This window comes from Streptomyces sp. KL116D, assembly GCF_030766975.1.
Lineage (GTDB): Bacteria > Actinomycetota > Actinomycetes > Streptomycetales > Streptomycetaceae > Streptomyces > Streptomyces longispororuber_A.
Genome location: NZ_JASERH010000027.1, coordinates 114,687 through 172,357 on the forward strand (window position 1 = coordinate 114,687; position 57,671 = coordinate 172,357).

Annotated in this window: 48 protein-coding genes, 1 tRNA gene and 1 pseudogene (2 of these 50 cut by a window edge); 18 read left to right on the forward strand and 32 right to left on the reverse strand. The window is 72.3% G+C overall.

Annotated features, from left to right (window positions below):
• From RBJ77_RS09200 to RBJ77_RS09210, 3 genes are all read left to right on the forward strand, one after another.
• Window positions 1-577, forward strand: partial view of a Gfo/Idh/MocA family protein gene (locus tag RBJ77_RS09200; RefSeq protein WP_372344482.1) — the 3' portion only. Its footprint begins 446 nt before the window's first position; the window shows 577 of its 1,023 coding nt (coding positions 447-1,023); its start codon lies off the left edge, out of view; its stop codon occupies window positions 575-577.
• 9 nt (window positions 578-586) lie between these two features.
• Window positions 587-1,522, forward strand: a complete 936-nt coding sequence (locus RBJ77_RS09205) for a hypothetical protein (protein ID WP_372344483.1) — start codon at window positions 587-589, stop codon at window positions 1,520-1,522.
• Window positions 1,523-1,714: 192 nt separating this feature from the next.
• Window positions 1,715-2,797, forward strand: a complete 1,083-nt coding sequence (locus RBJ77_RS09210; RefSeq protein WP_372344484.1) for a mechanosensitive ion channel family protein — start codon at window positions 1,715-1,717, stop codon at window positions 2,795-2,797.
• A 58-nt stretch (window positions 2,798-2,855) separates the two neighbouring features.
• Here RBJ77_RS09210 and RBJ77_RS09215 read toward each other — a convergent pair whose 3' ends face one another.
• Window positions 2,856-3,779, reverse strand: a complete 924-nt coding sequence (locus RBJ77_RS09215; RefSeq protein WP_372344485.1) for an aminoglycoside phosphotransferase family protein — start codon at window positions 3,777-3,779, stop codon at window positions 2,856-2,858.
• Window positions 3,780-3,899: 120 nt separating this feature from the next.
• Here RBJ77_RS09215 and RBJ77_RS09220 point away from each other — a divergent pair, with 120 nt between their 5' ends.
• Entirely contained in the window at window positions 3,900-4,352 is a 453-nt protein-coding gene (locus tag RBJ77_RS09220) for a hemerythrin domain-containing protein (RefSeq protein ID WP_372344486.1), read from the forward strand.
• Between the two features lie 96 nt (window positions 4,353-4,448).
• Here RBJ77_RS09220 and RBJ77_RS09225 read toward each other — a convergent pair.
• Window positions 4,449-4,522, reverse strand: a tRNA-Pro gene (locus tag RBJ77_RS09225).
• Window positions 4,523-4,641: 119 nt separating this feature from the next.
• Between RBJ77_RS09225 and RBJ77_RS09230 the strand changes: the two genes are divergently transcribed.
• Complete coding sequence (locus RBJ77_RS09230; RefSeq protein ID WP_372344487.1) at window positions 4,642-5,139, forward strand: DUF309 domain-containing protein; 498 nt, start codon at window positions 4,642-4,644, stop codon at window positions 5,137-5,139.
• Window positions 5,140-5,260: 121 nt separating this feature from the next.
• On the forward strand, window positions 5,261-7,342 hold the full coding sequence (locus RBJ77_RS09235) for an MDR family MFS transporter (RefSeq protein ID WP_372344488.1): 2,082 nt from the start codon (window positions 5,261-5,263) through the stop codon (window positions 7,340-7,342).
• A 12-nt stretch (window positions 7,343-7,354) separates the two neighbouring features.
• Here RBJ77_RS09235 and RBJ77_RS09240 read toward each other — a convergent pair whose 3' ends face one another.
• Window positions 7,355-8,119: a sulfite exporter TauE/SafE family protein gene (locus RBJ77_RS09240; protein ID WP_372344489.1), complete on the reverse strand. Its 765-nt coding sequence runs from the start codon at window positions 8,117-8,119 to the stop codon at window positions 7,355-7,357.
• A 147-nt stretch (window positions 8,120-8,266) separates the two neighbouring features.
• On the opposite strand from RBJ77_RS09240, the gene argG reads away from it, so the two are divergent.
• Window positions 8,267-9,709: an argininosuccinate synthase gene (gene argG, locus RBJ77_RS09245; RefSeq protein ID WP_255981376.1), complete on the forward strand. Its 1,443-nt coding sequence runs from the start codon at window positions 8,267-8,269 to the stop codon at window positions 9,707-9,709.
• Between the two features lie 222 nt (window positions 9,710-9,931).
• Here the strand turns inward: argG and RBJ77_RS09250 are convergent, their stop codons facing one another.
• From RBJ77_RS09250 to RBJ77_RS09270, 5 genes are all read right to left on the reverse strand, one after another.
• Complete coding sequence (locus RBJ77_RS09250; protein ID WP_372344490.1) at window positions 9,932-11,449, reverse strand: long-chain fatty acid--CoA ligase; 1,518 nt, start codon at window positions 11,447-11,449, stop codon at window positions 9,932-9,934.
• An 85-nt stretch (window positions 11,450-11,534) separates the two neighbouring features.
• Window positions 11,535-12,293, reverse strand: coding sequence for a 3-oxoacyl-ACP reductase FabG (fabG, locus tag RBJ77_RS09255; RefSeq protein ID WP_372344491.1), 759 nt, complete (start codon window positions 12,291-12,293; stop codon window positions 11,535-11,537).
• Between the two features lie 49 nt (window positions 12,294-12,342).
• A complete protein-coding gene (locus tag RBJ77_RS09260; RefSeq protein ID WP_372344492.1) occupies window positions 12,343-13,530 on the reverse strand; it encodes an acetyl-CoA C-acyltransferase in 1,188 nt (395 codons plus the stop codon).
• Window positions 13,531-13,832: 302 nt separating this feature from the next.
• Complete coding sequence (locus RBJ77_RS09265; RefSeq protein WP_372344493.1) at window positions 13,833-14,477, reverse strand: LuxR C-terminal-related transcriptional regulator; 645 nt, start codon at window positions 14,475-14,477, stop codon at window positions 13,833-13,835.
• Window positions 14,468-16,222 carry a sensor histidine kinase gene (locus RBJ77_RS09270; protein WP_372344494.1) on the reverse strand — a complete coding sequence of 585 codons (1,755 nt, stop codon included), beginning with the start codon at window positions 16,220-16,222 and terminating at the stop codon, window positions 14,468-14,470. The genes RBJ77_RS09265 and RBJ77_RS09270 overlap by 10 nt, the downstream gene beginning before the upstream one ends.
• A 103-nt stretch (window positions 16,223-16,325) precedes the next feature.
• On the opposite strand from RBJ77_RS09270, the gene RBJ77_RS09275 reads away from it, so the two are divergent.
• Window positions 16,326-19,334 carry an NACHT domain-containing NTPase gene (locus RBJ77_RS09275; protein ID WP_372344495.1) on the forward strand — a complete coding sequence of 1,003 codons (3,009 nt, stop codon included), beginning with the start codon at window positions 16,326-16,328 and terminating at the stop codon, window positions 19,332-19,334.
• Here the strand turns inward: RBJ77_RS09275 and RBJ77_RS09280 are convergent.
• The 7 genes from RBJ77_RS09280 to RBJ77_RS09310 form a co-directional block, all read right to left on the reverse strand.
• Window positions 19,310-20,104 carry an ABC transporter ATP-binding protein gene (locus RBJ77_RS09280; RefSeq protein ID WP_372344496.1) on the reverse strand — a complete coding sequence of 265 codons (795 nt, stop codon included), beginning with the start codon at window positions 20,102-20,104 and terminating at the stop codon, window positions 19,310-19,312. The genes RBJ77_RS09275 and RBJ77_RS09280 overlap by 25 nt on opposite strands.
• A complete protein-coding gene (locus RBJ77_RS09285) occupies window positions 20,088-20,888 on the reverse strand; it encodes an ABC transporter permease (protein ID WP_372344497.1) in 801 nt (266 codons plus the stop codon). The genes RBJ77_RS09280 and RBJ77_RS09285 overlap by 17 nt, the downstream gene beginning before the upstream one ends.
• Window positions 20,885-21,640: an ABC transporter permease gene (locus RBJ77_RS09290; protein ID WP_372344536.1), complete on the reverse strand. Its 756-nt coding sequence runs from the start codon at window positions 21,638-21,640 to the stop codon at window positions 20,885-20,887. Before RBJ77_RS09290 ends, RBJ77_RS09285 begins: the two co-directional genes overlap by 4 nt.
• Window positions 21,640-22,617, reverse strand: a complete 978-nt coding sequence (locus RBJ77_RS09295; protein ID WP_372344498.1) for an ABC transporter substrate-binding protein — start codon at window positions 22,615-22,617, stop codon at window positions 21,640-21,642. The genes RBJ77_RS09290 and RBJ77_RS09295 overlap by 1 nt, the downstream gene beginning before the upstream one ends.
• 127 nt (window positions 22,618-22,744) lie before the next feature.
• Window positions 22,745-23,068: a hypothetical protein gene (locus RBJ77_RS09300; RefSeq protein WP_372344499.1), complete on the reverse strand. Its 324-nt coding sequence runs from the start codon at window positions 23,066-23,068 to the stop codon at window positions 22,745-22,747.
• 191 nt (window positions 23,069-23,259) lie between these two features.
• A complete protein-coding gene (locus tag RBJ77_RS09305) occupies window positions 23,260-24,540 on the reverse strand; it encodes an alpha-L-fucosidase (RefSeq protein ID WP_372344500.1) in 1,281 nt (426 codons plus the stop codon).
• A 150-nt stretch (window positions 24,541-24,690) separates the two neighbouring features.
• Window positions 24,691-25,761, reverse strand: a complete 1,071-nt coding sequence (locus RBJ77_RS09310; protein ID WP_372344501.1) for a LacI family DNA-binding transcriptional regulator — start codon at window positions 25,759-25,761, stop codon at window positions 24,691-24,693.
• Window positions 25,762-25,965: 204 nt separating this feature from the next.
• Between RBJ77_RS09310 and RBJ77_RS09315 the strand changes: the two genes are divergently transcribed.
• From RBJ77_RS09315 to RBJ77_RS09340, 6 genes are all read left to right on the forward strand, one after another.
• Window positions 25,966-27,207, forward strand: coding sequence for a glycosyl hydrolase (locus RBJ77_RS09315; RefSeq protein WP_372344502.1), 1,242 nt, complete (start codon window positions 25,966-25,968; stop codon window positions 27,205-27,207).
• A 29-nt stretch (window positions 27,208-27,236) separates the two neighbouring features.
• Entirely contained in the window at window positions 27,237-30,221 is a 2,985-nt protein-coding gene (locus RBJ77_RS09320) for an alpha-mannosidase (protein WP_372344503.1), read from the forward strand.
• 134 nt (window positions 30,222-30,355) lie between these two features.
• A complete protein-coding gene (locus RBJ77_RS09325) occupies window positions 30,356-31,192 on the forward strand; it encodes a TetR family transcriptional regulator C-terminal domain-containing protein (protein WP_372344504.1) in 837 nt (278 codons plus the stop codon).
• Window positions 31,193-31,266: 74 nt separating this feature from the next.
• Window positions 31,267-32,169 carry a 3-keto-5-aminohexanoate cleavage protein gene (locus RBJ77_RS09330; protein WP_372344505.1) on the forward strand — a complete coding sequence of 301 codons (903 nt, stop codon included), beginning with the start codon at window positions 31,267-31,269 and terminating at the stop codon, window positions 32,167-32,169.
• Window positions 32,169-33,140 (forward strand): 3-hydroxyacyl-CoA dehydrogenase NAD-binding domain-containing protein, encoded by a 972-nt coding sequence (locus RBJ77_RS09335; protein WP_372344506.1) that lies wholly within the window; start codon window positions 32,169-32,171, stop codon window positions 33,138-33,140. Before RBJ77_RS09330 ends, RBJ77_RS09335 begins: the two co-directional genes overlap by 1 nt.
• A complete protein-coding gene (locus RBJ77_RS09340; RefSeq protein WP_372344507.1) occupies window positions 33,137-33,616 on the forward strand; it encodes a thioesterase family protein in 480 nt (159 codons plus the stop codon). Before RBJ77_RS09335 ends, RBJ77_RS09340 begins: the two co-directional genes overlap by 4 nt.
• Window positions 33,617-33,680: 64 nt before the next feature.
• Here RBJ77_RS09340 and lysA read toward each other — a convergent pair whose 3' ends face one another.
• The 3 genes from lysA to RBJ77_RS09355 form a co-directional block, all read right to left on the reverse strand.
• Complete coding sequence (lysA, locus tag RBJ77_RS09345) at window positions 33,681-35,021, reverse strand: diaminopimelate decarboxylase (protein ID WP_372344508.1); 1,341 nt, start codon at window positions 35,019-35,021, stop codon at window positions 33,681-33,683.
• Window positions 35,018-35,329, reverse strand: coding sequence for an SAV_915 family protein (locus RBJ77_RS09350; protein ID WP_372344509.1), 312 nt, complete (start codon window positions 35,327-35,329; stop codon window positions 35,018-35,020). Before RBJ77_RS09350 ends, lysA begins: the two co-directional genes overlap by 4 nt.
• Before the next feature lie 152 nt (window positions 35,330-35,481).
• Window positions 35,482-35,961, reverse strand: coding sequence for an Lrp/AsnC family transcriptional regulator (locus RBJ77_RS09355; protein WP_372344510.1), 480 nt, complete (start codon window positions 35,959-35,961; stop codon window positions 35,482-35,484).
• Between the two features lie 42 nt (window positions 35,962-36,003).
• On the opposite strand from RBJ77_RS09355, the gene RBJ77_RS09360 reads away from it, so the two are divergent.
• Together RBJ77_RS09360 and RBJ77_RS09365 are read left to right on the forward strand one after the other, a co-directional pair.
• Complete coding sequence (locus RBJ77_RS09360) at window positions 36,004-36,696, forward strand: AzlC family ABC transporter permease (protein WP_372344511.1); 693 nt, start codon at window positions 36,004-36,006, stop codon at window positions 36,694-36,696.
• Complete coding sequence (locus RBJ77_RS09365; RefSeq protein ID WP_372344512.1) at window positions 36,689-37,021, forward strand: branched-chain amino acid transporter permease; 333 nt, start codon at window positions 36,689-36,691, stop codon at window positions 37,019-37,021. Before RBJ77_RS09360 ends, RBJ77_RS09365 begins: the two co-directional genes overlap by 8 nt.
• A gap of 19 nt (window positions 37,022-37,040) precedes the next feature.
• On the opposite strand, the gene RBJ77_RS09370 is transcribed toward RBJ77_RS09365, so the two are convergent.
• From RBJ77_RS09370 to RBJ77_RS09385, 4 genes are all read right to left on the reverse strand, one after another.
• A complete protein-coding gene (locus RBJ77_RS09370) occupies window positions 37,041-37,979 on the reverse strand; it encodes a TauD/TfdA dioxygenase family protein (protein WP_372344513.1) in 939 nt (312 codons plus the stop codon).
• Window positions 37,980-38,373: 394 nt separating this feature from the next.
• Window positions 38,374-39,825 carry a glyceraldehyde-3-phosphate dehydrogenase gene (locus RBJ77_RS09375; RefSeq protein ID WP_372344514.1) on the reverse strand — a complete coding sequence of 484 codons (1,452 nt, stop codon included), beginning with the start codon at window positions 39,823-39,825 and terminating at the stop codon, window positions 38,374-38,376.
• Between the two features lie 72 nt (window positions 39,826-39,897).
• Window positions 39,898-41,112: a GDSL-type esterase/lipase family protein gene (locus tag RBJ77_RS09380; RefSeq protein WP_372344515.1), complete on the reverse strand. Its 1,215-nt coding sequence runs from the start codon at window positions 41,110-41,112 to the stop codon at window positions 39,898-39,900.
• Between the two features lie 55 nt (window positions 41,113-41,167).
• A complete protein-coding gene (locus tag RBJ77_RS09385; RefSeq protein ID WP_372344516.1) occupies window positions 41,168-41,743 on the reverse strand; it encodes a TetR/AcrR family transcriptional regulator in 576 nt (191 codons plus the stop codon).
• A 71-nt stretch (window positions 41,744-41,814) separates the two neighbouring features.
• Here RBJ77_RS09385 and RBJ77_RS09390 point away from each other — a divergent pair, with 71 nt between their 5' ends.
• Window positions 41,815-42,306, forward strand: coding sequence for an FBP domain-containing protein (locus tag RBJ77_RS09390; RefSeq protein ID WP_372344517.1), 492 nt, complete (start codon window positions 41,815-41,817; stop codon window positions 42,304-42,306).
• Between the two features lie 119 nt (window positions 42,307-42,425).
• Window positions 42,426-43,164, forward strand: a pseudogene (locus RBJ77_RS09395) (haloacid dehalogenase type II).
• Window positions 43,165-43,196: 32 nt separating this feature from the next.
• Here the strand turns inward: RBJ77_RS09395 and mnhG are convergent.
• From mnhG to fxsT, 10 genes are all read right to left on the reverse strand, one after another.
• Window positions 43,197-43,568, reverse strand: coding sequence for a monovalent cation/H(+) antiporter subunit G (gene mnhG, locus RBJ77_RS09400; protein ID WP_372344518.1), 372 nt, complete (start codon window positions 43,566-43,568; stop codon window positions 43,197-43,199).
• Window positions 43,565-43,906 (reverse strand): monovalent cation/H+ antiporter complex subunit F, encoded by a 342-nt coding sequence (locus tag RBJ77_RS09405; protein WP_372344519.1) that lies wholly within the window; start codon window positions 43,904-43,906, stop codon window positions 43,565-43,567. The genes mnhG and RBJ77_RS09405 overlap by 4 nt, the downstream gene beginning before the upstream one ends.
• On the reverse strand, window positions 43,903-44,523 hold the full coding sequence (locus RBJ77_RS09410) for a Na+/H+ antiporter subunit E (protein WP_372344520.1): 621 nt from the start codon (window positions 44,521-44,523) through the stop codon (window positions 43,903-43,905). Before RBJ77_RS09410 ends, RBJ77_RS09405 begins: the two co-directional genes overlap by 4 nt.
• The gene (locus tag RBJ77_RS09415; protein ID WP_372344521.1) at window positions 44,520-46,094 is read right to left on the reverse strand and encodes a Na+/H+ antiporter subunit D; all 1,575 of its coding nucleotides are present in this window, start codon (window positions 46,092-46,094) and stop codon (window positions 44,520-44,522) included. The genes RBJ77_RS09410 and RBJ77_RS09415 overlap by 4 nt, the downstream gene beginning before the upstream one ends.
• Window positions 46,091-46,666, reverse strand: a complete 576-nt coding sequence (locus tag RBJ77_RS09420) for a Na(+)/H(+) antiporter subunit C (RefSeq protein ID WP_372344522.1) — start codon at window positions 46,664-46,666, stop codon at window positions 46,091-46,093. The genes RBJ77_RS09415 and RBJ77_RS09420 overlap by 4 nt, the downstream gene beginning before the upstream one ends.
• Entirely contained in the window at window positions 46,663-49,566 is a 2,904-nt protein-coding gene (locus tag RBJ77_RS09425; RefSeq protein ID WP_372344523.1) for a Na+/H+ antiporter subunit A, read from the reverse strand. The genes RBJ77_RS09420 and RBJ77_RS09425 overlap by 4 nt, the downstream gene beginning before the upstream one ends.
• Window positions 49,567-49,593: 27 nt before the next feature.
• Window positions 49,594-51,246, reverse strand: coding sequence for an HEXXH motif domain-containing protein (locus RBJ77_RS09430; protein ID WP_372344524.1), 1,653 nt, complete (start codon window positions 51,244-51,246; stop codon window positions 49,594-49,596).
• 318 nt (window positions 51,247-51,564) lie between these two features.
• Window positions 51,565-52,614 (reverse strand): caspase family protein, encoded by a 1,050-nt coding sequence (locus RBJ77_RS09435; RefSeq protein WP_372344525.1) that lies wholly within the window; start codon window positions 52,612-52,614, stop codon window positions 51,565-51,567.
• 23 nt (window positions 52,615-52,637) lie between these two features.
• On the reverse strand, window positions 52,638-53,810 hold the full coding sequence (locus RBJ77_RS09440) for a hypothetical protein (RefSeq protein WP_372344526.1): 1,173 nt from the start codon (window positions 53,808-53,810) through the stop codon (window positions 52,638-52,640).
• A gap of 41 nt (window positions 53,811-53,851) precedes the next feature.
• Window positions 53,852-57,671, reverse strand: the 3' portion of a protein-coding gene (gene fxsT, locus RBJ77_RS09445; RefSeq protein WP_372344527.1) for an FxSxx-COOH system tetratricopeptide repeat protein. Its footprint extends 341 nt past the window's final position; 3,820 of the gene's 4,161 nt are visible here — the last part of the coding sequence; the start codon falls outside the window, past its right edge; it ends in the stop codon at window positions 53,852-53,854.

Consider the following 57,671-nt stretch of genomic DNA (forward strand, 5'->3'; position numbering starts at 1 on the left):
CGACGTCCTCGCGGTGTCCGGCGCCAACAACGGCTACATGCCGGGCGGCCGACGCCGCTGGTTCGTGGACCCGGCGCTCGCGGGCGGCGGCGCCCTGACGGACCACACCGTGCACATCGCCGACCTGCTCGACGACCTCTTCGAGGCGAGCCCGGTGACGTCCGTGTACGCGCAGACGAACAACGTGCTGTACGAGGGCGAGGTCCCGGTCGAGACGGCGGGCCTGCTGACCCTCACGTACGCGAACGGGGCCGTCGCCACGATCGACTGCAGCTGGAGCCAGCCGCGGCACCATCCGGCCTGGGGCGGCCTGTCGATGCAGATCGTCGGGGACCGGGCGACGCTGGAGATGGACGCCTTCGACCAGAAGGTGCACGGCTTCAGCGAGGCGTCGCGCGCCGGGGTGGAACTCCCCTACGGCGTCGACCTGGACGCGCTGATGCTCCGCGCGTTCCTCTTCGGCGACGGCTCGGGCCCGGTCGGCGTGACCGACGGCGCGTCCGGGCTGCGGTCGCTGCGGATCGTCGAGGCCGCCTACGAGTCGGCGCGGACGGGGCGGACCGTGGCGATCGGGTAGCTTCGCGGGATGCGCAGAACCGGTGCCACCGGACGTGACGGGGCGTGGGCAGGCCTGGAGCTGGAGGTGACGGGCCGGCCGCGCCCCGGTCTGTGCCCGTACGCGGCCGAGGGCCGGCGCCCGGTGCTGCGGCGGGCGGACGGGGCGCCGGTGCTGTTCGGCCGGGTCACCCGGGACCACTGCGGCGTCGACTTCCTGCGCACCGGGGCGTTCCGCTCGCCGCTGCCGCCGCCGCGGGCCGACACGGCGCGGCGGGTGCGCGGCCCGGCACGGTGGGCGCACCGCTTCGCGGACGCGCTGGAGCGGGACGCCGACAGCCCGCTGCACGACGGCCGTTGGGTCCTGACGGCCGGGACCCGGTTCCAGCGGTGGCGGCCGGAGGACGAGTCGCCGGTCGCCCACTGGCGCGACCTGCTCGTCGAGGGCGACCCGGACGGGGAGCTCGACTGGTTCGTGCACAACGGCTCCTGGGAGGTCCTGCCGCTGCGGGCCTGGCCCGACGTGACGGACGCGCGGGTCAAGGCGTACCGCAAGCAGGCCGGGGACGGCACCCTGCCGCCGGTGCTCCTGTGGTGGTTCAGCGGGTTCGACGCCCATCTCGTCCTGGACGGGCACGCGCGGCTCGTCGCCGCGCTCGCCGAGGGCGTCGAGCCGCCCGTCCTCGAACTCCTGCGGCTCGCGCCCGCGGACGAGGTGACGAAGGACACGACCGCCGCGGTGGCGACGTACACCGCGGAGATGGCCCGGTTCCGGACACTGCGGGCCGCGCACGGCGAGCGGGTCCCGGACGGTGCCGCGCTCATGGGGCCCGTGCTGGCGCGGGCGCTGGAAGAGGCGCGGAGCGGCCATCGGCCCACGTGGGCCTGGCCGTTGCCGGGCGGGGCCCAGCAATGGGACCGGGCGGCGTGGGAGTTGGCCCCGGGGTGGGAGGGGCTGCGGGGGTAGCGGGTACGCGGCCGGATCGGCGGCCCGCCGCGCACGACGCCCAGGTGCGTGGGGCAGGATGGCCCGGCGCGCGCGTCGTCACTTCGTCGACACGCGCCCTTCACATCCCCGGACAAGCAGGTACCACGTGACGAAACATCACATAGCAGTCCCCGCCGCGCTGTTGCGCCGAGCCCTCGCGGGAGGTGCCCGGTGAACCGCTCGCTCGAACTCCACGACCTGATCGGGGCCGGTGTCGCGCTCGTCGCGGGACTGCTGGCCGGGCTGCTGCTGCGCACGGTGCTGCGCTGGCTCGGCGACCGGGCCAGCCGGACGCGGTGGGGCGGGGACGACGTGGTCGTCGACGCGCTGCGCACGCTGGTGCCGTGGGCGGCGTTCGCGGCGGGCGGGGCGGTGGCGGCCCAGATACTGCCGCTGACCGCGCGGACCGGCCGCACGGTGAACATGGTGCTGACCGCGTTCGTGATCGTCGCGGCGACGCTGACGGCGGCCCGGGTCATCACCGGTCTCGTCCGCACGGTGGCGCAGTCGCGGGCGGCCGTGGCGGGTTCGGCGACGATCTTCGTGAACATCACCCGGGTCGTGGTCCTGGCGATGGGCTTCCTCGTCGTCCTGCAGACGCTCGGGATCTCCATAGCGCCGCTGCTCACCGCCCTCGGCGTCGGCGGTCTGGCCGTCGCCCTGGCGCTCCAGGACACCCTCGCGAACCTCTTCGCGGGCGTGCACATCCTCGCGTCGAAGACGGTGCAGCCGGGCGACTACATCCGGCTCAGCAGCGGCGAGGAGGGCTACGTCGTGGACATCAACTGGCGCAACACCGTGGTGCGTCAGCTCTCCAACAACCTGGTGATCATCCCGAACACCCAGCTCTCCGGCACGAACATGACCAACTTCAGCCGTCCCGAGCAGGAGATGACGCTGACCGTCCTCGCCGGCGTCGGCTACGACAGCGACCTGGAGCAGGTCGAGCGGGTGACGGTGGAGGTCGTCACGGAGGTCATGAAGGACGTCGAGGGCGCGGTCCCCGACCACGAGCCGCTGGTCCGCTTCCACACCTTCGGCGACTCCCGGATCAGCTTCAACGTGATCCTGGGCGTCGGCGAGTTCAGCGACCAGTACCGGATCAAGCACGAGTTCATCAAGCGCCTCCACCAGCGCTTCCGCGCGGAGGGCATCGGCATCCCGTCGCCGGTGCGGACGGTGGCGCTCACGCAGGGCAGCGCGCCGGTGATCATCCCGCAGCAGCGGCACGGCGCGGAGAAGCCGGTCGGCTGACCGCGGCGGGGCACGCGGCCCGCCGCCGCGTGCCCCCTCCCCGCTTCCCCGCCTCGCCTCAGCCGGCCGACTCCGCCAGCACCTCGCCGATGACGCGTCGCGCGGTCCGTGCCATGAACGGGTTCGACACGCGGTAGTAGTCGAGTTCGGCGGCCGCGACGGCCAGCGCCCAGCCCCGGCCGCGCGCCCACAGGTCGGGGTCCTGGCCGACGGCGTCCCGGAAGGTCCGCCGCTCGGGCGCGTCCAGGACGTACCAGGCGACGATGAGGTCGACGGCCGGGTCGCCCAGGCCCATGCACTCGAAGTCGATGACGGCGGCGAGCCGTCCGTCCTCGACGAGGAGGTTGCCGGGCTGGAGGTCCGCGTGCAGCCAGACGTCGGGCTCGCGACGCGGTGCCCGTACAGCGGCGTCCCAGACGGCGAGCGCGGCGTCGGTATCGATGTCGGTGTCGATACCGGTGCCGGTGCCGGTTGCCGCGCCGAGCCGCCCGATCACCTCCCGGGTGTCCGCGTCCCTCTCCGGCAGCGGCGCTCCGCGGTACGAGCGCGGCGCACCCGTGGTGTCGACGCCGCGCAGGGCGGTGACGAACACCGCGAGGTCCCCGGCCAGCGCCTCCGGCTGCTCCAGCCGCCCCACCACGGGGATCGCACCGGGCACCCAGCGGTGCACGGCCCACGCCCACGGGTAGCCGAGGTCCGGCCGCCCCTCGGCCACCGGCTCGGGCACCGCGACCGGCGACGCCGCCGCGAGGAGCGGCATCCACCGGCGCTCGGCCGCCAGGTCGGGCACGGCCCCGGCCCGTCGCGGCAGCCGGACGACGTGCTCGTCACCGAGGCGGAACAGCACGTTCGACGTGCCGTGCGAGTCGACCGGCTTCAGCGGCAGCCCCGCCCACCGCGGGAACTGCCCGTCCACCAGGCCGCGCACCAGCGCCTCGTCGATGTCCGGCTCGTCGTCGTGCAGCTTGCGCGTGGCCGTCATGCTCACCCTTCGACGTCGGAATCCGGCGGGCGAGCCTAACAACGGGCGGGTCGGACCGCTCCGGGTTTTCCGGCGGGGCGAACAGCGCCGTCGCGGCTCCGGTCCCGTATGACTGTCACCATGTGCCACTACTGCGGTTGCCGGGACATCCCGCTGATCAAGGAGTTCATCGCCGAGCACGAGCGCGTCACGGACGCCGCCGGTGACGCCCTGCGGGCCGTGGAGGCCGGGGATCCGGCGCGGGCGCGTCAGCTCGTGGACCGGATGGCGGCGGAGCTCGCGACGCACTGGCGCGGCGAGGAGGACGGCCTGTTCCGGGTGATGAGCGAGGACCCGGAGTACGCCGACTACATCGCGGCACTGGAGTCCGAGCACCGTGAACTGGCCGCGCTGCTCCCTCAGTTGGACCTCTCCGACGCGGACGACGTCCGCACGTTCACGGAGGCGGTGCACGAACTGCACCGGCACATCGCCAAGGAGGAGGACGGCCTCTTCCCGGCGTCCCTCACCGCGCTGTCGGGCGACGAGTGGGACGCGTCGATGGCGGCCTGGCGGGCGGCGCACCCGCGCTGAACCGTCCGCCGGGGAGCGCGGACACGACTGCGGACACGACAGTGGGGCCGCTTCGGATCTCTCCAAAGCGGCCCCACGGCCTGCGACTTCGTAAAGTCGGGACGACAGGATTTGAACCTGCGACCCCTTGACCCCCAGTCAAGTGCGCTACCAAGCTGCGCCACGTCCCGATGTCGTCCGGCCTTCCGGTGTCCCGTCCGGCGGCGACAGGAAGAACAATACCCCAAGCTCACGGGTGGTTTGAAACGGGTTCTGCGGTCTCCGCGCGGGGTGGGCGAGAATCGGACGCATGAGCACTTCGCGCAGCGGTGACCGGGACCGTGACGACGAGGGACGCGCCCGCAACGCGCGCCCCCGCGACGGCCTGGGCCGCCCCCTCCCGTACGGGACGCCCGGTGTCGACCGCCAGCCGGAGGGCGTCGTGCGGACGGCGGCGCAGACGGTGGCCGAGGCGCAGGCCCTGCTGGACGCGGGCCGTCCGTTCCACGCCCACGAGGTCTTCGAGGACGCGTGGAAGTCGGGCCCGGACGCCGAGCGCGCCCTGTGGCGGTCGCTGGCCCAGCTGGCGGTGGGCCTCACCCACGCGGCCCGCGGCAACACCACGGGCGGCGCCCGCCTGCTGCGTCGCGGGGCGGAGGGCCTGGCGGCCTGGCGGGGCGAGCCCCCGGCGGGCCTGGACACGGGCGCGCTGACCGCCTGGGCGGGGGCGCTGGCGGACCGGGTGGAACGGAACGGGGACCCGGTGGACGCGGCCCGGTCCGCGCCCCGGCTGCGAACGGCTCCCTGAGGGGCACGGCGAACCGCGCGTCCGGCCACGAAGAAGGCCGCAACCGCCCACGGCGCGGAGGCGTCACCGATACGGCCCTCACCCGCATGCGCGCCCCCGACCCCGGTGTGACCCTGCGAGGGTGACGACCACCGAGACGACCCAGCCGCCCGCCGCAGACGCGCCCCCGGTCCTGGACAAACGCCGCCGCAACGTCGTCTTCGTAACGATCATGCTCGGCATGCTGCTCGCCGCCCTGGACCAGACGATCGTCGGCACTGCCCTGCCGACGATCGTCTCCGACCTCGGCGGCGCGGCCCACATGTCGTGGGTCGTCACGTCGTACCTCCTCGCGGAGACGGTCGCCACGGTCCTGGTCGGCAAGTTCGGCGACCTGTTCGGCCGCAAGGTGGTCTTCCAGCTCTCGGCGATCATCTTCATCACGGGTTCGTTCCTGTGCGGCCTGTCCACGAACATGACGCTGCTGATCATCTGGCGGGCGATGCAGGGCATCGGCGCGGGCGGTCTGATGGTGACGTCGATGGCGCTCATCGCGGACGTCATCCCGCTGCGCGAGCGCGGCAAGTACCAGGGCGCGATCGGCGCCGTGTTCGGCGTCGCGACCGTCATCGGGCCGCTCCTCGGCGGGCTCTTCACGGACCACCTGACGTGGCGCTGGGCGTTCTACGTCAACGTGCCGATCGCGATCGTCGTGGTCATCGCCGCGGCCCGCACCATCCCGGTCGTGAAGTCGGCGACGCGCCCGGTGATCGACTACCTCGGCATCGCGCTGGTCGCGATCGGCGCGAGCGCGCTGATCCTGGCGACCAGTTGGGGCGGCAACGAGTACGCGTGGGGCTCCCCCACCATCATCGGCCTGTTCGCGGGCGGGGTGATCGCGCTCGCCGGCTTCTGCTGGGTGGAGATGCGCGCGCCCGAACCGATGCTGCCCATGCGGCTGTTCGCCAATCCGGTCTTCACCGTGTGCTCGATCCTCAGCTTCATCGTCGGCTTCGCGATGCTGGGCGCGATGACGTTCCTGCCGACGTACCTGCAGTACGTCGACGGGGACTCGGCCACGATCTCCGGGGTGCGCACGCTGCCGATGGTGATCGGTCTGCTGGCCGCGTCGATCTTCTCCGGCAACGTGGTCAGCAAGACCGGCAAGTACCGGATCTTCCCGATCGTCGGCTCGCTCGTCATGGCGCTCGGGCTCTATCTGCTCTCCCTGATGGGCCGGTCGTCGGGCACCTGGCTGGAGTCGCTGTACATGCTGGTGCTCGGTTCCGGCATCGGCCTGTGCATGCAGGTGCTGACCATCGCCGTGCAGAACACCGTCGAGTACGCGGACCTGGGCACGGCGACGTCCGGTGTCACGTTCTTCCGTACGCTGGGCAGCTCCTTCGGGACGGCCGTGTTCGGCACGATCTACGCCAACTCGCTCAGGCCGAACCTCACCGAGGGCGTGCAGACCGCGGCGCAGGCCGGCACCGGGATCGATCCGGCGGCGCTCGCCGAGGCGGCGCAGAGTCCGGCCGGGGTGCACGGGCTGCCGGAGGCCGCGCGGGTGCCGATCGTCGAGGCGTACGCGGACTCGCTGCACACGGTGTTCCTGTGGACGGTGCCGGTCGCCCTGATCGGGTTCGTCGTGGCGCTGTTCCTCAAGCAGGTGCAGCTGCGGGACAGTGCGCGGATGGGGTCTTCGGACATGGGCGAGGGGTTCGCGCAGCCGACGACCGGGGATCCCTCGCACCTGCTGGAGCGGGCGGTCGGGAACCTCGTGAAGTCGACGAACCTGGAGACCGCGCGGCACATCCTCGACGTCTCCGACAGCCGCCTCGACATCGCGGGCGCGTGGGCCGTGATGCAGGTGGAGTTCTTCACGCGGATGGTCGGGCACGCCAGTCTCGGCATGATCGCGGCCCGGCGCAGGGTGCCGCCCGAGGTCCTGGTGCCGGTGTTCCAGCGGATGGTCGACGAGGGCTACCTGTCCCGCACGGGCACGTACTTCTCGCACACGGCGGCGGGGCGCAGGGAGGCCGGTGTCCTCAACCACGCGTGGGGCGAGTGGCTGAGCAAGCAGATCGAGGCGGACCTGGGCCGGCCGCCGGGCCAGGACCTGCGGGCGGCGGTGGACACCATCGCGAAGCGGCTGCTCGTGGAGGACCTGGCGCAGGGGCTGCCGGCGCAGCCGGGCGCGGACCGCACGCTCACCCCGTCGTAGCGCGGCCCGGGGTCAGCGCAGCAGCAGCTGGAGTCCGCCGACGACCGTGGCGGCGATGACGAGCCGCTCGAACAGTCGCTGGTTGATGCGGTTCACCGCCGCCTTGCCGATGAGCGCGCCGGGCACCACGAACCCGGCGAGGGCGGCGTCCAGCAGGAGCGAGCGGCCGTCGATCAGGCCGAGGCCCACGCTGAAGGGCACCTTCGCGGAGTTCACGATGAGGAAGAACCACGCGGAGGTGCCCAGGAAGCCGAGCTTCCGGAAGCCCGCCGACAGCAGGTACATGGACATCACCGGGCCGCCCGCGTTGGCGACCATGGTGGTGAAGCCGCCGAGCACCCCGTACGAGCCCGCCTTGACGCGGGCGGAGCGGGTGGCGGTCTCCTCGACCTCCGGAGCCTCGGCCCGTCTGCGCCGCCACACGGTGACCCCGGCCATCAGCAGCAGGATCGCGCCGATGGAGGTGCGCACGGCCCCGTCGCCCGCGAAGGCGAGGAAGACCGTGCCGGCCACCACTCCCCCGGCCACGGCCGGGAAGAGCCGCCACAGCGTCGGCCAGTGGGCGTGCCGCCGGTAGGTGAGGACGGCGAGGACGTCGCCGCAGATGAGGATCGGGAGCAGCACGCCGGTGGACGCGCGGGCGGGCAGGATCGCGGCGAAGATGGCGAGGCTGACCGTGTTGGCACCGCTGACGGCCGTCTTGGAGAAGCCCACCAGCAGGGCCGCGGCGGCCAGGGCGGTGAACTCCCAGGGGGTGATCCCGAATATGTCGTGCATGGCGGAGACAGATGCTAGACCCATCTATCCGCCGCGCGTCAGGGGCGCCGCATCGTGATACGCGCCTCAGCGGCCGGGCGGACACGGGCGGACATCCGGCCCCCACCCCCCTTTGCATGGTCATGCGTGATGATGCATACTCTTCCTATGTCCAAGGTCCTCACCTCCCTCCCCGCCGGCGAGCGCGTCGGCATCGCCTTCTCCGGCGGTCTCGACACCTCCGTCGCGGTCGCGTGGATGCGCGACAAGGGCGCCGTCCCCTGCACGTACACCGCGAACATCGGCCAGTACGACGAGCCCGACATCGACTCCGTGCCGGGCCGCGCCCAGGCCTACGGCGCGGAGATCGCCCGCCTCGTCGACTGCCGCGCGGCGCTGGTCGAGGAGGGCCTGGCCGCGCTCACCTGCGGCGCGTTCCACATCCGCTCGGGCGGCCGTGCCTACTTCAACACGACGCCGCTCGGCCGCGCCGTCACGGGCACGCTCCTGGTCCGGGCGATGCTCGAGGACAACGTGCAGATCTGGGGCGACGGCTCCACCTTCAAGGGCAACGACATCGAGCGGTTCTACCGCTACGGCCTGCTGGCCAACCCGAACCTGCGGATCTACAAGCCGTGGCTCGACGCGGACTTCGTGACCGAGCTCGGCGGCCGCAAGGAGATGTCGGAGTGGCTGGTCGCCCACGACCTGCCCTACCGGGACAGCACGGAGAAGGCGTACTCCACGGACGCCAACATCTGGGGTGCCACGCACGAGGCCAAGACGCTCGAGCACCTGAACGTCTCGCTGGAGACGGTCGAGCCGATCATGGGCGTCAAGTTCTGGGACCCGTCGGTCGAGATCCCCACCGAGGACGTCACGATCGGCTTCGAGCAGGGCCGCCCCGTGACGATCAACGGCAAGGAGTTCGCCTCCGCCGTCGACCTCGTCATGGAGGCCAACGCGATCGGTGGCCGGCACGGCCTGGGCATGTCCGACCAGATCGAGAACCGGATCATCGAGGCCAAGAGCCGCGGCATCTACGAGGCCCCGGGCATGGCGCTGCTGCACGCCGCGTACGAGCGCCTGGTGAACGCGATCCACAACGAGGACACCCTCGCCCAGTACCACGCCGAGGGCCGCCGGCTCGGCCGCCTCATGTACGAGGGCCGCTGGCTGGACCCGCAGGCGCTGATGATCCGCGAATCGCTGCAGCGGTGGGTCGGCGCGGCCGTCACCGGTGAGGTCACGCTGCGGCTGCGGCGCGGCGAGGACTACTCGATCCTCGACACGACCGGTCCGGCGTTCTCCTACCACCCGGACAAGCTGTCCATGGAGCGGACCGAGGACTCGGCGTTCGGCCCGGTCGACCGGATCGGCCAGCTCACCATGCGCAACCTGGACATCGCCGACTCGCGCGCCAAGCTGGAGCAGTACGCGGGTCTGGGGCTGCTCGGGGCGGACTCGGCGGTCGGCTCCGCGCAGGCGGCGGCCACCGGGCTGATCGGGGCGATGCCGGAGGGCGGTGCTGAGGCGATCGCGTCCCGCGGGGAGGTGTCCGAGGAGGACGCTGCGCTGGATCGGGCGGCTATGGAGGCCGGGACGGACTGACTCCGTCGGTTGGGCGGATGTGGGCCGGGCGGCGCCGATCGGCGCCGGCCGGCCCTTTTTGCGCCTCTGGGGGTGGGATGTCGTGTGCGGTGGCGGGTGCGGGTTTGGTGTGGCTGAGCGCGCAGTTCCCCGCGCCCCTTCAGGAGGTGGGTTCTCCGGTGCGTCGGCGAGTGCGGGTTCGTTGTGGCTGAGCGCGCAGTTCCCCGCGCCCCTTTCGGGGCGCTAGTTGGCGTAGGTCGTGCGGAGTTCTCGTTTGAGGATTTTCATGCTCGGGCCGAGGGGGAGGTCGGTGGTGAGTTCTATGCGGCGGGGGTACTTGTGCTTGGCCAGGTGCTGCTTGGACCACTCGGTGAGGTCGGCCGCGTCGAGGTGGGCGTCCGGCTTCGGGACGATCACCGCGCAGACCTCCTCGCCGTGCACGTCGTCCGGGAGGCCGATGACGGCGACCTGGGCGACGCCCGGGTGGGTCATCAGGACCTCTTCGACCTCGCGCGGGTAGACGTTGTAGCCGCCGCGGATGATGACGTCCTTCTTGCGGTCGACGATCGTCGTGTAGCCGTCGGCGTCCTTCGTGCCCAGGTCACCCGTGCGGAACCAGCCGTCGACGAGGGCCTCCGCGGTGGCGTCGGGACGGCCCAGGTACTCGGTGAACACGTTGTGGCCGCGCACCACGATCTCGCCGAGTTCGCCGGTGGGCAGCAGCTCGATGCGGTCGTCGAGTTCGGGGCGGGCGATCTCCACGTCGACGCCCCAGATGGCGTGGCCGACGGTGCCCGCCCTGATGCCATACCAGGGCTGGTTGACGGAGGCCACGGGCGAGGTCTCGCTCAGGCCGTAGCCCTCGTAGATGCGGGCGCCGAAGAGTTCCTCGAAGCGTTCCAGGACGGCGAGGGGCAGGGAGGCGCCGCCGGAGACGGCGATGCGCAGCCGGGGCAGGGCCTTCGCCTTGCCGGCCGCCGCTATCAGGTGCACGTACATGGTGGGCACGCCGTGGAAGACGGTGACGTTCTCCTCGACCATCAGGTCGATCGCCTTCGCCGCGTCGAAGCGGGGCAGCAGCACCAGCTTCTTGCCCGCGCGCCACACCGCGTTCAGCGAGGCCGTCTGGCCGAAGGCGTGGAAGAAGGGCAGCGCGCCGAGGACGACGTCGTCGGGGCTGTACTCGTTGCAGTCGAAGGCGTCGACGGTCGCGTTCATCACCAGGTTGAGGTGGCTGAGCACCGCGCCCTTGGGGACGCCGGTGGTGCCGCTGGTGTAGAAGATGACGGCCGGGTCCTCGGGGCCGCGCGCGGCGTACACCTGAAGGGGCGTCACGTCCTGGGCGACGCGGTCGAGTTCACCGTCGTCGCCGATCGTGGCGACGCGGGCGCCGGCCGCCTCGGCCGCGGCCGTGCCGACGGCGGCCTGCGCGGGGGCGCACAGCAGCAGGTTCACCCCGCTGTCGCGCAGGACGTGCTCCACCTCGCCCGCGGAGAGCAGGAGGTGGACGGGGACGACGACGCCGCCCGCCGCGAGGATCGCGTAGTAGGCGCGCGGGAAGTCGACGGTGTTCGGGGCCATCAGCGCCACCCGGTCGCCCGGCCGGACGCCGTACTTCTCGCCGAGCGCGGCGGCCCGGGCCCGGACCTGGTCCCACAACTCGCCGAAGGTGAACCGGAGTTCGCCTTGGACGAGGGCCTCCTTGTCGGGCCTGCGGCGGGCGTTGTCGGCGAGGATCGCGGCGAGCGAGAGAGTGGCCATGCGGGTGGTGCTCCGTTCCTTGCTGGTGCGGCTCTGAACCAGAGGGGCGCCGCGAACCCGGTGCGGCCGGGCCCGCGGCCGGGTCTCAGCGGGCGCCGCCGTTGACGTACAGCGTCTGTCCGCTGACGTAGGAGGCGTCGTCGCTGGCGAGGAAGGCCACGACGGACGCGATGTCCTCGGGCTGTCCGACGCGGCCCAGCGGGGTGCGCTCGGCGGCGAGCTTCTGGTGCTCGTCGGCGGTGGCGCCGACGCGCTCGGCGGTGGCGGCGGTCATCGCGGTGGCGATGTAGCCGGGGGCCACGGCGTTCACGTTGATGTCGAAGCGGCCCAGCTCGATGGCGAGCGTGGCGGTGAAGCCCTGGATGCCGGCCTTGGCGGCGGCGTAGTTGGCCTGGCCGCGGTTGCCGAGGGCGGACCGGGACGAGAGCGAGACGATCTTGCCGTACTTCTGCCGCGACATGTACGTCTGCGCGGCCTGCGAGCAGTTGAAGACCGAGCTCAGATTGACGTCGAGGACCGCGTCCCAGTCGGACTTGGGCATCTTGAAGAACATGCCGTCCCGCGTGATGCCCGCGTTGTTGACCAGGATGTGCAGCGCGCCCAGGTCCTCGTTGATCCGCGCGAAGGTCGTCTCCACTGCGTCCTGGTCGGTGACGTCGCAACCGTAGGCGCGGGCGGTACCGCCCTTGGCCTCGATCGCGTCGACGGTGGCCCGCGCACGCTCGGCGGTGAGGTCGACGACGGCGACGGCGGCGCCCTCCTCCGCGAGCCGGAGCGCGGTGGCGGCGCCGATGCCCTGGGCGGCTCCGGTGACGACGGCGACGCGGCCGGTGAACCTGCTCATGAGTCTCGTATTCCTTGTGTCGTAAGGGAGTTGTGTGGCGAAAGGACGGTCAGGCGCGCTCGACCAGGACGGCGCTGCCCTGACCGACGCCGACGCACATGGTGGCGAGGCCGCGGGCGGCGCCGGTGCGGCGCAGGCGGTGCAGCAGGGTGGTGAGGATGCGGGCGCCGGAGCAGCCGAGGGGGTGGCCGAGGGCGATGGCGCCGCCGGTCGGGTTGACCAGGTCGGGGTCGATGCCGAGGCCGTCGACGCAGGCGAGCGCCTGGGCGGCGAACGCCTCGTTGAACTCGGCCTCCTCGACGTCGCCGATGCTCCAGCCGACGCGGCCGAGGGCCTTCCGGGTGGCGGGCACGGGGCCGATGCCCATGACGTCGGGGTGGACGCCGGCCGAGGCGCCGGCGACGTAGCGGCCGAGGGAGACCAGGCCGAACTCCTCCAGGGCCTCCTCGCTGACGAGGAGCAGGCCCGCCGCGCCGTCGTTCATCGGCGACGCGTTGCCCGCCGTGACCGAACCCCCCTTGCGGAACACGGGCTTGAGGACGCCGAGCTTCTCCAGGGAGGTGCCGGGGCGGATGCACTCGTCCGCGTCGACCACGACGCCGTCGGGCCGGGTGACGGGGAGGATCTCGGCGTCGAAGAGACCGTCCTTGCGGGCGGCGGCGGCCCGCTGGTGGCTGCGCAGCGCGAACGCGTCCTGCCGCTCGCGTCCCACGCCGTACCGGTCGGCGACCTCCTCGGCGGTCTCCCCCATCGCGAGGACGCCGTGCAGTTCCTTCATCCTCGGGTTGACCAGGCGCCAGCCGAGGCGGGTGTCGTACGTCTGCATCTGGTGCGGCAGCGCCTCGTCGGGGCGGGGCAGCACGAAGGGGGCGCGGCTCATCGACTCGGAGCCGCCGGCGAGGACGACATCGGCCTCGCCCGCGGCGATGGTGCGTGCGGCCGTGGTGACGGCTTCGAGTCCGGAGGCGCAGAGCCGGTTGACGGTCGCGCCGGGCACGGACTCGGGCAGGCCCGCGAGGAGGGCGGCCATCCGTGCGACGTTGCGGTTGTCCTCGCCGGCCTGGTTGGCGGCGCCCCAGTAGACGTCGTCGACGAGCGCCGGGTCGAGAGCGGGGGCGTCGCCGAGCAGGCCCCGGATCACGGTGGCCGCGAGGTCGTCGGGGCGTACGGAGGAGAGGGATCCGCGCAGCTTCCCGATGGGGGTGCGGCGGGCGGCGGCGAAGTGAACGGGGCGCACGGTCAACTCCAGGGAACAGCCGGATGCGGTTAATTAGCACTGCTAGTTTTGGACTATAGTCCCGCGCCGCGGCCACTGGGAAGAGTCCCTGAGTGATCAAAAGAGGGCATGCCGTGATCAAAGAGGTGAGCGGGGTTCCACATCTCAGGGCTGACCCTGATGTCTCCCCGTGACGGCTTGCCTACTGTGGAGGTCCGGCACCGCTCCGCGGACGACGCACGGGGGACCACGGGGGAAACGGGGGAACGAGCGTCGTCTCCGGAGCGGAGCGCCGGAACCTCTTGGACGTACGCGGGTGGCTCTCAGCCCCGCAGATACGTCAGAACGGCCATGACCCGCCGGTGTTCCAGCAGATCGGGTTCCAGGTGCAGCTTGCTGAAGACGTTGCGGACGTGGGTCTCCACCGTCTTGCCGCCGATCACCAGCTGCTGCGCGATGGCCTCGTTCGAGCGGCCCTCGGCCATCAGCCCCAGGACGTCGCGCTCGCGTCCGGTGAGTTCGTCCAGGGGACCCGGCGCGCGCGGCGCGTCCAGCAGCCGGGCCACCACCAGCGGGTCGAGGACCGTCTCCCCCGCCGCCACCCGCTTCAGCGCGCCGGCCAGTTCGTCGATGTCGGCGACGCGCTCCTTCAGGAGGTAGCCGAAGCCCTCGGGCCGGTCGGCCAGGGCCTGCACGGTGGAGCTGGTCTCCACGTACTGGGAGAGCAGCAGGACGCCGGTGCCCGGGTGGGCCTCCCGGACGGCGGCAGCCGCGACCAGGCCCTCGTCGGTGTGCGTGGGCGGCATCCTGATGTCGAGCAGGACGGCGTCCGGCGCGTGCTCGGCGACGAGCGCGAGCAGGGGTCCGGTGTCGGCGCACTCGGCGGCCACCTCGATGCCCTCGTCGGTGAGGAGACGCACGATCCCCTGCCGAAGGAGTGCCGAGTCCTCGGCCACGATCACCCGCACGGAAGCTCCGCCCTGATCCTGGTCCCGCCACCGGCGGGACTGTGTATGTGCAGTACGCCGTCGACGGCGGCGAGCCGGTCGGCGAGGCCGCGCAGGCCCGTGCCGCGCGCGGTGTCGGCGCCGCCGACGCCGTCGTCGACGGTCTCGACGACGAGCCGGCCGTCCTGATGCCGGGCCGAGACGCTGACGGCGCGCGCCTTGGCGTGCTTGGCCGCGTTCGACAGGGCCTCGCAGACGGTGAAGTAGGCGGTGGTCTCGACGAGCGGGTCGTAGCGCCGGGGCTCGGCCGCGACGACGACCGGCATCGCGGCCTCCTTGGCGAGGGCGTTCAGCGCGGGCCCGAGTCCCTCGCGGGTGAGGACGGCGGGGTGGATGCCCTGGGCGATGCCGCGGAGCTCCTCGATGGCCTGGCGCAGGCTGGTCTCGGCCTCGTCGGCGGCGGCGCGCAGTGCCTCGTCGGCGTGGTCGGCGAGACCGCGCTGCACCCGGCGCACCTGCATCAGCGCGAAGACGAGCCGGGTCTGCGCGCCGTCGTGCAGATCGCGCTCGAGCCGGCCGCGCTCGGCGTCGGCCGCCTGCACGATGCGGGTGGCGACGTCCTTGGCGCGGGTGCGCAGCCAGACGTTCTCCAGGGCGAGGCGCAGGGCGGCGGCCACGGATTCAAGCAGTTCCGGGTCCTCGCTGAGCGCCGGGTCGTGGTGGAGCAGGGCGAGCGGACGCCCGTCGGACGCGTGCACCGGAGTACGGCCCGGCCCTCCGGTGGCGACCTCGCGGCCCGCCCCGTCGACGTACGCGGCGCGCTCCTCGCGCCACAGGCCGAGCCGCAGCGTCGGGTCGCCGAGCACCCGGACGAGCGCCTCGCGCACCCTGGACGGATCGGGATCGGTGCCGACGTCGATGACGAGTCCGCTGACCTCGGCCCGCTGCAGGTGCATGCGCAGCAGTCCGCCGAGGAAGGCGAAGGGGACGGCGACCTGGGCGAGGTCGGACATCAGGTACACGGCCTGCTCGGCGACGGAGCCGACCTCGCCGAACCACGGCACGACGTAGAACAGCATGTCCCACATCAGGAACGCGACGGCGATGCCGATGCCGATCCAGGCCGGCATCAGGGCCCGCCTGCGGGCCGCGGAGGCGTGCCGCCAGCGCTGCACGATGGCGACCGCGGCGACGGCGGAGATCACCCAGCCCGCCGCGTGGTACACGGCGTCGAAGGTGTCGAACAGGCCGTTCCAGGCAGGCACGAGAATGAGGTTCGGGCCGCAGTCCCGGCAGTCCAGATAGGTCGCGCCGGTATTGACCGCCGGGTCGAACAGGAGCGTGCGGACCAGGCCGCCGACGGCGACGAGCCCGTACGCGAACTGCACCAGGCGCCGGGTGAGGACCGTGGTGAGACGGCCTTCGGGGAACGACAGCACGAGGTGCAGGAGCACCGCCATGTTCAGCGCCTCCCACCAGGCGCCGAAGGTGAAGAGGACGGGCACCGCGGTGCCCTGGAGGTTGCCGAAGAACCAGGTCACGCCCTCGGCGACCATGAGGCGGCCGGTGTGGTTGGCGGGCCTGCGGTTCCAGGCGACCAGGCCGGCGACGACGTACGCCCAGCCGACGGCGAGGTCGCGCACCAGATCCGACGCGGACGCACCGCTGCGCGCGTACGCCCACGAGCCGGCCACACCTGATACGACGGCGAGCCCCACGGCCCCGGTCAGGCGCAGCCGAACCACTCGCTCACCCTGACTGTCCACGGGGCACACCGTAAGCCATTCGGGTGCACGGGGTGCAACGCGCTCGTAGGGTAGGCCGGGTACGCGAGGGCCGGACACGGGGGTCGTGGTGGAGTCGCGCAGGTTGTTGTCGTTCGCGGACGCGCTGGCACTGCTGGGGGTCGACTCGGCCCGGGTCACCGCGCTCGACCGGGCGCTCGGCGGGGCACTGAACCTGGCGACGGGCGGGGCGAGCGGGGCGGTGCTCGGCATGGTGTCCGAGCGGGGGCGGATCGTGGGGGTGGGGCGGGACGCGGTGCGGGGCGTCGGGGCGCGGCTCGGGCGGGCGACGAGCCGGGCGGAGCGGACGGATGTGCTGCGGGCTGCGCATGCGGTGATCGTGATCGTGGCGTGGTTCGAGGCCCTGGAGGAGACCGCCCTGCCGATCTCACTCGGCGAACTGGATCTGGTGCGCGGCGAGCAGGTGGCGCTGGCGGGTGGCAGCGGGACGGATCTGTTCGCGGTGACCGTGCCGTGTCCGGAGCCGCACCTCCCCCCGGAGGCCCTGTCCGAGGAGCTGAGATCCTGGTACGGCCAGTACGGCGACGCGCTCCTCGCGTTCCTGCACGGTCTCGCAGTGTGGGAACGCGCGTCGGCGGAGGAACAGGCACGGACGACGTCGCTCGTGCGGGCGACGCGCGATCGAGCGCTGTTCCGCTACCGGCACCTCAGCTTCCAACTGGTTCAAGCGGCACCAGAGTTCGGCTACTGGCTCACTCTCGTCGAACATCAGGCGACACGCACCGAGGTGCGCCGCGCTCTGGACGGCATCGATTCCCTGTTGGCGGCGACGGCCGATCACCTGCAGCCCCCCGTCGATGTCGCCGCCGCTCTGGCCACGGCGCACGAGGCGTCACTCACCCACACGATCCTCGATACCGCCACCACACCCGAGGGCATCCGCGTGCCCACGGTGGCCGCCATGTATCTCGACCCGGACTTCCGGGTGGCCAAACCGCTGAGCCAGTCGGGGCCCGCCGACGAGAGCTGGTGGGAGCGGCTGCCGGTACGCCGGGACCTCACGTCGTATCTGGCCGGAATTCTCACGCATCCGTCACTGACCGACGCGCCACTGCTGGTGCTGGGACAGCCCGGGGCGGGGAAATCCGTGCTGACGCGGGTGCTCGCGGCGCGACTGCCCCGCGCCGGGTTTCTGCCGGTGCGGATTCCGCTGCGGGACGTGCGGGCCGAGGACGAGCTGCAGGACCAGATCGAGCAGGCGATCCGGGCGGCCACAGGCGAACGTACGTCCTGGCCGGAGTTGGTCCGCGCGGCAGGCGGCAGCACCCCGGTGCTGCTGCTCGACGGCTTCGACGAGCTCCTCCAGACCACGGGAGTCCACCACACCGACTTTCTCGTGCGCGTCGCCCGCTTCCAGCGGAGGGAAGCCGAACTCGGCCGCCCTGTAGCCGCGTTGGTCACCAGTCGCACCGCCGTCGCCGACCGGGCCCGCTACCCGCAGGGGCTGGTGGCGCTGCGCCTGGAGCCGTTCAGGCCCGAGCAGATGCAACGCTGGCTCGCCGTCTGGAACGAGGCGAACTCGGGCACGCTCCGGCCCCTGACCTGGGAGACCGTGTCCCGACACCTCGAACTGGCCTCCCAACCACTGCTGTTGACGATGCTCGCGCTGTACGACGCCACGGAAGGCGGACTCACCCGGGACGAGAGCGAGCAGCCGCTCGAACTCACCGAACTGTACGAGGAACTGCTGTCGTCCTTCGCACGGCGTGAGCTCGGCAAGACGAGCCGGGACGCCGCACCGGATGACGAGGCGACGCGCGTCGAGCAGGAGTTGCAGCGCCTCTCCCTCGTCGCCTTCGCGCTCGTCAACCGGGGCCGCCAGTGGGTGTCCGCCGACGAGTTGGATGAGGATCTGGCCGGCCTGCTCGGCAGACGTACCGCCGAAGCGGCCGGGTTCCGTACGCCGCTGGGACCGGCCGAGACCGCGCTCGGCCGGTTCTTCTTCGTGCAGCGAGCCCAGTCCGTGCGGGACGGCCGCGTCCTGGCTACCTTCGAGTTCCTGCACGCCACGTTCGGGGAGTACCTGGCGATGCGGCTCGCCCTGCGGCTGCTCACCGATCTCCTCGCACCCAGGCCCTCCCTCTCCCTGGGTGAGAGCCGCATCGACGACGACCTCGCATACGCGGTGCTGTCGTTCGCACCGCTGGCGTCACGGCAGATGCTGCGTTTCGCACGGGGGCTCGTACGGACGATGCCGCCGGAGCGGCGAACCCGGCTGGCCGAGCGGCTGGTGCGCGTGCGGAACGAGCACAAGACACGGACCGGCGATCCACGTCCGGAGTACCGTCCGGTCGAGCGACGCACCTCGTCACGCCACGGTATCTACGACGCGAACCTGGTGCTCGTCACCCTCGCCCTTCTGGAGCGGACGTCCGTGCACGAGCTGTTCCCCAGAGCGAGCGATCCGGTGGGCTCGTGGCACCATCGCTGCCTCCTGTGGCGTTCCTCGATGGAGGAGGAGCAATGGACGGACATGGCCCTCTCCTTCACCGTGCGGCGCACCTGGGACGGCGAAGGGCGGCGTTCGTTGGAGATCCGGCTGCGTGAGGGCGCACTGCCGCAACCCGAGCCGCTGGACGCGAACTGGTTCTTCCGCTATCCGCAGGGCCACGGCGGCCCCGGCTGGCAGCGCGCCTACCACGAGGACATATGGCACAAGCTGACCGTCGCCGGCTCGACGAACGACCAAGTGGTCGCCCATGCCCTGGACCCGGTCTTCCGCAACCTCGGGCCGTGCGTAACCACCTTCACCCCCGTGGAGGATGCGCCGGCGTCGTCCCTCGCGCACGATCTGCTGCGCCTGCTCCTCGACGACACCGACGCACTCACCCGCACGGAGCTGGGGGACCTGTACGAGCGGGTGCAGCGCGGCATCCGCGCGCTGCCGACCGACTTCGAGCGCATGGACCGCGTGCTCGAACTGTTCCTGGTGGCCCGTGACCGCGACAGGGACCGGGGCGCGGTGGCCGACGGGACCTTGGACTCCATCGACCAGTTGGTGGCTCACCTGGCCACCCGCAGCAGCCTCCGCCCGACCCTGTTGCGCCACTACCCGTGGCTGGTGCGCGGCTGATCCTCCGGGTCCCGGATCAACCCCAGCACCCGGCTCCGCAACCCCGTGAACCGCACGTCCGCCCGAGTAGTCAACTGATCCCGCTCCGCCGGGAGTTCGACGACGACCTCCTCGCGGACCACCGTCGGCGACGGGCTCAGGACCAGGACCCGCTCCCCCAGGTACACCGCCTCGTCGATGTCGTGGGTGACGAACAGGACGGTCATGCCGCGGCGGCGCCACAGGCCGCGTACCAGGTCCTCCAGGTCGGCGCGGGTCTGGGCGTCGACCGCGGCGAACGGCTCGTCCATCAGGAGCACGTCGGGTTCGTAGGCCAGTGCGCGGGCGATGGCGACCCGCTGCTGCATGCCGCCGGAGAGTTCCCAGGGGTAGGCCCGGCCGGCGTCGCCGAGGCCCACCGCGTCGAGCGCCTCGGTCACGCGGGCGCGCCGCGCGTCCTTCGGCATCTTCCGCTGCCGCAGCGGGAGTTCGACGTTCTCCGTCACCCGCATCCAGGGGAACAGGCTCCGCCCGTACTCCTGGAAGACGACCGCGAGGCCGGGGCGGGGGCCGGTCACCGGGACGCCGTCCAGCGTGACGGAGCCCTCCGTCGGCGCCAGGAGTCCCGCCACGCACTTCAGGAGCGTCGTCTTGCCGCAGCCCGAGGGGCCGACGACGCACACCAGCTCCCCCGCGTCGAGGCGGAAGGTGAGGTCGCGCAGCGCCTCCACCCGGCGTCCCGACCCTTCGTAGACCTTGCGCAGTCCTTTGACCTCAAGCACCGCCGCCACCCGCCTTCCGTCGCGCGCCGCGCGATCCGTGGTACCAGCCGAGGGCTCGCCTCTCGACGATCCGGAACAGCACCGAGAGAGCCACTCCCAGCAGGCCGAGCACCAGGATGCCGGTCCACATCTCCGGTACGGCGAAGGAGCGTTGGAACTCGACGACCGCGAAGCCGAGGCCGCTGCTGGAGGCGTACATCTCGCTGATGACCATGAGGATGACGCCGATGGACAGGGCCTGGCGCAGGCCCGCGAAGATCTGTGGGCTCGCCGCCGGGAGCACCAGGTGCCGCAGCCGGGCCGCGCCCGTCACTCCGTACGAGCGGGCGGTGTCGGCGGCGACCTCGTCGACCGCCCGGACGCCGGCGGCCGTGTTGAGCAGCACCGGCCAGACGCAGCCCGACGCGATCACGGCGATCTTCATGGTGTCTCCGATGCCGGCGAACAGCATGATGACGGGGACCAGGACCGGCGGCGGGACCGCGCGCAGGAACTCCAGGGCCGGTTCGCAGAACGCCCGGGTGCGCCGTGAGGCGCCGATGACGACGCCGAGCCCGACGCCCGCCACGCCCGCCACCGCGTAGCCCGCGAGGAGCCGCAGCACGCTCGGCAGGACGTCGTCCCGGAGCCGGTCGGGCGTCCAGGTGTCGTCGAAGCGGCCGAGGATGGTGCGCAGGGGTGGCGCGTAGAAGCTGGTGCTGGAGTCGGACGCCAGCCACCACACCGCGACCAGCAGGCAGGGCAGCGCCAGGGCGAGGGCGGCCGCCCGCAGGGCCCGCCCGGTGCGCCTCACGCGGGGGCCTCCGTCCGGACCGACCGGTGCCAGGACAGGGCGCGGCGTTCCACGGAGCGCGCGCCGGTGTTGATGAGCACGCCGAGGCAGCCGGCGACCAGGATGAGGGCGTACATGTCGGGGACGGCCTGCGAGGTCTGGGCGACGTTGATGCGGTGGCCGAGTCCTGGCGCCCCGATGACGAGTTCGACGGTGACGGCGAGGATCAGGGCGACCGCCGCGGCGAGCCGGACGCCGGTCATGACGTACGGGAGGGCCGTCGGCCACACGACGTGGCGGATGCGGGCCCAGGGGCCGAGGCCGAAGGCGCGGGCGGTGTCCTCGGCGACGGGGTCGACGTCCTGGACGCCGTACAGGACCTGCACGAGGACCTGCCAGAACGCGGCGTAGACGACGAGGAGGAGGACCGAGCGGAGTTCGGTGCCGAAGAGCAGGATCGCCAGCGGGATGAGGGCGACGGACGGGATCGGGCGGAGGAACTCGACGGTGGACGAGGTGAGTTCGCGCAGGTACGGGACCGTGGCGATGACGAGTCCTGCCAGGACGCCGCCGGCCGTGGCGAGGCCGAGGCCGAGCGCCCAGCCGGTCAGGGTGTCGCCGAGCGCCGACCAGAAGGCGGGGTCCGTCAGTTCGCCGCCGAGGGCGTCGAGGGTGGTGGTGAACGGCGGCAGGTAGGCGGAGGAGACCAGGCCGAGGCGCGGCACCGCCTCCCACAGTGCCGCGCAGACGAGCAGGCCGAGTGCTCCGGGGATCACGGGAGGAGGGCGTCGAGGTCGGGGGTCTTGGCGAACAGGCCGTCGCCCTGGCCGAGTTGGGCGAGCCGGTCGAGGGAGGCGCGGTTCGGTTCGGCGGGCCAGGCGGGCAGGACGACCTTGTCGAGGGTGGCCTGCGGGATCTTGGTGTAGGAGGTGACGATCTGGCGGACCTCGTCGGGGTGGCCGTTCGCGTACGTCAGGGACTCCTCGGTGGCGGCGGCGAACTTCTTCACGATGTCCGGGTGCTGCTGGGCGTACTGCGCGGCGGTGAAGTAGAGGGCGACGGTGAGGTCGGGGGCCGTGTCGACGAAGTTGGAGGCGATCACGGTGCCGCCCTGCGCCTTGACGGTGGCGAGGGCGGGCTCGACGACCTGGGCCGCGTCGATCTGGCCCTTGTCGAGGGCGGCGGGCATCTGGTCGAAGGCGAGCTCGACGAACTTGACCTTGTCGGGGTCTCCGCCGGCCTTGCGGACGGACTCCCTGACGGTGGTGTCGTTGATGTTCTTGAGCGTGTTGACGGCGACGCTCCTGCCCTCCAGGTCCTTGGCCGTCTTGACCGGGCTGCCCTTCTTGACGACGACGGCCCCGAAGTCCGCGCCGTCCTTGCCGGTGGAGCCGACGCCGTTGGCGACGGCCTTCACGGGGACGCCCTTGGACTGGGCGACCATCAGGGACGTGGCGTTGGAGAAGCCGAACTGGAACTGGCCGCTGATGACGCCCGGCACGATCGCCGCGCCGCCCTGTGCCTGGGTGAAGGCCAGTTTGAGGCCCTGTTTCTCGTAGAAGCCCTTCTTCTGGCCGAGGTAGACGGGTGCGACGTCGACGATGGGGATGAGGCCGAGTTTGACGGTGGTGGTGCCTCCGCTGCCGGACGCGGAGGGTTTGCCGTTGTCGTCGGAGCCGCCGCAGGCCGCCGTGGCGGCGAGCAGGGCCACGACGGCGGCGACGGTGAAGGTGCGGCGTGTGCATCGCATGGATCCCCCCGGGTGTTCAGCGGGAAAGTAGAGCCCGCACCTTAAGGGGTCAATGCCCTTGGCACACAAGAGAGTTGACGTTACTTACAGCGCAATCACAGCATGCGCGCCGCGTTGCCCGCCGGCTCTACGCCGTCTCGTGGCGCAGCGGCCGGCGGCCGAGGGAGGCGTCGTGGGCGTCGATCGCCTTCAGTGCGGCGAGTCCGTGCCGCAGGGCCGCGCCCCAGTGTTCGGTGGCGGTGAGCCAGCGGTCGGCGTCGTGCAGGAAGAGCCGGTCGGGGACGCCGTCGCGGAGCACCGCGGGGGTGCGCTCGATGGTGGCGGCCGTGGGCGCGAAGGCGCGGATCGCCGCGCCGGGGTCCTTCTCGTAGGCCGTCCAGAACGTCGCCAGCTCCGCACTCAGACGCGGTGATTGGGGCTGCCAGGGGTTGGCGCCGAAGGTGGGGGCCATGTGGTTGAGGTCGACGAAGACCTGTACGGCGTCGGCGACGCGCTGGTCGCCGCCCGCCAGGTGGAGGGCCGACTGGTCGACCCGGCCGTCGAAGTGATGTGGACCGGCACCGACGTCGTCCCGCCCGAGATCACCAACTCCCAGGCAGGTGGTCCGGGATGGACCGGGGTGGTCCGGGGGGACGGTGGGGTTCAGTCGCGGGTGTGTTCCCGGTACAGGTCGAGTTCGCCGTCGAGGTCGAGGGCGATGACGCTGCACAGCGGGTCGAGCTGGTCGTCGGACACGTACAGGTACTCCCAGCCGGGTACGTCGCCGAGGCCGCCGACGCGTTCGGTGCGCACCGGGGTGTCGCTGCCGAGCACGCGGGCCGAGCGGACGGCGTTGCGGACGCCACGCACGACGGCGTACTCGTTGGGCCGGTCGAAGAGGAACAGGTAGAGGGTGCGGCGGTCCGCGGAGAGGGTGGAGGGGCCGTAGAAGTGGCCGTGCGGCAGGCCGCGCCCGGTGCCGTACAGGGCCGCCGCGTGGCGGGCGGACCAGGCGCCCAACTGCTCCAGCCTGTCGGCCTGTTCGGGCAGGATGGTGCCGTCCGCCCGGGGTCCGACGTCGAGGAGCAGGTTGCCGCCGCCACCGACGGTCTCGGCGAGCACGCGGACGAGCTGGCGCGGCGACTTGTGGTGGTCGTCCTGCGGCTGGTAGCCCCACGAGTCGTTGATCGTGAGGCACAACTCCCAGGGTCCTGGCGGAGGTTCGACGGGGACGCCCTGTTCGGGGGTGGCGTAGTCGCCGTGGCCGGTGAGGCGGCCGTTGACGACGGTGCCCGGCCTGCGCTCCTCGATGAAGGCGGCGATCTCGCCCATCCGCCACTGGTCGGGACCGCGCTCCCACTCGCCGTCGAACCAGAGCAGGTCAGGGGCGAACAGGTCGAGCAGTTCGGTGAGCTGGGCGCGGTGGAAGGCGAGGAAGGCGTCCCAGCGGGCGGGGTCCTCGTCGCCGGCGGCCGGCATGGAGTACGGGTTGCCGCGCTCGTCGGGGTCCTGGCCGGCGGGGCGGACCGTGGCGTAGTCGGGGTGGGACCAGTCGAGGTGGGAGTAGTAGAGGCCGACCTTGATGTCGCGGCGGCGCAGCGCGGCGACGTACTCGGCGATGAGGTCGCGCCCCGCGGGGGTGCGCTTGACGACGGACAGGTCGTTGGCGTGGGTGTCCCACAGGGCGACGCCGTCGTGGTGCTTGGCGGTCAGTACGGCGTACCGGGCGCCGGCCCGCACGAACAGATCGGCCCAGGCGTCGGGGTCCCAGTGTTCGGCGCCGAATCGGTCGAGCTGCGCCATGTACGTGTCGTAGCGGACGCGCCCGTCGAAGAACGACCAGGACTCGGCGACGCCGTCCACGGCGTAGATGCCCCAGTGGATGAAGACGCCGAGCTTGCCGTCGGTGAACCACCTTTTGGCGGCGGGCAGTTGGTCACTCACGCGTAGTGCTCCTCGTCGTGGTTCCAGGCGGGGTGCGGTCCTGGGGGACGGTTGTCTCCGGTCGACGGCCGACATCGTTGTCGGATCGTGGGACGTGCCAGGTGGGGGCGGCGCGGTTCCGGTGGTGCCGGGCGTGGTGCGGGGGCGGGTTCAGGGGGCGGCCGCGGTCGAGCCGCGTTCCACGAGGTGCGGGAGCGCGTCCTCCACGCGCCGGGCCGGGCCCCCGTCGAGCAGGGCGAACAGTTCCTCGGCGGCGCGGCGGCCGAACGCCGTGGTGTCCCGGACGAGCGCGGTGAGCGCGGGGTGCGTGGAGCGGCACAGCACCGAGTCGTCCCAGGCCACGATGGACAGGGCGGCCGGTACGGGGATGCCGCGTTCGGCGGCGACGCCGAGGCCCGCGACGGCGAGGACGTCGTTGTCGTAGACGATCGCCGTCGGCGGCGCCGCGGAGTCGAGGACGCGGCGGGTCGTCCTGGCGCCCTCCGTGTCGGAGTAGTCGGTGGTGTGGGAGTGGGCCTCGATGCCGCGCCGTTCGGCCGCCGCCCGCAGCGACGCGATCCGGCGGCGGGTGTGGGCGAGTTCGGGCAGGCCCGCGACGTGCGCGATCCGGCGGTGGCCGAGCGCGTCGAGGTGGTCGACGATGCCGGCCATGGCACGGGCGTCGTCGGCCCACAGGTTGGCGATGCCGGGGTGGCCGGTGCCGTCGTCGCCGGGCGGCAGCGAGCCGATGACGACGGCGGGCAGTCCGAGCTCGTCGAGGAGCGGGGGGCGGGGGTCGTCGGCGCGCGGGTCGACGACGAGGACCCCGTCGACCCGGTGCTCGGCCCACCAGCGCCGGTAGGCGTCGCATTCGGCGTCGAGGTCCTCGACGACCTGGAACAGCAGGCCGAACCGGCGCAGGGAGAGGACTTCCTGGACGCCGGAGACGAGCTGGAGGAAGAACGACTCGACGCCGAGGGTGCTGGCGGGCCGGGCGAGGACGAGACCGATCGTGGCGGGGCCCTCGCCGGACAGGGCGCGGGCGGCGGCGCTGGGCCGCCAGCCGAGCCGGTCGGCGACCCGGCGGACCCGGGCGCGGGTGGCCTCGGAGACGCCCGGCCGGCCGTTGAGGGCGAACGAGACGGCGCTCTCGGACACCCCGGCCTCCTGGGCGATGTCCTTGATGGTGGGGCGTCTGACCGGAACACGGCGCACGATCTGCCTCCCGCCGAAACGACGCATGAACGATGCCGGAACGAAGTCGGAACGAGCCGGTGTGCGCACTGAAGCGCTTGAGTGCCGAGCACGCTAAAGCGCTTTAGCTGGTTCGGCAAGAGGGCGCGTCCACAACGATTTACAGCCGGTGACGCCCTGTTGACGTGGCCCTTCGGTGTGGCTCACGCTCTCCCCTGGCTCACCGCTTCTCCGAGGAGCAGGAATTCAACGATGCGTTTCGGCGTCAACTACACCCCCTCCCAGGGCTGGTTCCATCACTGGCTCGATTTCGATCTCGACGCGGTCCGCACCGACCTCGACGCGATCGCGGCGCTCGGCGTCGACCACGTGCGGGTGTTCCCGCTGTGGCCGGTGTTCCAGCCCAACCGTTCGCTGATCCGGCCGCGCGCCGTCGAGCAGCTGGTGGCCCTCGCGGACGCGGCGGGTGAGCGCGGACTCGACGTGAACGTCGACGGCCTGCAGGGCCACCTCTCCAGCTTCGACTTCCTGCCCGCGTGGACGCGGACGTGGCACCGGCGCAATCTGTTCACCGATCCCGACGTCGTGGCGGCGCAGGCCGCGTACCTGCGCACGCTCGCGGCGGCACTCGCCGACCGGCCGAACTTCATCGGGATGACCATCGGCAACGAGATCGCCCAGTTCGCCGCGGGACCCCCGCACCCCGACCCGGACCGCATCTCCCCCGCGCAGGCCGGGAGCTGGCTGGAGCGGGTGCTCGCCGCGTGCGAGGAGGGGGCGCCGGGCCGGCTGCACCTGCACGCCGAGTACGACGCGTCGTGGTACCAGGACGACCAGCCGTTCACCCCTGCGCACGCGGCCCGGCTCGGCGCGCTGACGGCGGTGCACTCGTGGGTGTTCAACGGCACCGCGCAGCGGCACGGCAAGGACGGTCCCGCGACGTACGGGCACGCGGCGTACCTGGTCGAGCTGTCCAAGGCGTGGGCGGCCGAGCCGCACCGGCCGGTGTGGCTGCAGGAGGTCGGGGCGCCGCAGCCGCTGATCCCGGCGGAGCACGCGGACCGGTTCACGGAGGCGACGATCGAGGCGGTGCTCGACTGCCCGGACCTGTGGGGCGTCACCTGGTGGTGCTCGCACGACGTCTCCCGTGACCTGGCGGACTTCCCCGAACTGGAGTACTCGCTGGGCCTGTTGACCAACGACGGCGCGGTGAAGCCGGCCGGCAAGGCCGTCGCCCGGCTGGCCGGGGCGTGGCGCGGCCGGTCGCCCGGGCCCGCCGTGCGCACGACCGCCCTGGTCGTGGACGCCGGCGACGACGACCTGGCGCCGCGCCGCTCGGTGTGCGCGCCGGGCGGCGCGGTCTTCGAGGCGTTCGCCGCGCTGGCCGCCGACGGGGTGCGCCCCACGACGGTCCTGGCGAGCCGCGCGGACGACCGGGAGCATCTCGCGGCGTGCGGGATCACCGAGGTCGTCACTCCTGACAACGTTGCCTGAACCCACCTCACCCGTACGGGAGTTGCCCCATGCATGACGACCGTTCCCTGGTCGAGTCCCGGCTGCGCCGCGTCCTCGGCGAGCGCGTCAGGCCCGCCGTGTATCCGCACACCGTGCCCTTGGAGGTCACGGTGTGGCACGCGCCGGGCGAGCCGGTGCCGGTGGCGGAGGGGCTCGCCGCGCCGCACGCGCCGGTGCGGACGGGTGACCGGTGGGGCGCCCCGTGGGGCACGAGCTGGTTCCGGGTGACCGGGACGGTGCCCGAGGAGTGGGCGGGCGAGACCGTGGAGGCGCTGCTCGACCTGGGCTTCGACGAGAACATGCCGGGGTTCCAGTGCGAGGGCCTCGTGTACCGCCCGGACGGCTCCCCGGTGAAGGGCCTCAACCCGCGCAACCAGTGGGTGCGCGTCGCGGACCGGGCCATCGGCGGCGAGCGCGTCGACCTGCACGTCGAGGCGGCGTCGAACCCGGTGATCCTCGACTACCACCCCTTCCGGCCCACGCCCCTGGGTGACGTCGGGACGGCCGGGGACACCCCTCAGTACACGCTCGCGCGGATGGAGCTCGCGGTCTTCGACCGGACCGTGTGGGAGCTGGTGCACGACCTGGAGGTGCTCGGCGAGCTGATGGCGGAGCTGCCGGTCGAGTCGGCGCGCCGCTGGGACGTGCTGCGCGCGGTGGAGCGGGCGCTGGACGCGCTGGACCTCCAGGACGTGAACGGCACGGCGCGGGCGGCCAGGGCCGAGCTGATCGACGTGCTGTCCGCGCCGGCGTCGCCGTCGGCGCACCGGATCAGCGCGGTGGGGCACGCGCACATCGACTCGGCGTGGCTGTGGCCGCTGCGCGAGACGGTCCGCAAGGTCGCGCGGACCGCCGCGAACATGACGCAACTCCTGGACGACGAGCCGGAGTTCGTGTTCGCGATGTCGCAGGCCCAGCAGCTCGCCTGGATCAAGGAGCACCGGCCCGAGGTGTACGCGCGGGTGAAGAAGGCGGTGGCCGAAGGCCGGTTCGTGCCGACGGGCGGCATGTGGGTGGAGTCGGACACGAACATGCCGGGCTCGGAGGCGATGGCCCGTCAGTTCGTGCACGGCAAGCGGTTCTTCCTGGAGGAGTTCGGCGTCGAGAACGACGAGGTGTGGCTGCCGGACACCTTCGGGTTCGCGGCGGGCCTGCCCCAGATCATCAAGGCGGCCGGCGCCAAGTGGCTGCTGACGCAGAAGATCTCGTGGTCGCAGACGAACACGTTCCCGCACCACACCTTCCACTGGGAGGGCGTCGACGGCACCCGGATCCTCACGCACTTCCCGCCCGTGGACACCTACAACTGCGCGATGCAGGGCAGTGAACTCGCCCACGCGGCACGGAACTTCAAGGAGAAGGGACGGGCGAGCCACTCGCTGGCGCCGACCGGGTTCGGTGACGGCGGGGGCGGCACGACGCGCGAGATGGTCGCGAAGGCGGCCCGGCTCCGGTCCCTGGAGGGCTCCCCCACGGTCGAGTGGGAGGCGCCCGCCGCGTTCTTCGCGAAGGCCGAGGCCGAGTACGCCGATCCGCCGGTCTGGGTCGGCGAGCTGTACCTGGAGCTGCACCGGGCGACGCTGACGAGCCAGGCGCAGACGAAGCAGGGCAACCGGCGCAGCGAGCACCTGCTCTACGAGGCGGAGCTGTGGGCGGCGACGGCGGCGGTGCGGACCGGGTTCCCCTATCCGTACGAGGAGTTGGACCGGCTGTGGAAGACGGTGCTGCTGCACCAGTTCCACGACATCCTGCCGGGTTCGTCGATCGCCTGGGTGCACCGGGAGGCGCGGGCCACGTATGCGCGGGTGGCCACGGAGCTCGAGGCCGTCATCGGGGCGGCGCAGCGGGCGCTCGCGGGCGAGGGGACGCGGCCGCTGACCTTCAACGCGGCGCCGCACGCGCGCTCCGGCGTCCCGGCGCTCGGCGCGGAACCGGCGCGGACACCGGACGGCGGCACCCGGGTGACGGCGCGGCCGGGCGGCGGGTTCCTGCTGGACAACGGGCTGTTGCAGGTGGAGGTCGACGGGCGCGGTCTGCTGGTCTCCGTGTACGACGTCGCGGCGGAGCGGGAGACGGTTCCGGCGGGCGCGCCCGGCAATCTGCTCCAGCTGCATCCGGACTTCCCCAACCAGTGGGACGCCTGGGACGTGGACCGCTTCTACCGCAACACGGGCACGGACCTGACGGCGGTGGACGAGCTGGTGGCGGACGGCGACACCGGGGTCCGGATCAGCCGCTCGTTCTCCGCCTCCCGGGTGGTGCAGGTCCTCTCCCTCGCGCCGGGCGCCCGCCGCGTCGACATCGCGACGGAGGTCGACTGGCACGAGACGGAGAAGTTCCTGAAGCTGGCGTTCCCGCTGGACGTGCACGCCGAGCGGTACGCGTCGGAGACCCAGTTCGGCCACGTCCACCGGCCGACGCACACCAACACCTCGTGGGACGCCGCCAAGTTCGAGGCGTGCAACCACCGCTTCGTGCACGTCGCCGAGCCCGGCTTCGGTGTGGCCCTGGTCAACGACTCGACGTACGGGCACGACGTGACGCGGACCGCGGACACCACGACGGTCCGGGTGTCGCTGCTGCGGGCGCCGCGCTTTCCCGACCCGGAGACCGACCAGGGCGTGCACCGCTTCCGGCACGCGCTGGTGCCGGGGGCCTCGGTCGGTGACGCGGTGCGCGAGGGCGCTGCGCTCAATCTGCCCGCGCGCACGGTGCGCGGCGCGGTGTCCGTGGCGCCGCTCGTCACGGTCGACCACGACGCGGTCGCGGTGAGCGCGGTGAAGCTGGCCGACGACGGGTCGGGCGACGTCGTGGTGCGGTTGTACGAGTCGCGGGGCGGGCGGGCGAAGGCACGCGTGACGCCCGGGTTCGCGGTGTCCGGGGTGGTCCGCACGGATCTGCTGGAACGCCCTGTGGAGGAGGGCGACCTGATGCTCTCGCTGAAGCCGTTCGAGTTGGTGACGCTGCGCCTGAGCCGGGCAGCCGAGCAGTGACCGGGGCGACCGCCCGGGTCACGGTGTTGCGCTCCTGACTGATGAGCAAGTCAGCATCACAATCACCTGCTCCACCTGGCAGTTATATATCGCCGTGTTGAGTTCTGCTCAACACGTGGTTAGGGTCGTGCCCCATGGAATCCGACGCCGCATCCAGCGCCGACACCGCCGCACGCGTCCGTGAGGTCATCGCGGCCGCGGGTGTCAGCCAGCGCGAGTTCGCGCGCCGCATCGTCATGGATCCGTCCAAGCTGTCCCGCTCGCTGAGCGGCACCCGGCGCTTCACCGCGGCGGAGCTGGCCCGGATCGCCGACGAGGGGCGCGTGGACGTGGGCCGGCTGCTCGGTGCGCGCCCCCGCGAGGAGGCGCCGCCCACGGCCGTGCCGGTGGCGGGCGGCCGGCCGTCGCAGATCGTCCGCGAGACGGTCCGCCTCATCGCCGAGCACGGGTTCCACGCGGTGCGGGTCGCGGACATCGCGCACGCCTGCGCCACCAGTACCGCGGCGATCCACTACCACTTCCCCGGCCGCGCCGAGCTCCTCGAAGCCGCCGTGCGCTGGTGCATGGACGAGGACACCGCACGCCGCGCCGCCCGGCTCGCCGAGGCGGACGACGCGGCGGCCGAGCTGCGCCAGCTCATCGAGCTGCAGACCCCGCGCACCGACCAGCAGCGCCGCCAGTGGGCGGTCTGGCTCGACCTGTGGGCGGAGGCGGCCCGCTCCACGACGGTCGGCCGGCTGCACACCGAGTACTACCGGCAGTGGCGGGAGACCGTCGCCGACGTCGTCCGCAGAGGGGTGACGCAGGGCGTGTTCCGTCCGGACGCCGACCCCGAGGCGGCGGCGCTCACGCTCACCGCGCTCATCGACGGACTGGCCACGCAGGTCCTGGCGTCGCCCGGTCCCGAGGGGCCGGAAGCGATGCACGCGGCGCTGACCGCCCATGTCCGGGCCACGATCCTGGCCCGATAGCCCCACGTCACGGGGCTCCGCCCCGAACCCCGCTCCCCGATCGCCCGACGGACTCAATCCTGGGAGGCCCCCACATGCCCGTCACCGAGAACGTCATCGTCACCTGCGCCCTCACCGGCGCGGGCGACACCGTCCGCAAGAGTCCGCACGTGCCGGTCACCCCGGAGCAGATAGCCCGGAACGCGGTGGAGGCCGCCGAAGCGGGCGCCGCCGTCGTCCACATCCACGTGCGCGACCCGGAGACCGGCGCCCCGTCGCGCGACCCGAAGCTGTACCGCGAGGTCGTCGAGCGCATCAAGGAGACCGGCACCGACGTCGTCATCAACCTGACCGCGGGCATGGGCGGCGACCTGGTCGTCGACCCGGACCGGCCGCTGGAGGGGTTCCCGCTCCCGGGCTCGGACCTCGTCGGCGGACTCGACCGGCTGCCGCACGTCGAGGAGCTGCTCCCCGACATCTGCACCCTCGACTGCGGCTCCCTCAACTTCGGGGACGGCTCGAACCTCTACGTCTCCACGCCCGACATGCTCCGCGCGGGCGCCCGGCGCATCCAGGAGCTGGGCGTGCGGCCCGAGTTGGAGTGCTTCGACACGGGCCACGTGTGGTTCGCGAAGCAGCTCCTCGCCGAGGGCCTGCTCGACGACCCGTCGGTGTTCCAGCTGTGCATGGGTATCCCGTGGGGCGCGCCCGCCGACCCGGGCGTGCTCCAGTCGATGGTCAACATGCTGCCGGACGGCGCCCGTTGGGCGAGCTTCGCGATCGGCCGGATGCAGATGCCGTGGGTCGCCCAGTCGATCCTGCTGGGCGGGCACGTCCGGGTCGGCCTGGAGGACAACCTGTACCTCGGCAAGGGCAACAAGGCCACCAACGCCCAGCTCGTCGAGCGGGCCGTGACCCTCACCGAGTCGATGGGCACGCGCGTCGCGACCCCGGACGAAGCCCGCGAGATCCTCGGCCTCAGGAAGGCGAACCGCTGATGACCACCCCCTCCCCCACGGCCCCCGAGCACGTCCGCCGCGTCGCCTGCGTCGGCGCCGGGGTCATCGGCGGCGGCTGGGTCGCCCACTTCCTGGCCCGCGGCTACGACGTGACGGCCTGGGACCCGGCGCCCGACGCCGAGCAGCGGCTGCGCCGCCTGGTCGACGCGGCGTGGCCCGCGCTCACGCGGCTCGGCCTCGCCGACGGCGCGTCCCCCGACCGGCTCACCGTCACCGACACCCTCGAACAGGCCGTCGCAGACGCCGAGTTCGTGCAGGAGAGCGCGCCGGAGAAGCTCGACCTGAAGCGCGACCTGCTGGCCCGCGTCGACGCGGCGACGCCGCCCGGCGTGGTCATCGCGTCGTCCACGTCCGGCTATCCGATGACGGACATGCAGACGACGGCCGCGACCCCCGGGCGCCTGGTGGTCGGCCACCCGTTCAACCCGCCGTACCTGATCCCGCTCGTCGAGGTCGTCGGCGGCGACCGCACCGACGACGAGGCGGTCGCCTGGGCGTCCCGCTTCTACGAGGTGGCGGGCAAGTCGGTCATCACGATGAACCGCGAGGTGCCCGGCTTCATCGCGAACCGGCTCCAGGAAGCCCTGTGGCGCGAGGCGCTGCACATGGTCGCCAACGGCGAGGCGACCGTGAAGGAGATCGACGACTCGATCACCGAGGGCCCCGGCCTGCGCTGGGCGTTCATGGGCCCGATGCTGACGTTCGCGCTGGCCGGCGGCGAGGGCGGCATGGCGCACATGCTGGACCACTTCGGGCCGTCCCTGAAGTCGCCGTGGACGCGCCTCGAAGCACCCGAGCTGGACAAGGAGTTGTACGACGCCGTGGTCGCGGGCTGCGACGAGGCGGCGGCCGGCCGCTCCATCGCCGAGCTGGTGGCCGAGCGCGACCGGGGCGTCATCGACGTACTGCGCGCGACGGGCCGGCTCCCCGGTGCGGAGGGCGCCCGATGACGACGCTGCCCCTGCTGCACCGCACGGTCCGCCCCGAGTGGATCGACTACAACGGCCACATGAGCGAGGCCTTCTACGTCCTCGCGTTCGGCCACGCCACGGACGCCCTGATGATCGAGACGGGCCTGCACTCCGGCTACCGCGAGGAGACGGGCTGCTCGCTCTACACGGTCGAGTCGCACATCCGCTATCTGCGGGACGTCCCCGAGGGCGCCCATCTCGCCATCCGTACGCGGATGGTGGGGGCCGCGGCGAAGAAGGCGCGGTTCACGCACGAGATGTACGTGGTGGCGGACGACGCGGCGGACCCGGCGCCGGACGCGGAGCCGGTGGCGACCACCGAGCTGCTCGCGGTCCACGTCGACCAGCAGGCGGGCCGGGCGGCGCCGTTCCCGGACGGGATCCGCGCCCGGTTCACCGAGCTGACGGAACCGGCGCCCGCGTGGGCGGGCCGCTCGATCGCCCACGTGGCCTGACCGGCCCGAGGTGGACAGGGCCCGGACGTGACATCCGGGCCCTTCCGCTGTCGGGCCGGCCGGGTCAGAGGCCCACGTCCCTGTCGCAGATGTCGCGCAGCGACTCCCTGCGGACCAGCAGCCGCGCGCTGCCCGCCCGCACCGCCACCACCGGCGGCCGGCCCACCATGTTGTAGCCGGACGCCATCGACAGGTGGTAGGCCCCGGCCACCGGGACCGCGAGGAGGTCGCCGGGGCGCAGGTCGCCCGGCAGGGGGACGTCGGCGGCCAGCACGTCGCCCGCCTCGCAGTGCCGGCCCACCACCGTCATCGCGCGCGGCGCCGCCGCGGAGGCACGGCCGACCAGGCGGGGGGCGTAGCGGACGCCGTACAGGGCGGGGCGCGGGTTGTCGCTCATGCCGCCGTCCACGGCGACGTACGCGTGCTGCCCCGACTGCTTGACGGTCAGGACGCGGTAGAGGGCGACGCCCGCCGGTCCTGCGACGGCACGGCCCGGTTCGACGAGGAGGCGGGGTACGGGCAGGTGGGCCGCGGCGCAGCTCTCGATCAGTTCCGCACGCATCCGGCGGGCGAGCCCGGTGATGTCGAGGGCCTGGTCGCCGGGGCGGTAGGCGATGCCGTGGCCGCCGCCGAGGTCGAGTTCCGGCAGGACGACCCCGTGCGCGTCGCGCACCCGTGCCATCAGGCCGACCATGCGGCGGACGGCGGAGAGGTAGGGCTTGGGCGTGGTGATCTGGGAACCCAAGTGGCAGTGCAGGCCGGTCAGTTCGAGCTGCGGCTGATCCAGGACGCGGGCGATGGCGTGCTGGGCGTAGCCGTCGGTGAGGGAGAGGCCGAACTTCTGGTCGTCGGTCCCGGTGCGGATCTTGTCGTGGCCGCCCGCGCTGATCCCGGGGACGACGCGGATCATCACCTTCTGGTGGCCGTCGGTGCCGACGGCTGCGGCGAGCCGGGCGATCTCGGAGGGGCTGTCGATGACGATGCGGCCGACGCCGAGCCGCAGCGCCGCCCGGATGTCCTGGGGGGACTTGGCGTTGCCGTGCAGCACGATCCGGTCCGCGGGGAAGCCCGCGGTGACGGCGAGTTCGAGCTCGCCCGCGGAGCAGACGTCCAGGCCGAGCGCCTCCTCGTCGACCCAGCGCACCATGGCCCGGCACAGGAACGCCTTGGCCGCGTACAGGACGTGGGCCTCGGGGAACGCGTCGCGGTACATCCGGCAGCGGTCGCGGACCTCGTCCTCGTCGAGCACGTAGGCGGGGGTCTGGAAGCGTTCGGCGATCTCGGCGAGGGGGACGCCGCCGACCGTGAGGTCGCCGTCGGGGGCCGGGGCCGTGGAGGCGGGCCACACCGACAGGTCCTCGGGCTCCTCGGTGAGGGGCACGCCGATGGGGTGCAGGGTCGTCATCGGGCCGCCACCTCCGGGGCCGGGCGGACGAGGGCGGGGTCGACGGCGACGGCCGTCACGCCGAGGGGTTCGGTGAGGGAGCGCAGGGCGGGTTCGGCGAGCCTGATCCAGGCCTGGCCGCCGCCCAGGGTGGCGGTGAGCCGCCGGGCGCTGGTGAAGCCGACGGCGGTGCGGCCGCCGTGCGGGGTGCGCAGCAGCAGCGCGGCGCAGCCCGCGGGACCCGGCCGGACGGGAACGAAGAGGGTGGCGTGTCCGGCCGGGCCGGGTTCGCAGGGCTCGGGGTCGTCGGCGCAGGCGTGGTCTGCCATGGGGTTCCTCCTGGAGGATCCTCGGTCGGGTGGTTCCGCCACCGACGTTATGCCCGCTTCCCTGCCCGGATCGCCCTGTCATGACGCCACGTTGACGCCGGGCCCGTGGGCCCTGACGCCGCGCTGACACGGCGGTGTCCGTCAGCCGGCGATCAGTCGAGGACCTTGATCTTCTTCATGGTGGGCTGGGAGACGACGCGGGCGACCCCGGGCAGCCCGATCACCTTGCCGGTCTGGAACGCCTCGTAGGCGTTGTGGTCGGCCACCAGCACGCGCAGCAGGTAGTCGGGGCGTCCGAAGAGCCGGCGGAACTCGACGACCTCCTCGTACCCGGCGATCACCTCTTCGAGGCCGGCGAGGGTCTTCAGGTCGCTGACGGAGACCTCGATGAAGACCATCACCTCCAGGCCGACGCCGAGCGCCTCGTGGTCGACGGTCGCCCGGTAGCCGGTGATGATCCCGGCCTCCTCCAGGCGGCGGACGCGGCGCAGGCAGGGCGGCGGCGAGAGGCCGACGCGGCGGGCGAGTTCGACGTTGGTCAGCCGGCCGTCGGCGCGCAGGTGACGCAGAATGTCGCGATCAAGGGCATCGAGGTGCGGAACATTGCGCGAAGCGCGTCTGCTGGGACACATTCCGCAACCATATGAGGTGCGTTCCGGCCTAGCGTTGTGCTCATGCGAATGACCTGGTCGAAGGGTGCCGCGGGGGTGGTGACCGCCGTGCGGGACGTCGGGGCGGTCGGGCTCGGCGCGTTCCCGATGGGGATGGCGTTCGGGGTGCTGGTGGTGCACTCGGGGCTCGCCTGGTGGTGGGCCAGCCTGTTCTCCGGGCTGGTGTACGCCGGTTCGCTGGAGTTCCTGCTGCTGTCCCTGGTGCTGGTGACGGCGCCGCTGACGACCGTCGCGGCGACCGCGTTCTTCGTCAACGTCCGGCACGTCTTCTACGCGTTGTCGTTCCCGCTGCACCGGATCGCGGGCCGCGCCGGGAAGGCGTACGGGACGTTCGCGCTGTCGGACGAGGCCTGGGTGGTCACCACCCGCCCCGGGGCGGCGAGTTGGGCGGGGCGGCGGATCCTGGGGGCGCAGGGCGTCGTGCACGGGTACTGGGCGGGTGGCGCGACGCTCGGGGCGCTGGCCGGCGGCTGGGTTCCCGCCGGGCTCGGCGGTCTGGACTTCGCGGTGACGGCGCTGTTCGTGGCGCTGGCGCTCGACGCGCTGCGGGCGCGGCCGGAACTGTTCACACCGCTCCTGGCGCTCGGCTGCGCCCTGTTCGCCCGCTTCCTCGCTCCCGGTCAACTCCTGCTGGTCGCCTTCGCGTTGTTCACCGCGGGACTGCTGCTGCGCCACGTCTGGAGGGCCCGTGCCTGACGCCCCGTACCTGCTGTCCGCGGTGGGCGTGGCCGTCGCGGTGACGTGGGCGCTGCGCGCCCTGCCGTTCGCGGTGCTCGCCCCGCTGCGCTCCAGCGCCACGGTGTCGTACCTCGACTCCCACATGCCGGTGGGGGTGTTGACGATCCTCTCGGTCTACGCGCTGCGCGACGTCACGCCCCGCCTGCCCGACCGGGCGTGGCCGACCGTGCTCGCCCTCGCGGTCACGGTCGGCCTGCACCTGTGGCGGCGCAATCTGCTGCTGTCCGTGTTCGGCGGCACGGCGGCCCATGTGGCCCTGGTCGGCGCGGTGTTCACCGGCTGACCCGAGTGACGCGCGCGGGTCAGTGCGGGCGGTCGCCCGCGATGGCGACGCGCTCGGCGACCCGCCGGGCGTCGCCGTAGTCGGCGACGGCGTAGTGCTGGGTGGCCCGGTTGTCCCAGAACGCGATGTCACCGGCCTGCCAGCGGAACCGCACCTGGAACTCGGGGACGTGCGCCTGCTGGAACAGCAGGCGCAGCAGCCGGTCGCTCTCGCCCTGCTCCATGCCGAGGATGCGGGTGGTGAAGGACGCGTTGACGAAGAGCATGCGGCGCCCGGTCGCCGGGTGCCGCCGCACCACGGGATGGGTCACGGGCGGGAACGACTCCTGCCATCGGGCGAGGCGTTCGGGGCCGTAGAAGCGGCGGAACCCGGGCAGGAAGTCGTGTTCGGCGACGGCTCCGTCGATGCGCTCCGTCACCCACCGCGGCAGGTTGTCGTACGCGGCCGCCATGTCGGCCCACAGGGTGTCGCCGCCGGACGGCGGGACCTCGCGGAGCTGCAACACCGCGCCCATCGCGGGGCGTTCGCGGAAGGTGACGTCCGTGTGCCAGACGTTCTCGAAGCTGGGCGTCCCGCCGGCGCTCTTGTCGAACCGTACGACCTCGTCGCTGTCGCCCCGCTCCAGGAGCGGATTGGTCTCCAGCTCGCCCCAGTTGCGGGCGAACGCGCGCTGCCGTTCGGCGGTGAGGTGCTGGCCGCGGAAGAACAGCACCTTCCACTCCAGCAGGGCCCGGTCGAGTTCGGCACGCAGGTGCGCGGAGAGCGGGCGGGCGAGATCGATCCCGCGGATCTCGGCGCCGATGGTCGCCGCCTGCGGGACCACCTCGAACAGTTCGTAGGGCCGCTCCTGCCAGTCGTCGGGGGTGCGGCGCAGCAGGCGCCGCCCCTCGTACAGACCGTCGTCGGGGATGCGGGCGGGACGCAGGGGCGTCGTCGGCGGGACGTCCGTCACGGACATGGGCACACTCCGGGGCGCGAGGGGACGGGGCGGCGTCGCCCGTCCCGGGAAACGGGAAGGTACGGGCGGGAGTTGGGGCGTGACCCCGTACGGGTGCGGACCTGTGCGCGGGAGCCGGGGTGCGGGCGCGAGGCCCTACCGGTGGCCCGGGTGGCGTACGGAACCGTACGGGGAGGGACGGCGAGGGACGGGAGGCGTCCGCTACAAGCCGCTGCGTGCGCACCCACATCGGTCCGGCACGGGGGCCGGTCCGAAGGCGTGGGCGCGCTGCGTGAACATGCCCTCATCCTGCGCCCGGACTGATCATCGGGTCAAGCCCGCACCCGGCCACCACGCGCGAAGGCCGCCCCCGCGACGGTGCGGGGGCGGCCTGGGAGCCTGCGGAGCCGGTGGGTCAGACCACCGGGACCGGAGCGGGGTAGGTCGGGTACTCGACGCCCGACACGTGCTGGACGACGCGGATGACCTGGCACGAGTAGCCGAACTCGTTGTCGTACCAGAGGTAGAGGATGGCGTTGTCGCCGTCGACCTTGGTGGCGCCCGCGTCGACGATCGAGGCGTGCCGGGAGCCGAGGAAGTCGCTGGAGACGGCGTCGGGCGAGTCGGTGAAGTCGATCTGGCGGCGCAGCGGCGAGTTCAGCGAGACGTCGCGCAGGTGGTCGAGGACCTCCTCGCGGGTGGTCTCGCGGCCCAGGCGCAGGCTGAGGATCGCGATCGAGACGTCCGGGACGGGGACGCGGATCGAGCTGCCGGTGATCGGCGCCTTGAGGTCCGGCAGCGCCTTGGCGACGGCGGAGGCGGCACCGGTCTCGGTGATCACCATGTTGAGCGGCGCGGAGCGGCCGCGGCGGTCGGCCTTGTGGTAGTTGTCCAGCAGGTTCTGGTCGTTGGTGAACGAGTGGACGGTCTCCACGTGCCCGCGCAGCACCCCGTACTCGTCGGCCATCGCCTTGAGCGGCGGCACGATCGCGTTCGTCGTGCAGGACGCGCAGGACAGGATCTGCTCGTCCGGCTTGATCGTGTCGTGGTTGACGCCGTGCACGATGTTCGGCACGTCGCCCTTGCCGGGCGCGGTGAGGACGACCTTGTCGATGCCGGGGCGCAGGTGCTGCGAAAGGCCCTCGCGGTCCCGCCACTTGCCGGTGTTGTCGATCAGGATCGCGTCGTTGATGCCGTACGCGGTGTAGTCGATCTCCGACGGGTCGTTCGCGTAGATCACCTTGATGGCGTTGCCGTTGGCGACGATGGTGTTGTTCGCCTCGTCGACGGTGATCGTGCCCTGGAACGGGCCGTGGATGGAGTCGCGGCGCAGCAGCGAGGCCCGCTTCACCAGGTCCTGCTCGCCGCCCCCGCGGACGACCATCGCGCGCAGCCGCAGGCCGTTGCCGGAGCCCGCCTTCTCGATGAGCAGCCGGGCGACGAGGCGGCCGATGCGGCCGAAGCCGTACAGGACGACGTCCCGGCCCGCGCCGGCCTCGATCTCGCCGGCGCCGACGGCTCCCGCGACGGCCTCGGCGGTGAACTCCTCGACGGACAGACCGCGTTCGTCGCTGCGGTAGTTCGCGGCGAGCATGCCGATGTCGATCTGGGAGGGCCCGAGGTCGAGCGTGGCGAGGGCCCGCAGGAACGGCATCGTCTCGGTGACCGAGAGCTCCTCGCCGGCGATCTGGCGGGCGAATCGGTGGGTCTTGAGAATGCTGACCACCGACTTGTTCACCAAGGAGCGGCTGTGCAGCAGGACGTTCACGTCCCGCTCGCGGTGCAGCTTCCCGATGATCGGGATCATCGACTCCGCGGTCTCCTCGCGGTGCTTCCAATTGGTGAACGAGTCGTCATTGACAGTCACAGTTGCATCTTTCGAGCTAGGCGGCGCTCATATGCTAACCCGCCCGCTCAGTGGTTCACCGGCCGCCCCTGGTCAGCGTGGTGCGAACGCCCCGCCGTCCCCGAAGGCGAGCGCGGCGAACCGCTCGCCGATCCGGCGGTGGGCGGCCGCGTCCGGGTGCAGCGCGTCGGGCAGCGGCAGCTCCGCGTGGTCGGCCTCGCCGTACAGCTCGCGGCCGTCGAGGTAGTGCAGGTGCGGGTCGTCGGCGGCGCGCCGCGCGACGATGCGGGCCAGCTCGTCACGGATGACGCCCAGGGCGAGCTTCCCCTGCGCGCGCTCGGCGGGGTCACCCATCGCCTTGAAGGTGATCCGTCCCGTCGCCAGGGACCGGGTGTCGGGGGCGCCGGGGCCCGGGGTCTCCTCGTGGATGGGGCAGAGGATCGGCGACACGACGAGCAGCGGTGCGGTGGGGTGGCCCTCGCGGAGGGTGTCGAGGAAGCCGTGCACGGCGGGCGTGAAGGCGCGCATCCGCATCAGGTCGTAGTTGACGATGTTGATGCCGATCTTGACGCTGATCAGGTCGGCGGGGGTGTCCCGCATGGCGCGCGCCGTGAACGGGTCGAGCAGGGCGCTGCCGCCGAGCCCGAGGTTGATCAGTTCGGCGCCGCCGGCCGCCGCGGCGAGCGCGGGCCAGGTGGTGGTGGGGCTCGCGGCGTCGGAGCCGTGGCTGATGGAGCTGCCGTGGTGCAGCCAGACCGGGCGGCCGGGGTCCCGGGCGGGCTCGACCGGGGCGTCGGTGCGCAGGGCGACGAGCTCGGTGGTCTCCTGGTGCGGCAGCCAGATCTCGACGTCCTTCACGGCGTCGGACAGGCCGTCGAACCGGACCGTCCCGGGCTGTCCCGGGAGCCGCTCGAAGGTCCCGGCGGCCATGTCGATGGTCAGCGTGTGCCCGCCCGGCACGCTGCCCCGCCCGGCGAGCCGGCCGTCGACGAGCAGGTCGTACACGCCGTCGGGGCGCGGCGGCGCGCCGGCGTAGACGCGCTTGGTCGGCAGCGCCTCCAGCTCGACGGTGGTGGCGCGGGTGCGGAAGACGACGCGCACGCCGGACGGCTGGGACTCGGCCATGGCCAGCTGCCCGTCGACGTTCTGCGCGCGGGCCCTGGCCGGCAGCCGGTGCGGCAACAGGCCGTGCTCGGTGCGCTCGACGTCGAGGGCGCCGCGCAGGAGGTCCGCGGTGAGCGGGGTGGTGATCCAGCCGTTCGGGCCGTTGCTGTCGTTCCGCCGGTTCCGGTCGTGCACGGGGTTCATGGCCTCAACCTGCTGATTCGAGTACGGGGGTGGGTCGGACGGTGCGTACGAGGGGTCAGGCCTGCGGCGCGGGCCAGTTGCGCAGGAGCGCGTCGAGCGCGTCGAGGGTGCGGGTCCAGGTGACGTCCGAGTCGGGCGCGCTGTGGCTGAACCCGCCGCCCATCTCGAGGCTGACGTAGCCGTGGAAGACGCTGCCGAGCAGCCGGACGGCATGTGTCTGGTCCGGTTCGGTCAGGTCGTAGCCGCGCAGCACCGCCCGGGTCATCTGGGCGTGCCGAGCGCCGTCGCTGGCGGCGGCCGCCTCCGGGTCCAGGCGGAACTGGGCGGCGGCGTACCGGCCGGGGTGCTCGCGGGCGTAGTCGCGGTAGACGTTCGCCAGGGCAGTCAGGGCGTCCTTGCCGGCCCGCCCGGCGAGCACGTCCGCGGCCCGGTCGGCGAGTTCGCGCAGGGCGAGCAGGGCGATCCGGGTCTTCAGGTCGTGCGAGTTCCGCACGTGCGAGTAGAGGCTCGCGACCTTGACGTCGAACCGCCGGGCCAGGGCCGAGACCGTGACCTGCTCGAAGCCCACCTCGTCGGCGAGCTCCGCACCGGCCTGCGCCAGCCGCTCCGCGTTGAGCCCCACACGTGCCATGACCGTCCTCCCTGTAGACCGCTTCCATTATGCATTTGCCTAAAACCTTTAGGCAAATTAGCCTCGCTCTTATGAACCCACTGACTGAACAAGACATCCGTGCCGCGTTCGTGAACTGCTCCAAGGGGGAGGCCAAGCGGCTGAACATCCCGCACGACCTGGCCGACCGCCCCTGGTCCGACCTGGACTTCTTCGGCTGGCGCGATCCACAGGCGCCGGACCGCGCCTATCTCGTGGCCGAGCTGGACGGCCGGGTCCAGGCGCTCGCGCTGCGCAACTCCCCCAGCGGCTCGTGGCAGACGCGGCGCAGCATGTGCTCGCTGTGCGTGACCACGCACACCGGCGGCGTCTCGCTGCTGGTCGCGCCGAAGGCGGGCAAGGCGGGGAAGCAGGGCAACTCGGTGGGGGCATACATCTGCAGCGACCTGGCCTGCTCGCTGTACGTGCGCGGCAAGAAGGACGCCGGCATCGGCGGACGTCCGCACGAGACGCTCACCGTCGAGGAGAAGATCGAGCGCACGATGGCGAACCTGAGCGCGTTCGTCGCGAAGGTCGTCGCGTAGCCCGCACTACGGGCCGGAGCCTCCGTCACCGCCTTGACCAGTAACTCCGGACCGTGCCACGATCGTCACCAGTTGAACCTGTGACGCGACGGACCGAAGCGGACGAGGTGGATGGCCGGATGACCGGGGCAGGAGACGCAGCGACGGGTGGGACAGCGGGCGGCGCACGGCACATCGAGGCGATCGTGTGCGACGTGCTCGGCACGATGGTGGACGAGCCGGGCGGGCTGCGCGCGGCCGTCGGGGAGGCCGTGCCCGGCGCCGATCCGGCGACGGTGGACCTGCTGCTCGGCGTGTGGCAGGAGTACATCGAGCAGGAGCAGCTCCGCATCGCGCACAAGGAACGGCCCTACGCGAACAGCGAGGCCCTCGACCGCGAGGCCGCGCGCCGCGTCGCGGACCGCGCCGGGCTCACCGACGCGGCGGCCGTCGAGCGGCTGGCCGGTGCGGGCCGCAGGCTGAGCCCCTGGGCCGACTCCGTCACCGGTCTGGCCCGCCTCGCACGGCACGCCCCGGTCCTCGGCCTGTCCAACGCCTCCCGCGCGACGCTGCTCCGGCTGAACGCGTACGCCGGACTCCGCTGGCACCAGGCCCTGTCCGCCGAGGACGCCCGCGCGTACAAGCCCGCCGCCGAGGTCTACCGGCTCGCGCTCGACGCCGCCGGAGCGGGTCCTGATGGTCGCCGCCCACGCCTGGGACCTGCGCGGCGCGCAGGCGGTGGGCATGCGGACCGCGTACGTCCGGCGCCCGGTCGGGGACCCGCCGGTGAGCACCGACTCCTTCGACCTGCACGCGGACGGCCTGGACCATCTGGCCGAACTCGTCGAGCGGGCCGAGCGGTTGGACGCCCCGGCCTGAACGGATCCGGACGGATCTGACCCCGGCCCCCGTCAGGGACCGGGGTCGCGGTTCGTCCTGAGCGCGTCCGAATCGGCGAGCTCGTCGAAGAGCAGGGCCGCGTCGCCGGTCTGCCCCGTGCGGTAGGCGACGCGCGCCACCAGGTGCGCGGCGACGGGGCTGGTCAGCAGCTGGAAGAAGACGACCAGGGCCAGCGTGCCCAGGTCGACCCAGGACCGCAGGCGCAGCGCGACCCCCGCGGTGAGCAGCAGGATGCCCAGGGTCTGCGGGTTGGTGGCGGCGCTGCTGCGGGTCAGCACGTCGGGCAGCCGCAGCAGTCCGATGACGCCGCTCAGACAGACCAGGGCGCCGACGAGCAGCAGGGCGGCCCCGGCCAGGTCGGTGACGTGGTGCCAGGTGGTCACGGGCCCTCCTCGGGGGTGGGTCCAGGCTCGGCGGCGGGCCGGGCGGTGGGCTCGGCGGGCGTCGACGGGCGGTCGCGCACCGCGATGAAACGGGCGATGCCGACGGAACTGGTGAAGCCGAGGAAGGCGATCACGAGCATGATCGACAGGTAGTAGCGGGTCCGGGTGGAGGCCGCCTGGATGCCGATGCCGGCCACCATCAGGGCGGCCGCGACATCGACGGCCACGGCGCGGTCGAGCATGGAGGGGCCGCGCCAGACGCGGACCAGCAGCAGGGCGCCCGCGAGCAGGATCACCGCGAGGGCGAGGTCGAGCAGGACGGTGTCCACGGTGGTCACGGCCGGGACTCCTTTCCGTCGGGCGGCGCGGGGGACGCGGGTGGTGGCGGCGGTACGGGATCGGGGTCCGCGGCGACGCGGTCGATCTCCTCGCGGGTGCCGAAGGCCCGGACGACCAGCGCCTCCAGACGCCACACGTCACGCCGGGTCCGGTCCACCACGCGGGAGTCGTCGGCGTCGTCGATGTGCAGGTACAGGGTGGCGGACGAGCCGTTCACCTCGACGAGGGCGCCGCCCGGCACGCAGGAGACGGCGACGGCGGTGGCCGCGATCATCAGGTCGGTGCGGCAGCGCAGCCGCACGGCGATCACCGCGGCGGGCCGCCACCGCCTGCTCAGCGCCTGCCGGGTCACCGTGATGCTGGACACCACCATGTCGTACGCCAGGTATCCGGTGAGCCGGACGATGCCGAACGGGCGCAGCCGCAGGGCGAGTTCGACGGTGGGCAGCGGGAAGACCAGGCAGAGGACGACCGCGACGACGATGCCGCTGAAGAGGTTGCCCCAGGTCGGTCCCGACCACAGCAGCATCCAGATCACGGTGAGCCAGGCGATCAGCGGCGGGTCGAGACGGCGGGCGCGCGGCCGGGCGGGGGCCTTCGGGGCGGAGGTTCTCACTGGCCGAGCACCGCCTCCACGTACGGGGTGCGGTCGAGGAGTTCGGCGGCCGAGCGGTCCGCCAGACCGGTCAGCGGCGTCGCGAGCACGGTGTACGAGAGGCCGAGCAGCACGGCGCCGACGGTCGCCCCCGTCATCACGCGCGGCACCCGCGCGGTGGTGCGGACGCAGACGGCGGTGACCGTCCCCGAGCCGCCGTCGGCCGAGTCGTCCGAGTCCTCCAGCACACTGCCCTCCAGCGGCGGCGCGGACGGCGCCGCCCGCCAGAACGCCAGGTTCCAGACCTTCGCCACCACGTACAGCGTCAGGAGGCTGGCGACGGCGCAGGCGCCGAGCAGGACGTACGCGTCGCTGCCGCCGTCGGCCGCACCGGCCCGCATCAGGCCGAGCTTGCCGAGGAAACCGGACAGGGGCGGGATCCCGGCGAGGTTCATCGCGGGCACGAACCAGAGCGCGGCCAGCAGCGGAGCGGCCCTGGCGACACCGCCGAGACGCGTCAACTCCGTTGTCCCGTACCGCTTTTCCAGCAGTCCCGCGGCCAGGAACAGGGTCGTCTGGACGGTGATGTGGTGCGCCGTGTAGACGATGGCGCCGCCGATGCCGCCCCGGCTGCCGAGTGCGATCCCGTACAGCATGAAGCCGATGTGGCTGACGAGGGTGAAGGACAGCAGCCGTTTCAGGTCGGTCTGGGCGACCGCGCCGAGGATGCCGATGAGCAGCGACGCGAACGCGACGGCCATCAGCAGCACGGAGAGCCGGTTGCCGGGGAACAGCAGGGTCTCGGCGCGCAGTATCGAGTACACGCCGACCTTGGTGAGCAGTCCCGCGAAGACCGCCGTGACGGGTGCGGGCGCGGTCGGATAGGAGTCGGGCAGCCAGGCGGCGACCGGGAACGCGGCGGCCTTCACGCCGAACACGGTGAGCAGCAGCGCCTCGATCAGCGTCCGCACGCCGAGCGGGACGTCCTGGAGGCGGACGGCGAGCTGCGCGAAGTTGGCGGTGCCCGCGGCGGCGTAGGCGACGGCGATGCCCACGAGGAAGACGAGGGACGAGACGAGGGAGACGACGACGTACGTCGAACCGGCCCGCAGGCGCGGCTCGGTGCCGCCCACCGTGAGCAGCACGAAGCTCGCCATCAGCATGATCTCGAAGCCGACGTACAGGTTCACCAGGTCACCGGCGAGGAACGTGAGCGAGACGCCGGAGACGAGGACCAGGTAGGCCGGGTGGAAGACGGCGATCGGGGCGCTCTCCTCGCGGTCGGCCATGTCCTGGCCGAGGGCGTAGATCAGCACGATGAGGGTGACGGCGCCGGACACGGTCAGCATCAGCGCGGCGAGCCGGTCGGCGACGAGGGTGACGCCGACCGGCGGGGCGAAGTCGCCGAGGTGGACGACGAGCGGCCCGGTGCGGTCGGCCTCGACGAGCAGCACTACGTCGACGGCGAGGACGGCGGCGAGCACGCCGATGCCGATGATCCGGTGCAGCAGGCGCAGCCGGGGCCCGATGAACAGGCTCAGGCCGCACGCGGTCAGCGGCAGCACGACGGGCAGCGGGACGAGGGCGTTCACCGGGGGTCGTTCTCCTGCCGTTCCGGGGTGGCGGGCGGGCGCGGGTCCGCGCCGAGGATGTCGTCCCACAGGTCGCCGGGGGCGTCCCGGGCGCGAGCCTGGAAGGCGCGCTCGGCGCGGATCCGGTGGCGCTGCTCGCGGCGCTCGTCGCGCCAGGCGCGCGGGCCCTCGTCGCGGTGCAGCTCGCGCAGTTCGGCACGCTCGGCGGCGATCTCGGCGCGCAGCACGACGCGTCGGTCCTCGACGTCGTCCTGCACGAAGTCCGAGCCGGTCAGCTGGCTGCTGCGGTACGCCATCGCGAGTACGAACGCCGTGGTGGCGAGGGTGATGACAACCGCGGTCAGGACGATGGCCTGGGGCAGCGGATCGGTGACGCGGGCGTGCGGGACCCCGGGGTAGAGCAGCGGCGGCACCCCGGCGCGGCCGGTGGTGGAGAGGACGAACAGGTTGACGCCGTTGCCGCAGACGATGACGCCGACGAGGACCCGGGTCAGGCTGCGGGTGTGGATGAGGATGCCGCCGGCGGAGGTCAGGACGACGGCGCAGACGAGCAGGGTGAGGCTGACGGTCACCGGGCCCCCTCCCCCGCGCCGTCGCCGGCGAGCGCGAGTCCGGCGCGGTACTCGGTGTGCTGGTCGATCTTCGAGCCGAGGGCCCGGATGACGTCGAGGACCACGCCGAGGACCAGCAGGTACACGCCGAGGTCGAAGAGGATGGCGGTGCCCATGTGCCAGTCGCCGATCAGCGGCAGGTGTCCGTGCCAGGTCCAGGCGTGCAGCACCGTCCCGTCGGCGAGGCCGAGGAGCGCGACGCCGGTCGACAGGGCGAGGCCGAGTCCGGTGAAGAAGCCGGGGTGGACCGGGGCGGCGGCCGCCAGTTCGTGGCGTCCGCCCGCGAGGTAACGGATCATCAGGGCGACTCCGGCGACGAGCCCGCCGACGAATCCGCCGCCGGGCAGGTTCTCCGCGCACAGCAGCAGGTACACGGACAGCATCAGGATCGGGTGGAAGACCAGCCGGGCGATCACTTCGAAGACGACGGAGCGGTGCTCGGGCGCGAGCGTGTCACCGGCCGTCAGCCAGCTGCGTTCCGGCGCGGTCTGCAGGAACTCGTCCGGCACCCGGATGGCGCGCGAGGCCAGCGACCAGGCCGTCACCCCGCCGGGCAGCGCGGGCGGCGGCCCCGGTGCCGGGCCCTGTCGGCGGTGCACGTAGAGCAGGCTCGTGACGCCCAGGACGGCGACCGCGAGGACGGCCGACTCGCCCATCGTGTCCCAGGCGCGGAAGTCGACGAGGATCGTCGCGACGACGTCCTTGAGCCCGTGGTGGGCGGTCTCCTCCGTCATGGCGGCGCCGGCCGGGTCCGCGGTCCGCGCGCCGGCCGCCAGCCACACCGCGCAGGCGATCGCGGCGGCGCCGCCGAACGCGAGCAGGAACGCGGCCGTCCGGCGCCACGAGCGCAGCGTCTCGCCGAACATCACGGGCAGCCGCCGCATGACGAGGATCAGCACGACGGTCGAGACGGTCTCCACGCCGAACTGGGTGAGCGCCAGGTCGGGCGCGCCCTGCACGACGTAGAGGAGGGCCGTGCCGTAGCCGGTCAGACCGGCCAGGACGGCCGCCTTCATCCGGCGTTGCACGGCCAGGCACATCAGGGCGCACGCGCAGGTGAGCGCGCCGACGGCGGCCTGCCACGGGGTGTCCCAGGCGCGGGGTGCGGGGACGCCGTGCCAGGGGCGGTCGGTGGCGAGGACCGCGAGGAGGCCGGCGAGCATGACGCCGAGGACGGTGGCGACGTACGCGGGCAGCGAGCCCTTCTGCACGGAGCCGGTGACCTGCAGAGCGGTCCGCTCCAGGCCGAGGACGGTGCGGCCGAACCACTCGTCGGCCTTGGGCCAGGCGAGCATCCGGCCGGTGCGCACCACGGCGTCGCGGCCGACGAAGAGGGCGATGCCGCCCGCCCAGGCGAGTACGGACAGCCAGAGCGCCGCCCCGAAGCCGTGCCACAGCGCCAGGTGGTAGGGGTGCGCGGGGGCGGTGTACTGGGCCGCGTACGCCTCGAAGAGGTCCGCGACCCAGCCGACTCCCGGGCCGAGCAGCAGGCAGCCGACGGCGAGCAGGGCGGGCGGCGCGAGGAAGGCGGGGCCGACGCGGTGCACCGGGGTGTCGGGGACGCCCGGCTTGCGGGCGAAGGCGCCCCACAGGAAGCGCAGGGTGTACGCGGTGGTGAGCGCGGAGCCGACGACGATCAGGGCGAGCACCCACCGTTCGGCGACGGTGCCGTGCAGCAGCGCGTCGAACGCGGCCTCCTTCGCCACGAATCCGAGCATCGGCACGAGCGCGACCATCGACGCGGCGGCGGCCGCGGCGACCGCGCACACCCACGGCAGCGACCGGCCGACGCCGGAGAGCCGCCGCAGGTCGCGGGTGCCGGTCGCGTGGTCGACGATGCCCGTGACGAGGAACAGCGGCGCCTTGAACAGGGCGTGCCCGAGGATCATCGAGGCGGCGGCGAGCCCGGTGTTGTACGTGCCGTCGCCGGCGAGCACGATCAGGAAGCCGAGCTGGCTGACGGTGCCGTACGCGAGGACGAGCTTGAGGTCGTTGAGGCGCAGCGCACGCCAGCCGCCGAGCAGCATCGTCGCCGTGCCGAGCGTCAGCAGCACCGGCCGCCAGGGCGCGACGTCCGCGAACGCCGGGGCGAGCCGCGCCACCAGGTACACGCCCGCCTTCACCATCGCCGCCGCGTGCAGATAGGCGCTGACCGGGGTGGGTGCCGCCATCGCGTTCGGCAGCCACATGCTGAGCGGCCAGATCGCCGACTTGGCGAGCGCCCCGGCGAGGATCAGCACGAGAGCCGCCGAGAGCGTGCCGCTCGCCGCGGGCGGCGCCTCCAGGATGCGGGAGATCCGGTAGGTGCCCGCCAGATGACCCAGCATCAGGAACCCGACGAACATGGCGAGTCCGCCCACCGAGGTCACCATCAGCGCCTGCAGCGCGGAGCGGCGGCTCGCGCGCTTCTCGCTGTCGTACCCGATGAGGAGGAACGACAGGACGGTCGTCAGTTCCCAGAACAGGTAGAGGATCATCAGGTCGTCGGCGAGCACGAGCCCGAGCATCGCCCCGGCGAACGCGAGCAGGTTCCCGCCGAAGGGGCCCAACTGCCGGGTCCCCGGCGCGAAGTAGCTCACGCAGTACAGCAGGACGAGGGCGCCCACCCCGGCGGCCAGCAGCACCATGAGCAGCCCGAGCGCGTCGAGCCGGAACGCCACGTCGACGTCGTACGCCTCGATCCACGTCCACGACTCGTCCCGCGCCCCGCCGCCGGTCACCACGTCCCACTGGCACAGCGCCCAGCCGAGCGCGGCGGCGGGCGGCAGCGCGAGCACGACGAAGGCCCGCGGGCCCGCGCGGCGGACGAGCGGGGCGGCGCAGAGGGCTACGGCGAAGTGGGCCAGGACCAATACGGTCATGGACCATGCATATCCGCAAAAAGGCGACTAACTGGACGGACGCGCCGAAAAGTTGTCAGCTCCGGACACCCGCTCAGGTCGGGCCAGCGCACGCGCCGACTCCGTCCCCGGTCGCGCCCAGGCGGCGGCCACCACCGCGCCCGCCCGGACGGACGGTCCGGATTCCGGAGCCGAAAGATAGACCTGAAGGGCCTGCGCGGGCCGGCCGGCGGCCAGCAGTTCATCCGCCGATCGCGGGCTGCGCGTCGGACGGGCGAACCCGTGGGTGCGCGCATCGGGCCAGGTTTCGCCGGTCGGGTCCGGACTGAAGTCCGGGGGCCGCAGGTTGCGCAACCGCCACTCGGTCCGGTGCAGACGGGCCGCGACCCGGGCACGGTACAGGGCAGTGCCGGGGACTTCCTCGTGCAACCACGCTCCCAGCGTGTCGGCCAGTCCCGAGACCACGCACCGCCCTTGCGGCGTCAGCCGCTCCGACAGCGCGAGAGTACGCACCACCAGACGCGCCTGAAGCCGACGCAACGCGAAGTAGTAGGCGGCGACCTCCGGGTCCGCTGTGCCGTCGCGAAGGCGGCGGCGCCAGAAGCCCGCTACGCCGGTGAAGGCGTACGCACCGTGCAACAGGCCGGTCAGATGGCGTGGATCGCTGCGCCACGGCGCGTAGAAGCGCTCTGTGCGGTCGTCGTCGACCAGGGAGAAGTGGTGCAGCAGTGCGGCCAGTTTGCTGTGCTGGAACTCGTGGACCAAGGTCTCGGCGAGCTGGAGACCGGTGTCGGGCCGCGAGATGACCATCGAGGCGTAGGCATCGCCGGTCGATGCCGACAGTTGCACGGGTGCATCGCCCGGGGGCTGCTCCGGACCCCTGCGCCAAGGGACGATCGTGCGGATGGCTGCGACGTCGACCGTCCCCGCCGCCAGTGGTTCACCACCGCCCGTCGCGTCTCGCAACAGGCCACAGGCATCGGCGTACGCCCCTTGCCACTTCGCGAACTCGACGCCGTCGAGCGGCTGGGCCGGTACCGGCTCGTCCAAATCCCGATAGGGATCGATGTCGTCGAGCTGCACGCGCCCCGGCTGGAGGAACCGGAGGGGCTGCCAGTGGGGTCCGGTGGCCGAGGCAGCGGACAGGGGCGGCGTGTTGACACCGTTCGCGCTGAGCGTGAGACGCCCTCGGCTGAGGGTCAGGGACCCTGTGGCGTGGGGCGGGTGGCTGCCCGGGAGTCGGGCCAGACCGATGCCCGGCAGGGACAGGGTCCCGTCCCGCAGCGGTACCGGCAGGCTGGCGTCCACTCCGGCGCGCAGCGCGGCCGTACCGGCCAGCACGAACAGGCGGCCGATGTCCGACCACAGCGGGGCCGCGCCGGTCTGACCGTTGAGCCGGCGCAGGGTGTGGGCGAGCCAGCTGCCGGTCTGGGGGCCGGTCAGCAGGTCTTCCGCGATGTCGGGGTCTGCCGCCGCAGCGCGTTCGAGGAGGGCCCAGGCCACGGTCCAGGAACCGAGGGGGCCGACGAGACCCGGCGTGTCTTCGAGGGCGGTGAGCAGTTCCTTGAGCAACACCAGACGCCGGGTGCGCTCACCGCTTTCGAGGAACGCCAGTGCCTCGTACGTGCTGCCACCGGCGGCGAGGGCCAGAAGGTCGTCCCTCGCGAGCGTCAGGCCGGGGAACCCGAGGGCACCGTCCACGGTCATTCCGCGCGGCCGGGGTTCGACCCGCCCGTCGCATTGGAACGGGGCCGACGGACCTCGTCGAGCAGGCGTTGCTCGGGAGCCGGGAGCGCCGTGCTGCGCAAATTGCGGAACGACACAGATGCAAGGTCCGGAAGATCCGAACGGCAGGAGTCCGAAGGCTCATCGGGAAGTACGGGCACTGCGGTGACTCACCTCTTCCCTCAGGCTCGCGGACTGAGTGAAGCGTGAGATACGCCTGCTCACCCATGACTGGTATCCACGCGTACACACTGCGCACGCGGAGGCTAGCAGAACGGCGCACCGCGGTCAGCCTCATGGGGCCGCCGCGTCGCCGTCCAGCCTCCGCACCGCCTGTCGCAGCGCGGCGAGTCCGCCTCGGATGCGCGCCGCGGCCTGGACGATGGTGACGATGTCGTGTCGTGGGGCCGAGGCCCGCGGGATCTGGTCCCGGACCGTGCTCGGGAGGGCGTCCACCAACGTCTGCCGGCTCTCCGGGCGGGTGGCCCAGGCACGTCGGACCAGATCGGTGATCATGGCATCACATTCTTCGGCCGTGCCGTACTCGCCGCCTCCTCGGGTTCCGGAGGGTGCCACGTCGAAGTCACCACTCGCGCCCCGCAACCTGAGCCAGGGAACAGGCGCTCCGGCCCGTTCCCGTTCGCGAACGTCGTTCCGCAGCGCATCCAGGAAGGCGGCGTCGGGAAGCCGTCCGACGTCGTCGAGTTCCCGCAGACGGCCGAGCACCAGCGTGGACCAGTGCCCGGCCCGCGCCACCGGGTCGTTCAGCGCTCGGGTCCCTCGGCGGGCTGCCCGGAGTTCCATCTGTCGGAGCGCCTCCCACGGGCGCCCCATGGGTAGTTCCTCGTCCGGCGGTGTCGCGTACAGGTGCAGTTCACGCTCGAAGGTGGCACAGGCGTCGACCATCCAGACCTGGGACGGGTGGCGAGTGGCGGCTTCTGTCCGGTAGTAGGCCAGTACGGATTCCAGGTTGATGTTGCGCATGTCGTGACTGGTCGCGTCGGCGGTGATGAGACGAAGCCGGTCACCTCTGTCGAGAAAGCCGTGTCCGCCCCACCAGATCCACAGCAGATCGGATCCTGCGCGAGGCAGTTCGTTGACCAGGGTGTGGCGCAGGTCGGCGTGGTCGGCGGGGCGGTGCTCGACGCCGATCCGTCTGCCCGGCTCGGCCGCCAGGTGGAGCAGGATGTTGCCCTCGGGCACGTCGTGTCCGAGCAGCCAGTCGCGAAATCGCAGGGCGTCGCAGACAGGACCGGGAAGGGTCCAGCGGTCGCCGACGGCGTACCGCTCGATTCCGACGACGAGCGCGTGTACACGGTCGGGTGGCACGGTCGGGGTGGGCACGGGGCTCCTGTTCCGGAGGAAGGTCAGGGCAGGCTCGCGGCCAGGACGGTGTAGAGCCGAGGGTTCGTCCAGTACGCGCTGTGGGCGAGCGGAAAGGGCTGGCCGTTGTCGATGACGACGTCCGTCGCGCGGCCGGGGAAGAGGGGGCCTGCGGCGAAGCCCAGGAGATCGCGGGGGTCGTAGTAATTGAGCCAGCGCGGGAAGGAGCTGGGAAGAGGAGCCGGGTGGGTGAGGGACGGCAGAGCCCCCGTCTCGTACAGGAACGGAGCCTGGGAGCCCACCGTCGCCAGGAGGCGGACCTGCTGGAGCGGGTGGGTGACGAGCGTGTCCACCGCGATGATGCCCCCAAGACTGTGGCACAACAGAACCACAGGAGCTGGCAGTTGCGAGATCAGGTCGGCGAGTCCGGAACGGTGGCCGTCGCCACGGGCCAGATAGCGCAGCACGTCGCCGGCCGCTGGATGGGTGGCTCGGGTGAGGGCCGCGCGGCGGCGCACGACGGCACGTGAGGCGATCGGCGTGACTGCTCTGAGGGCGAACCGTTTGGGTCCGCGCTCCGATCCGTCGGGGCGTCCGCCGAGTTCGTGGGTGAGAGCGGCGACCGCGGAGTCGCGTACCGAGCCGGTGGCGGGGAGCGGGTCATCGGCGTCGGTCGCGGCCGAGAGGGCCAGGGCGACGACGGCGCGGGCGACGAGTTGCGCCAGGTCGGAGGTGCCGGCCGCGTGCGCGGCGCGCCCCGGGAGTGGTGAGTGGAGCAGGGCCGTGAGAGCGGCGCCGATGTGGGCGCCGTACGCGGACAGCTCCAGTTCCGCTTCGAGTTCGTTCGCACGCCGGAGCAACTCCTCCAGCCGGGTGCGGAGTTCGGCGTCCGGAGGTTGCGTGTGGGGCGGAACGTCGAACTCCTCCACGGCTTGTGATGCCGCGATCCGGAGTTCGGCGAACGGGTCGGCGTACAGCAGTTCCCAAGCGGCGACGGCGTCTTCGTCGGAGTCGAGGGCGCCGCGGGCCCGTCCGTGGGGCGTGGGGACGCTGATGCCGTCCGCGGCGAGAGTGGCGCCGTGCCGTGAGCCCCAGTCGTACACGACGAGACGCACGTGGGGAGCGACTCGGGCGAGACCGTCCGCGACGCGGTGGTGAAGGGCGGTGAGGGCGGGTTCGCGAACTCCGGTGCCGTGTACGAGAACGACGGTGGTCATGGGCGGCGAGGTCCTTCCTCCAGCAGGGCGGGCCCGGCGGGTCACAGGGGCATGGGAGGAACGTCGCACTCGATCCGGCGCTGATCCCTTGCTGCCAGAAGCCAGTGGTGTCCGGCACCGACGATCCGGGACAGGCCGAGCACCGCGGTCTCGCTGTGCCGCTCGGCCTCCTCGGTGCGGCCCATGGCGAGGAGGTCCGTGGCGAGATTGGCATGCAGGGCGAAGGTGATCGGATGGGCCTCGCCGATGCCGTCGGCCAGACGCCTCAACAAGGTCTGCTCCAGAGTTGCCGCCGGGGCGTGCTCCCCGCGCAGATGGAGGTTGGCAGCCTGGCCCACGCCGGTGGCGAGCGTGGTGATGTGATCGGGGCCCACGGTCGCAGTCAGACGGTTTACGGCCATGTCCGTCAACTGCTCGGCGCGGTCCAGCTCACCGAGCGCGCGGTGGGTGGCAGCGAGACTGCCCAGGGTGATCAGCGAATACATGTGGTCCTGCCCCAGGATGTTGCGGTACCGGGCGTAGGTGTCGTCGCCCAGGTCACGGGAGCGCCGCAGTTCGCCGCCCATCCTGCGATCGACCATCAGATTGACGGCGCTGGCCAGTGTGTCGGTGTGGTCCAGACCGAACTTCTCGACGAAGAGCTCGAAGACTCGCTCGCTGAGCTGCCATGCCGCTTCGAGTGCGCCGTCGCGGCGACGGCACACCGCGAGGTCACGCGCTGCCCGGACTGTGGCCGGATTCTCCGACCCGAACGCGGCACGGTACGCGGCATGGACTTCCTCCTGTGCCTGGCGGGCACGCGGAAAGTCACCGCTCTCCCTGATGTCGATGGAGAGTCCGTTCCGGGTGTTCAGGGTGAAGCCGTCCGCATGACCGTAGACGAGCTCCCACAGTCGCGCCGTCTCCTCGTCGAGGGTCAGGGCAGCCCGGAAATCGCCGCACATACGCAAGGAGACGCCGTAACTGTGCGCGGCCTTCAGCGTGTCCGGGTCGTCGGGGCCGAACAGGTCGCGCGCGCGCCGGAAGGCCTCCCGGTCGAGTTCGCGTGCCGCCTCGAAGTCACCGCGGTAGCGGTGGGCCCCCGCCATCTGCCACATCGAGTCGATGAGTTCCTCCTCCGGCACCTCTGGACGGCGGGAGATGAGGAGGGCCTGCTCGTTGAGTGCGAACGGGTCATGGTCGACGCCGACCAGCCGCTGGCAGAAGGCGTAGAGCTTGCCCATCTGGATGACGAGCGTGTTGGTCTGGACAGGGTCCTCGTTCCAGTGCCGCCAGGCGTCACCGGCCAGGGCGAGGGCCTGATCGTGATCGCCCCAGTAGTAGAGGTAGTAGACGAGGCTCGCGATCAGATCGCGAACCCAGCCGTCCGAACTGCGAACCGCCTGGGAGCCGATCGCGTGGGGCAGGAGGGCCTTGTAGCCGTCCCAGTGCCCGGGTGACGAGGGGCTGCCCGCCGGTTTGGCCGAGGCCAGCAGCGCGTGAGCCGCCGTGACCAGACGCTCCTGTTCGGACTCTTCGGTGGTGGCCCGCAGGATGCTCTGCATGAGGCGGTGCATCTGGATGGTGTCGCGCCGGTGGTCGACACGCATGAGGGAGAACTTGGACAGTTCACGGATGGCGCGGGACAGACGGATGGGGTCCCGCAGGATCGGATCGAGAGCCGGGCTGACCGAGATGCGGCCGCCGCTGCGGAAGATGCTCAGTGGGATGGGTTCGGCCGCGAGGCAGCCGCACACGCCCAGGAGTTGGTACACGCCGTTGGACGATGATTCCAGATGGCCGAGAGTGATGCGCCAGGCAGCGGCTACGGCGAGTGGGTACTCACGCGTGAGACTCCCGGTGTCCAGGGCCGTGCGGTGCTCTTCGAGAAGGTCCAGATATGCGGCGACGGTCATCTGGGTGGCGGAGTGCCAGGCCGCGGCGAGTTCGACGGCGAGCGGCAGGTCTCCCAACGCTTCGGCGAGTCGGGTGGCGTCATCGCGAGACAGGTCGGCCGACCGGCGCTGCAGGAGCGCGACGCTCTCGTCCCGGCGGAAGACGTCGACAGTTAGGGAGGTCGCGACGTTCTCCCACGCCCGGTTGCGTGAAGTGACGATGACCTTGCCGTGCCCGCTGGTCGGGATGAACGGACGCAGTCCCTCGACGTTCTCCGCGTTGTCGAAGACAAGGAGCCACCGGCCGTAGCGGTCGCTGTCACGCAGTGCCTCCAGGACGCGTGGGACCGCGGTGCCGGGCTGTGGACCGACCGTCAGCCCCAGGACCCGGGCCAGATCCGCGTAGGAGGACAGCACCATGCCCTGCTGCTCGGCCGGAATCCACCAGACGATGTCGAACTCGTGCTGGTGGCGGTAGACGTACTCGATGGCGATCTGCGACTTGCCGACTCCGCCGGTGCCGTGCAGGGCGTGCGGCAGGACGGCGGCCAGCTCCCCTTCGCGCAACTGGTCGGCTACGGCTGTCAGGAGGTCTTCACGACCGATGAAGTGGGCGTTGCGAGGCGGCATGGGCCCTTTGATGCCCGGCTGCCCGTGGCGGCCGCCTGCGAGCCGGGAGGATTCGGGGTCCATGGCGCTGCTGCCTTTCCGTACGGGGGGCCGGTACGAGGAGGAGGGGGACGGGCGCTCGATCGCGGTGCGCAGCCGTCGGGCACGCTCGACGTGCGGGCCGGACAGCGCCTCGAGCACGGCGAGTTCGAGACGGATCCAGGCCTCGTCCGTGCCGCGGGGATCGGGTAGGGGTTCGTCGTCCGGCGCCGCGATCGCCGCCCGCAGGCGCACCGCGGCCCCGTCCTTGGCCCCCAATGGGGTCTGGGCGAGATGCGCGACGACACTCGCCAGCTCGGTCCTGGTCCCGCCGGCCAGGAGTGCCTCCCGGACCCCGGGCGCGAAGTCCACGCCGAGCGCGTCCTGCGCCGACCAGTCGAGGAGTCCGCCCATGATGATCTCGGCCAGATGCTCGGGGCCCGACTGCGGCAGTGCGACGCGCTGGATGCGACGGATGGTGTCGAGATGGGCGGGCACGGCGGCGAGTTGTGAGGCCAGCCGCCGGGCGGTGGGCGTGGCGAGTGCGGTGAAGGCGCGCACCGCGCTCTCCGGACTGTCCGCGGAGTACTGGAGCCCGGGCGCCGGTGCTTCCTTGGCGAGTGCCCCGGTGTGGACGACCTGGCAGGCACGGTGCACGCCGGTGTCGCCGGCGACGAGGTCGGCCCATCCCGCGAACGAGGGCGCCCTGAGGCTCAGCACCGGAACGGGGATCACGCCGGCGTCCATGGCAGGTGAGGGGCGCAGTGGATCGTCGATGTCCTCGTCGGAGACGTGTGTGAGCGCACTGTTGGGTCGGCCGAAGCCACTGCCGGCGAGGAGGCTCGGCCAGGGCCGCAGAGCGGAGCGGTGACGCAGGTGCGTGGGGAGCAGGTGAACGATCGCCGTCGGTCCCGACGTGGCAAGGCGTTTGAGAAGGCTGTCGGCGGTGCGTGAGGCCCAGCCCGGTGCCAGGCCGTCGGTCACGAGCAGGAAGACGCGCTCGCCCCGGCCGTCGAGCAGTTCGGCGGGCCATGCCTTGCGGCCCCCCGGACGCAACAGGGTGGCGGGGCCGTCCGGAGGCAGGACCACGGAGACCGTGCGCACGTCGCGGAATGCTCCCGCCTGGGCCGCCTGCTCGGCGAGCTGCCGGGTCTCGCGTTCCCACACCCGCACCGTGGCGGCGGCGTCGACCAGGATGACCAGATCGAGGGCGCGCTCGGGGACGGGGCACAGCACGGGCATCCAGGCCGCGCCGTCGAGGCTCCGTTCCGCGGTGCTCTCCTCGTCCAGTTCGTTCGCATGCGGCGACGGTCGGCGGCGGGCGAGCCGGCGCAGGGCC

Excerpts from the sequence above, each read along its gene's own strand:
- RBJ77_RS09205 (WP_372344483.1), top strand. The coding sequence starts at position 587 with ATGCGCAGAACCGGTGCCACCGGACGTGACGGGGCGTGGGCAGGCCTG.
- RBJ77_RS09215 (WP_372344485.1), bottom strand. The coding sequence starts at position 3,779 with ATGACGGCCACGCGCAAGCTGCACGACGACGAGCCGGACATCGACGAG.
- RBJ77_RS09220 (WP_372344486.1), top strand. The coding sequence starts at position 3,900 with ATGTGCCACTACTGCGGTTGCCGGGACATCCCGCTGATCAAGGAGTTC.
- RBJ77_RS09230 (WP_372344487.1), top strand. The coding sequence starts at position 4,642 with ATGAGCACTTCGCGCAGCGGTGACCGGGACCGTGACGACGAGGGACGC.
- RBJ77_RS09240 (WP_372344489.1), bottom strand. The coding sequence starts at position 8,119 with ATGCACGACATATTCGGGATCACCCCCTGGGAGTTCACCGCCCTGGCC.
- argG (WP_255981376.1), top strand. The coding sequence starts at position 8,267 with ATGTCCAAGGTCCTCACCTCCCTCCCCGCCGGCGAGCGCGTCGGCATC.
- RBJ77_RS09250 (WP_372344490.1), bottom strand. The coding sequence starts at position 11,449 with ATGGCCACTCTCTCGCTCGCCGCGATCCTCGCCGACAACGCCCGCCGC.
- fabG (WP_372344491.1), bottom strand. The coding sequence starts at position 12,293 with ATGAGCAGGTTCACCGGCCGCGTCGCCGTCGTCACCGGAGCCGCCCAG.
- RBJ77_RS09295 (WP_372344498.1), bottom strand. The coding sequence starts at position 22,617 with ATGCGATGCACACGCCGCACCTTCACCGTCGCCGCCGTCGTGGCCCTG.
- RBJ77_RS09300 (WP_372344499.1), bottom strand. The coding sequence starts at position 23,068 with ATGGCCCCCACCTTCGGCGCCAACCCCTGGCAGCCCCAATCACCGCGT.
- RBJ77_RS09310 (WP_372344501.1), bottom strand. The coding sequence starts at position 25,761 with ATGCGTCGTTTCGGCGGGAGGCAGATCGTGCGCCGTGTTCCGGTCAGA.
- RBJ77_RS09315 (WP_372344502.1), top strand. The coding sequence starts at position 25,966 with ATGCGTTTCGGCGTCAACTACACCCCCTCCCAGGGCTGGTTCCATCAC.
- RBJ77_RS09320 (WP_372344503.1), top strand. The coding sequence starts at position 27,237 with ATGCATGACGACCGTTCCCTGGTCGAGTCCCGGCTGCGCCGCGTCCTC.
- RBJ77_RS09325 (WP_372344504.1), top strand. The coding sequence starts at position 30,356 with ATGGAATCCGACGCCGCATCCAGCGCCGACACCGCCGCACGCGTCCGT.
- RBJ77_RS09330 (WP_372344505.1), top strand. The coding sequence starts at position 31,267 with ATGCCCGTCACCGAGAACGTCATCGTCACCTGCGCCCTCACCGGCGCG.
- RBJ77_RS09335 (WP_372344506.1), top strand. The coding sequence starts at position 32,169 with ATGACCACCCCCTCCCCCACGGCCCCCGAGCACGTCCGCCGCGTCGCC.
- RBJ77_RS09340 (WP_372344507.1), top strand. The coding sequence starts at position 33,137 with ATGACGACGCTGCCCCTGCTGCACCGCACGGTCCGCCCCGAGTGGATC.
- lysA (WP_372344508.1), bottom strand. The coding sequence starts at position 35,021 with ATGACGACCCTGCACCCCATCGGCGTGCCCCTCACCGAGGAGCCCGAG.
- RBJ77_RS09350 (WP_372344509.1), bottom strand. The coding sequence starts at position 35,329 with ATGGCAGACCACGCCTGCGCCGACGACCCCGAGCCCTGCGAACCCGGC.
- RBJ77_RS09355 (WP_372344510.1), bottom strand. The coding sequence starts at position 35,961 with ATGTGTCCCAGCAGACGCGCTTCGCGCAATGTTCCGCACCTCGATGCC.
- RBJ77_RS09360 (WP_372344511.1), top strand. The coding sequence starts at position 36,004 with ATGCGAATGACCTGGTCGAAGGGTGCCGCGGGGGTGGTGACCGCCGTG.
- RBJ77_RS09370 (WP_372344513.1), bottom strand. The coding sequence starts at position 37,979 with ATGTCCGTGACGGACGTCCCGCCGACGACGCCCCTGCGTCCCGCCCGC.
- RBJ77_RS09380 (WP_372344515.1), bottom strand. The coding sequence starts at position 41,112 with ATGAACCCCGTGCACGACCGGAACCGGCGGAACGACAGCAACGGCCCG.
- RBJ77_RS09385 (WP_372344516.1), bottom strand. The coding sequence starts at position 41,743 with ATGGCACGTGTGGGGCTCAACGCGGAGCGGCTGGCGCAGGCCGGTGCG.
- RBJ77_RS09390 (WP_372344517.1), top strand. The coding sequence starts at position 41,815 with ATGAACCCACTGACTGAACAAGACATCCGTGCCGCGTTCGTGAACTGC.
- RBJ77_RS09425 (WP_372344523.1), bottom strand. The coding sequence starts at position 49,566 with ATGACCGTATTGGTCCTGGCCCACTTCGCCGTAGCCCTCTGCGCCGCC.
- RBJ77_RS09440 (WP_372344526.1), bottom strand. The coding sequence starts at position 53,810 with ATGACCACCGTCGTTCTCGTACACGGCACCGGAGTTCGCGAACCCGCC.